Origin of the sequence: Bradyrhizobium sp. SZCCHNR1051 (assembly GCF_032489615.1) — a bacterium.
Classification (GTDB): domain Bacteria; phylum Pseudomonadota; class Alphaproteobacteria; order Rhizobiales; family Xanthobacteraceae; genus Bradyrhizobium.
On record NZ_JAUEYJ010000034.1, the window covers coordinates 1 to 50233 of the forward strand.

The following is a 50233-nucleotide window of genomic DNA, read 5'->3' on the forward strand; positions in this document are numbered from 1 at the left end:
CGGTTCGATGAGCGGGGAAGGGAAACGGGGCGTTGCCGAATGGCCCAAGCCACCGCGCCCTTCCTCGACTCTACCCGGAAAACCGTTGCGCAGGGAAGGCCGGGATCGTCCGGCTGAGCCTGTGGTTCCTGCCCCGTGCACTTCTTCACGCACGGGGGCCGCGGGTATCAGCGGATACCCGGCCTTCCCTGCGCCCTCTGTTCAAAGAGGGACACCGTACGATCATCACCCGGGCGCGCAACGCGCCGCGGGATCGCGATGACATGCTGTTTGACATTCATATCAGAACGCCACGCGCATGACCCCTGCGCGAGAGCGTCACTTGCCGTCGTCGAGATGGACCAGCACCGCCGCGTTGGCGATGATGATGGCGTCGCTGCCGGCCTCGGCCGGAATCTCCAGCCCACCTTTGACGGCGGTCACGGTCACCGTGCCATAGGGCAGCTCCTTGGCGACCGCGGCGGTGTCGACAGCCTCCGGATCGGGAACGCCGATGGTGACGTCGACGAGCATGTCCTGCGGCGTCTTGCCGACCATTCGGAAGAAGCCGAGGCTGGAATGGCGGATCGCGTCCGACACCGCGCGCCTGGCGGCCTTGGTGGCGTCGCGGCCATGGACGTCGACGCCCATGCCCATCTCGGTGATGCAGCGGATCCGCGTCATGTCAGGTTCCTCTCGGGTTGCGTTGTCGCTTGGCGCGCGACCTTAGCCGACGCCGCCGCCGACGCAACCCGCACGAAATCGACGGCGACGCGCGGCAAAATGGTCATCGGATGCGGACACATATCGTGCATGATGTCGCTCTGCGCGGTGCCGAGAAAGGTCCTCGATATGACGTCCTCTTCCGCTCTCCCGTCCCGACGATCCGCCGTGATCGACCGGGCCGCCGAGACTGATCGCGGCAGCCGCTGAGGAGAGCACCAATGGGTTTTTCACACACGCTGGGCGGCACGCGCTATCGGTTCGACGACCTCAGAACCTTGCTTGCGAAGGCAACGCCGTTGCGCTCGGGCGACGTCCTGGCAGGCCTCGCCGCGCAGGATGCCGCCGAACGCGTCGCGGCACGGATGGCGCTCGCCGAGCTGCCGCTGCGCCATTTCCTCAACGAAGCCGTCATTCCCTACGAGAGCGACGAGGTCACGCGGCTGATCGTCGACCAGCATGACGGCAAGGCGTTCGCCCCCGTCGCAAGCCTCACGGTCGGCGACTTCCGCGAATGGCTGCTATCGGATGCGGCCGACGCAGATGCACTCAGCGGCGTATCGCCAGGGCTGACGCCGGAGATGGTTGCTGCGGTCTGCAAGATCATGCGGCTGCAGGACCTGGTGACGGTCGCGGCGAAATGCGAGGTCGTGACGCGCTTCCGCTGCACCATCGGCCTGCCGGGCCGGATGTCGACGCGGCTGCAGCCCAACCACCCGCTCGACGATCTCAAGGGCGTCGCGGCCTCGATCCTCGACGGGCTGATGTACGGGGTCGGCGATGCAACGATCGGCATCAACCCGGCAAGCGACGACGTCGACACGATGGTACGGCTGCTCGACTTGATCGAGACCTTGCGGCTTGCCTCGCATGCACCGATCCAGTCCTGCGTGCTGGCCCATGTCACGACGGCGCTGAAGGCGATCGAACGCCGCACGCCGGTCGATCTCGTGTTCCAGTCGCTGGCCGGCAGCGAGGAGGCCAATCGCGGCTTCGGCATCACGCTGTCGCTGCTCGACGAGGCGCTCGCCGCGGCCGAAGGCCTGCAGCGCTGTCCCGTCGGTGGCAACGTGATGTATTTCGAGACCGGACAGGGCAGCGAGCTCTCCTCCGGCGGCCATTGCGGCGTCGACCAGCAGACCTTGGAAGCTCGCTGCTACGCGGTCGCGCGGCGCTATCGGCCGCTGCTCGTGAACACCGTGGTCGGCTTCATCGGTCCGGAATATCTCTACGACGGGAAGCAGATCATGCGCGCGGGCCTGGAGGATCATTTCTGCGGCAAGCTGCTGGGGCTGCCGATGGGCTGCGACGTCTGCTACACCAACCACGCCGAAGCCGACCAGGACGACATGGATGCGCTGCTGACCCTGCTGGGCGTCGCCGGCTGCACCTACATCATGGGTGTGCCGGGCGCTGACGACATCATGCTGAACTATCAAAGCACCTCGTTCCATGACGCGCTCTATGTGCGCAAGGTGCTTGGCAAGCGCGCGGCGCCGGAGTTCGAGGCCTGGCTCGCGGCCACCGGCCTCAGCGATTCCAGAGGCGAGCTGCGCTTCGAGCCGGCGCGGCTGATGCCGGCGCTGCCGCTGTTGGAGGCCAAGTGATGGGCGGCTCCGACAAGAGCAACTCGCCGGCAACTTCGTCATCGGACGATTGGCGCTGGCTGTCACGCTACACCGAGGCACGGATCGCGTTGGGACGCTGCGGTCCTGGCCTGCCGACGTCGGCACATCTCGGCTTCCAGGCTGCCCATGCCGAAGCGCGCGATGCCGTGCTGAAGCCATTCGATGCCGAGCGCTTTGCGGCCGAGGTCACCGCGCATGGCTGGCCGGCGCTTGCCGTGCACAGCCGCGCCGCCGATCGCGCGACCTATCTGCAGCGCCCCGACGCAGGCCGCCTGCTCTCGCCCACGTCGGAAGCGCTGCTGTCGGAGCCGCGCGCGCCGGCCGACATCGTGCTGGTGGTCGCCGATGGCCTGAGCAGCCGCGCGGTGCAGGTCAACGCCCTGCCCGTGCTCGATGCGCTGATGCCGCGCCTGGCTGCAACCGGCCGACGGCTGTCGCCGGTGATCGTTGCTTCGCAGGGCCGCGTCGCGCTCGCCGATCATGTTGGCGAGCTGTTCGGCGCGTCGGCCTCGATCATCCTGATCGGCGAGCGCCCGGGCCTGAGCGCCGCCGACTCGCTCGGCCTCTATCTGACCTGGATGCCGCGCCGCGGCCGCGTCGATTCCGAGCGCAACTGCATCTCCAATGTCCGCCAAAGCGGGCTCGCGCCGGCGGATGCGGCGAGACAAGCCGCCGAGCTGCTCGAACGCATGTTCCGTCACCAGGCTGCCGGCGTCAGCCTCGCCCGGCTGCCGCAGTTGCCGGCGCCGGATGGAGATGGCGCGTCATGATGCCGGCGCAGTCCGAAGCATCACACCGCGCAATAGCGGTCCTGGATATCCTTGTCGGCCAGCAGCGCCGCGGCGCTGCTCTCGTGCACGACCTCGCCCTGGTCGATGATGACGGCGCGGTCGGCGAGCCGCAGCGCCCATTCGACGTTCTGCTCGACCAGGAGCAGCGTCTTGCCCTGGTCGCGCAGCCGCCGGAACAGCACGCCCATCTCCTCGACCAGCACCGGCATGATGCCTTCGGAGGGCTCGTCGAGCAGCACCATCCGCGGCTGCGCGATCAAGGCGCGGGCGATCGCCAGCATCTGCTGCTCGCCGCCCGACAGCGTGACGCCTTCCTGGTCCAGCCGCTCGTTCAATCGCGGAAAGGTCTCCGCAATCTCGGCGAACGCCGCGCGCTCCTCGATGTCGGCCTTTGCCGCGACGAGCCCGAGCCGCAGGTTCTCGCGAACCGACAAGCCCGGCACGATGCGGCGCTCCTCCGGCACATAAGCGAGCCCGAGATGAAAGCGCTTGTGGGCCGCAAGCGGCAGCAGATCATGGCCGGCAAAGCGCACGCGCCCCGCGGCCCGGGGCATCAGCCCCATGACGGTGCGCAACGTCGTGGTCTTGCCGGCGCCGTTGCGGCCGACCAGCGCGACCACCTCGCCCTCGTTCACGCGCAGCGAGATGCCGTGCAGGACGTGGCTGGCGCCATACCAGGCCTGAACGCCGTCGAGCTCGAGCAACGCGGTCTCAGCCATAGCCTTCACTCTGTCCCAGATAGACCCGGCGCACGTCGGGGTTGGATCGGATGTCCTCAGGCTTGCCATCGGCGAGCAACCGGCCGTGATGCAGCACCAGCACTCGCTGGCTCAGGCCCAGCACCATCTTCATCTTGTGCTCGACCAGCAGCACCGTGCGCTTCTCCGCCAGTCGCTCCAACAGCGCGACCATCTCCTTGGTCTCTTCCGGCCCCATGCCCGCGGTCGGCTCGTCCAGCAGCAGCAGCTCCGGCTCGGAGACCAGCGCAATCGCGATTTCCAGCGCGCGCTGTTGGCCATGGGCCAGATACTTCGCAAGCTCGCCGCGCCTGCCGATCAGGCCAACGGCAGAGAGCGCCGCATCGGCGCGTTCGCCGAGCTCGGCAAGATCGGCGCGCTTGCGCCAGATGTCGTAGCTCACCCGCATCGCCTGGGCGGCGACCCGGACATTCTCGTGGACCGACAGGTCAGGAAAGATGTTGGTGATCTGGTACGATCGCGAGATGCCCTGATGTACGAAGCGATGCTGTGGCAGGCCGTTCAGCTCGCGGCCCTTGAAGCGCAAGGTGCCACTGCTCGGCGACAGCGAGCCCGAGAGAATGTTGAAGAAGGTGCTCTTGCCGGCCCCGTTCGGGCCGATGATCGAGGTCAGCTCGCCGGCCGCGAACGCGACGGAGATGCCTTCGAGCGCAACGAAGCCGCCGAAGCGACGGCCGATCCCGTCGGCGCGCAACAGCTCGGTGCTCATCGCCGCTCCCTCGCGATTGGCAGCGCGTCCAGGAACGTGCCCCAGATGCCCTTGGGCAGGAACAGCACGAACACGACAAAGATGGCGCCGACCACGATCTGCCAGTGCGGCGTCCACAACGACACGACGTCCTCCAGGATCAGGAAGACCGCGGCGCCGACGAACGGCCCGAAAAAGCTGCGGGCGCCACCGAGCAGCACCATCATCACGATCATGCCGGAGGTCTGGTAGTGCAGGATGTCGAGCGGCACGATCGACAGATGCAGCGCAGACATGCAGCCGCCGACGGCGGAGATCGCGCCCGACAGCATGAACACGATCAGCTTGCAGCGCTCGACGTCGTAGCCGCACGCCCGCGCGCGCTGCTCATTCTCCCTGATCGCCTCGATGACCGCGCCGAATGGCGAGTTGAGGATGCGCGACTGAACCCAGATCGCGATCGCCGCGAGCACCATCAGCACGTAATACTTGTTCACGGGATCGAGGAAGTTGATCTGTGCACCGAACAGACCGATGTGGTCGACCGTGAAGCCGCGCAGTCCGTTCTCACCGCCCGTGAAGGAGGAGGCCTGCAATGCCACGTAGTAGACAAGTTGCGCCAGCGCGAGCGTGACCATGGAGAAATAGATGCCGCGGGTTCGCGTCGAGATGGTTCCGATCAATGCGGCAAGCGCCGTGCTCGCCGCGATCGCCACCGGCACCGCGGCAAACCACGGCAGGCCCCAGCGACCGATGGCGATGCCGGTCAGATACGCGCCGGTGCCGAAGAATGCGGCGTGACCGAACGACAGCAGACCGGTGTAGCCGAACAGGAGATTGTAGCCCATCACCACGACACCGTAGATCAGGACGTTCACGGCGAGCGCCTTCGACGGCAGCAGCCAGGGCAGCAGCGCCAGCGCGACCAGCGAGACCAGCACGCGATGATCCGCGAGGAAAGCGAAGAGGCGCTGCGCCTGATGGAGCGGCGGTGCTTCGTCGGTCGACTGCACCGTCATCACGCTCTCCCCCTGAGGCCGAACAGGCCCTGCGGCCGGATCAGCAGGACCGCGGCCATGAGCGCGAACATCACGATCGTCGCCATCTCGGGCGCGAACAGCGCGACCATGCTGATGCAGATCCCCACCATCAGCCCCGCGACCACGGCACCCACGATCGAGCCGAGGCCGCCGATCACGGTGACGACGAAGGCTTCCGCCAGCACCAGCGTTCCCATCTCGGGATTGACGCTGCGCATGGGTCCCGCCAGCACCCCGCCGAGCGCGGCGAGGCCGACGCCGAGGCCGAAGATCGCGAGCCACACCTTGCCGATGTCGACCCCGAGCACACGCATGATCAGGGGATCACGGGCACCGGCACGAACAATCAGGCCGACGCGGGTCTTCTCCAGCATCAACCAGAGCACCAGCAGCACGACGGCCACGAGCGCGATCACGAACAGACGATATTTGGGAAAGAAGCCGACGCCGAGATCGACGACGCCGATCAATTGGGACGGCGTTGGAAACGGAATGCCGTCGCTGCCGAACACGATGCGCACGCCCTCGACCAGGATGTAGCTGAGGCCGAAGGTGAGCAGCAATGGATCATCGATCGAGCGGCCATACAGACGTCGGACCAGGACGAATTCGATCAGCATGCCGAACGCGCCGACCAGAATTGGCGCGAGTAGCAAGCCCCACCAGAAGCTACCGGTCAGCGATGCCAGATACAGACCGGCATAGGCCCCGATCATGAACAGCGCCCCATGGGCGAAATTGACCACGCCGAGCATGCCGAACACGATGGTGAGGCCGAGCGCAGTGATCACCAGCACCGCCCCAAGGGCGATGCCGGAAAACAGCTGCATGATGATCAGCGAGAGGTCCATGCGATCAGGATCAAGTCGGGTGGCCGAGTTCGCTGCAGCTTCGCAGCATCTCGTCCGCCCCTGGATCGCTGGCCACGATCGCGAACAGGTCGTTCTCGTTCGCCATCGCCGACTTCTTCTTGGATTCCAGCACCAGCACCGACTGCACCGACTGGTGGTCGCATTTGCGGTAATGCTGCGGGCCCTTGGTCAGATCGTATTGCAGTCCCTCCAGCGCCGCGACGACCTTATCGGTCTCGGTGCCGCCGGCGGCCTGCATCGCCTGCAACAGCGAGCCGACGCCGGAGTAGCCATAGGCGCCGTAGTCGGTCGGGATCGCACCGCCATTGGCGGCCCGGAACGCCTTGTTGAACTCGGCCGCGGTCTTGTTCTGTGTCTCGAGACCCCAATAATAGTTGGCGCCGCCGACGACGCCCTCGAACACGTCGGGACCGACGGCGAGGCGCTGATTGTGCAGGATCACCGGCACCACGATCTTCATCTGCTGCTTGATGCCGAAATCGACCGCCTGCTTGATCGCGTTGGCCTGGTCGCGGCCGAAATTGCTGATGCACAGCACGTCCGGCCGCAGCGACATCAGCCGCGGCATGAAGGTCGAATAGTCGGCCGCACCGAACGGATGCAGGATCTCGCCGACGCTCTCGGCACCAATCGCGGTCTGCGCCCGCTTGAAGCCGCGCAGCATCTCATGGCCATAGGCATAGTCGGCCACGAGATGGGCGACCTTCATGCCCTTCTTGATGGTCTGGCGGGCCACGGCCGCTGTGGTCATGTGCGGGTTCAGCGCCTCGTGGAAGGTGTATTTGCTGAAATCCTTGGCTTCGTTGATGGTGTCGGACTGGCTGATCGAGACGTAGATCACGCCGCGCGCCCGCGTCACCTCGTTGACGGCGAGCTGGACGGCGCTGGAGAGCGCGCCGACGATGGCGTGGACCTTGTCCTTCTCGATCAGCTCGAGCGTCCGCGTCGCCGCTTCGCCGGCATTGAGCTTGTCGTCACGCACCAGGAGCTCGACCTTGCGGCCGGCGATCCCGCCCTTGTCGTTGACCAGCTTGACGGCGAGCTCGGCGCATTTGACCTGGTCGCGGGCCTCGGCGGCGAAGGGACCGGTCAGCGGCGTCGGAAAGCCGATGCGGATGGTGTCATCGGCGGCGCGTCCCAGGCGCGGCATCGCGAGCGTGGCGACACCTGCCGACATCCCCATCAGCGCCGTACGGCGGGATATTCCTGTGCGTCGCAGCCTCGTCTCGTAGTTTGGCATGATCTCCTCCCTCATTCGTATTTCTTAGAACCGGTTGAGCGCCTTGAGCACGCGCGCAGGCGTGATGGGAATGGTGTTGATGGAGGCGCCGAAGGGCATCAGCGCATCGTTGACCGCATTCAGCACACAGGCCGACGCGGCCGCGGTGCCGGCCTCGCCGCAGCCCTTTGCGCCGAGAATGGTGTCCGCCGTCGGCGTCTCGACGTGATCGATGGTAATGTCCGGCATCTCCATCGCCATCGGCACCAGATAGTCGGCCATCGACCCGTTGAGCAATTGGCCGGTCTCACCGTAACGGCACTCCTCGAACAGCGCAGCGCCAAGACCCTGCACGACACCGCCGCGCAACTGCTCGTCGACCAGCATCGGGTTGATGATGCGGCCGCAATCCTCGACGACGTAGTGCTTCAGCAGCCTGATGAAGCCGGTCTCGACGTCGACTTCGAGGTAGCAGCCTTGAATGCCATTGGTGAAGGCAAAGGGATAGCCCTGGGGCGCGAAATGATGACTGACGGTCAGTTGCGCCTGAGTGCCCGGTGGCAAGGTGTCGGACCGGAAATAGGCGATGCGCGCGATCTCGGCGACCGGCAGACGCGTCTGCCCCGTCGCGACACTGACGATCTGGCCGTCGACGACGTCGAGCGCGGCGGGCTGCTCCTGCAGCACCAGCGCGGCAATCTCCAGAATGTTCGCCTTGAGCTTTCGCGCGGCCTGCAGTGCCGTCTCGCCACCGATGCCCGCGCCGCGGCAGGCCCAGGTCGCACCACCATGCGGCGTGACCTCGGTATCGCCGGTGATGATCTTGACGTGCTCCTGGGCGAGGCCGAGCTGGTCGGCGACGATCTGGCTGATGATCGCCTCGGTGCCCTGTCCCTGCTCGGTCACGGAGATCGCACAGCGCACCTCGCCCGACGGCGTCAGGCTGACGGTCGCGCCATCCTGCGAGGAGATGCGCGCGCCGCCGACGCCGTAGAACGCAGGGCTCGGGTTGGTGATCTCGACGAAGGTCGCAATGCCGATGCCGCGATAGATGCCGCGCCGATGCAGCTCGGTCTGCTCGGCGCGCAGCGCGTCGTAGTCCATGATCTCGCGCAGCCGCCGCAGGCAGACCTCGTGCGACAGCGCCTCGAACCTGTAGCCGCTCGGCGAGGCCGTCGGATAGGCATTGTCGGCGATCACATTCCTGGCGCGCATGGAAAACGGGTCGATCCCGACGCGGCTTGCGGCGAGATCCACCATGCGCTCGGTAACCGCGCAGGCGATGGGATGTCCGACCGCGCGGTACTGGCTGGTCTGCACCTTGTTCTGGAACACGACCTCGAGCGCGGCACGATAGGACTTGAAGTCATACGGCGCACCGATCAGGCGGATGACCTGATTGCCTTCGACGACGCTGGTGCGCGGATAGGTCGAGAACGCGCCGATCGCCGTGGCATCGTGGACGTCCATGGCAAGGATCTGGCCGTCGGCGTCGACGGCCATGCGCGCGCGGACATGGTGATCGCGGGCATGAATATCCGACACGAAGGACTCGATGCGATCGGCGACGTATTTGACCGGGCGCCCGAGCAGGATCGACAACCCGACAACCGCCATGTCCTCGTGGTAGACGTGCAGCTTCATGCCGAACGAGCCGCCGATATCGGGCGCGATCACGCGCACGCTGGCTTCCGGGATGCCGTAGTGGCGAGCGTACAGATCCTGGAACTGGTAGGGCGTCTGCGTGGCGTGGTGCACCGTCAGCGCGCCGCTCTCGGGATCATAATCCGCGACGATGGCCCGCGGCTCCAGCGTGACCGGGGTATGACGGCCGAAGCTGAATTCTTCCTCGATCACATGCGCGGCCGACGCGAAGGCCTCATCGACGCCGCCGCTGTCGAGCTGCGTGCGGAAACAGATGTTGGACGCCGCAACCGGATTGACCAGCGGCATCCCCGGCCGGCGCGCGGCGTCGAGATCGACCACCGCCGGCAGCTCCTCGTAGTCGACCGAGATCAGCTCCAGCGCATCCTCCGCGATCGCCCTGCTCTCGGCGACGACGGCAATCACGGCCTGCCCGGCCCAGACGACGCGATCCACCGGCAACGGCAGCTGCGGCTCGGACGTCATGCCCTTGAAATGATCGAGCGTCCCGGTCCAAGGCGTGCAGATCTTCGCAAGATCAGCGCCGGTCGCGACCAGATGCACGCCCGAAAGCGCCCGCGCTGCATCGACCTCGATGCGGATGATCCGTGCATGAGCATACGGGCTGCGCAGGAAGGCTGCGTACAGCATGCGAGGCAGGCGAATGTCGGTCACGTAGCGCCCGCGTCCGGCGAGCAGCCGCTTCGCATTCGGTCGCGGCACGGAGCGGCCGATATAGGAATTCGGACGGTCCAGCGAGGTCAGCGGCGCGCTCATCGCGACGAGCCCTCCGCGTCCTGCGATGCCGTTGCCGACCGCGCCGCAGCCACCGCGGCGATGGCGTCAACGATCGCTTCATATCCGGTGCAGCGGCAGAAATTGCCCGAGAGCGCGTCGCGGATGGTCTCGCGACTCGGCCGTGCAGCACGGGTCAGCAGCTCATGAGCGGTGATCAGCATGCCCGGCGTGCAGAACCCGCATTGCAGCGCATTGCGCCGATGAAACTCGGCCTGCAGGTCGGCGATCACGCCGCTCTCCGAGAGCCCCTCGATCGTATCGATCCGCGCGCCGTCGGCCTGCACGGCAAACATCAGGCAGCCATGCACAGCTGCGCCGTCGAGCTGAACCAGACAGGCGCCGCAGGCGCCCATTTCGCAACCGGCATGCGTGCCGGTCAATTCGAGCTGCTGGCGAAGACAATCCACCAGCGTGTCGCGAGGCGCGACGTCACAAGCCACCTTGCGGCCGTTGACGATGAGGCGAATGCGGACCTGCTCGTCGGCCTCGATGTCGACCAGCGCGCTCATGCGGCATCTCCGATCCGTCCCAGCAGCCGGCCGAGCAGAACGCGTGCGAGATGCAGGCGCATCGCCGCCGGAACGTCGTCGCTGTCAGCAGGCGCGAGATCGTCATCAAGCGCAGCCTGGGCAGCCGCAATCCGTCCGGCATCGATCCGGCCGCCCGTCAGCGCTTCCTCCGCATGTCTCGCACGGGTCGGGACATTGCCGACCGAGAAGAACGCAATGCGGATGCGCTCGATCAGATCGCTCTGACAGGTCGCGAGCAGGCCGCAACCGACCAATGCATAGTCGCCGCGCCGGCGGGCCAGTTCATCGAACGCAATGCGCTGGCCGGCTTTGAAGAGAGGAACATGAACTGCGACGAGGATCTCGCCAGACGCGATCGCCGTCTCAAAAAGGTCGGTGAAGAAGTCATCGGCTTTGACGCGGCGCCGGCCGGACGAGCCGGCAATCTCGATCTCGGCGTCGAGCGCCAGCACCATCGCCGGAAATTCGGAGGCCGGGTCCGCCAGCGCGACACTGCCGCCCAAGGTCCCGCGATTGCGGATGGCAGGGTGCGCAACGAACGGCGCTGCGGCGCGCAACAGCGGCGCAAACTCGGCGATCAGCGGATCGGTCAGCATCTCGCAGTGCCGGGTCAAGGCGCCGATCCGCAACCACTCGCCGTCCCGCGTGACGCCGCGCAGCTCTGCAATGTGATTGATATCGATCAGAATACGCGGCGCCTGAAGACGCAACGCCAGCGCCGGAACCAGGCTCTGGCCACCGGCAATGAAGCGTGCATCATCGCCGGCGCCCGCATGAGCCTCGAGCGCCTCGCCGATCGTGTGTGCACGAAAATAGCTGAAAGCCCTCGCTTTCATCCGTTCCTCGCCGCCAGGGCTCGCCAGCCCGGAGTCCCAGATTTGTGACCATCTGGTCTTAAAAGAGTTGCACGCGGCGGCAGCGCGGTCAACCAGAAACGAACGATTGGTCACAAATCTGCTTTCGGGTATCAAGCAGGCTGTCGCCGCAATCGATGAGACCATGGCTAAGACCTCGAAGACAGCGAACGCTGAGACAAACGGCCGCGTTGGTGGAGGCCCGCGAAGAACCGACGGCCGCCCTCGCGCGAGGCGCCGCAACATGCGCGCCGCCGACCGCGAGCGCGTGATCGTGGATGAAGCCATCCGCTTTTTCGCCGAGCGCGGCTTCGAAGGCCAGACGCGGGAACTCGCGAAGCGCATGGGTATCGCGCATTCGGTGATCTACCGGCACTTCCCCAGCAAGGAAGCCCTCATCGAGCGCGTCTATCAGGAGGTCTATCTGAGCCGCTGGTCGCAGGATTGGGGCCCGCTGATCCGCGATCGCAGCCATCCGCTGAAGGCACGGCTAACCGGATTCTATCTCGACTATGTGGCGCGCGTGTTCGAATATAATTGGGTGCGGATCTTCGTGTTCTCGGGCATGAAGTCGTTCGGCATCACCGGTCGCTATCTCGACCTCGTCCGACGCGAGATCATCGAGCCTGCCGCGATCGAGCTGCGGCATGAATTGCAGCTCCCAGACGCCGCCACCTGCCCTCTCGGCAGCCGCGAGACGGAGATGTTCTGGGGACTGCACGGACGCATCTTCTATCTCGCGATCCGAAAGTTCATCTACGAGACACCCGTTCCATCCGACCTCGAGCAAACCGTGCGTGATGCGATCGACCTCTTCATGGACGGCGCCAGACTGGCGCTCCCGCGGCTCGTGCATGACGATCAGGCCGGAACAGCACGATGATCCGGCCCGTCGTCGGCGGCGATCTTGAGCAGGCGCTCCGAGGATACTGCACATGCCTGCCGGCTGCGGCCCTCACGCCGTTCGGCTACGCCCACCATTGCGGCTGATCTTCGCGGCGACGAGATAGGATAGCGGCATGGCGACGACGAATCCGACCAACGCCGCCAACGGGAGGTCCTTCATCGGGCTCGCAACCAGCCCCTGCACCGTCAACAATGCCGTAACCGCACTGCCTGCAAGCACGGTGCCCAGCATGACCCAGATGAGAATTGCGACCTTGAACATCTGTCTTTCTCCGCCAGTAGGAAAGCTTTCGATCCCTTGACGCGAGAATGCTCTGCTTGCGACTTCGAGCCGGCATTGATTTGGAACAACCGGACTCAGCAATCGAGGGAGGAGCGACTGCTCCTCCCTCGATCAATCCCGATGAGCCAACAGAATCGCCAACGCCTTACAATCGGCGATCGAACGACACTGCTCTATCGTGTCCCCGGAACGAAGTGATCGCGCTTGCTGACCGACGTCCCGGTCGCCGGATCCGTGATCTTGATCTCGATGTCCACCGGCGCGGAGGGAAGGTCGGCCCCCTTGGCCTCGATCGACATGCGGATCTCGCGGGTCTGGTCCTGGCCGACATCGATCACCATGCGACCGTCCTGCTCGCGCGTCTCGCCGGCCACCGTCACCTTGGCGTTCGGAAGCCCCACGACGTCCAGCACGAAGTCGCGCGGCCCGCGCTTGTTGAGCAGACGGACCGTGTAGTCGTTGCGGACGCCGCCATCCGACAACTGCACGAACAGCGGGTTGCGTTCATGCAGCACGTTGATGCCCATCGTGCCGCGCGTCGCCAGCGAGTACAGCATGATCCCGCCGACGATCGCGATGAAGCTCGCATAGATGACCGTGCGCGGCCGGATGATCCGGTAGATCTCGGGCTTGCCTTCCTTGCGGCGCTGCACGTTGATGTCGGTGTCGTAACCGATCAGGCCGGTCGGACGGCCGATCTGGGTCATCACGCTGTCGCAGGCGTCGATGCATAGGCTGCACTGGATGCAGCCGAGCTGGATGCCGTGGCGGATGTCGACGCCGGTCGGGCAGACGTTGACGCATTGGTGGCAGTCGATGCAGTCGCCGGCGGGTGCGCCCTGCAGCCGTGCGGCTTCCGCCTTCTTGACCGACATGCGCGGCTCGCCGCGGTCGCCCTTGTAGGTGACGTTGAGCGCCCACTCGTCGGTCAGCGCGGCCTGGATGCGCGGCCACGGGCACATGTAGATGCAGACCTGCTCGCGGGCGTGGCCGGCGAACACGTAGGTCGTCGCCGTCAGGATGCCGATCCAGAGATAGGCGATGAACGGCGCCTGGAAGGTGGCCAGATCCTTCACCAGCGTCGGCGCATCGTCGAAATACAGCACCCAGGCGCCGCCGGTCCACCAGCCGATCATGATCCAGAGGAAGTGCTTGAGCGCGGCCTGGCGAATATGGGTGAAGGTCCAGCCGCGCTTGTCGCTGAGGATGCGCTCACGGCGATCGCCCTCCACCCAGCGCTCGACGGCGTAGAACAGGTCGGTCCACACCGTCTGCGGACAGAGGTAGCCGCACCACAGCCGGCCGGCCACTGCATTCATCAGGAACAGGGCGACCGCCGCGATGATCAACAGCCCCGTGAAGTAGTAGACCTCCTGCGGCCACAACTCGATGAAGAAGAAGTAGAACCGGCGATGCGGGAAGTCGACCAGCACCGCCTGATTCGGCATGCCGGGACCGCGATCCCAGCGGACGAAGGGCAGCAGGTAGTAGATGCCGAGCGTGATGCACAGGATCGTCCACTTGATGCGACGGAAGCGGCCGTGCACGGCCGCCGGATAGACCTTTTCGCGCGCCTTGTAGAGCGGCCCGACGATATAGGTTTCGTCCGAGTCAGCCATGATATCCTCGCTTCATCTTGCCGTCCTTCCGACCGATTCAGGAGAACGCGTTGCCGCTCTTGAGCCCCAGCTTCTTGAAGACGATCGCTGCCGGACAGAAGCCCGTGAACGAGGCCTGGATCATGTTCACGCCAGCAAAGGCCGCCAGCAAGAACCAATAGGGACTGACGTACCAGCCCAGGGCCAGACTGAGCAGGACGACGATCCCTGCGAAGGTGAGAACTGCTTTGTCGACGTTCATGACATACTCCCTCATGGTTGCATTTGAGCGTAATCAAGCAAGTGCCGGTCCGGCCGTACGGCTATTGCCGCAGGCCGGACAGTGTCCAGGCGACGATTCGTTGCGAGTCCATCGCACCCGAAATCCGCGCCAGCTCCCGACCCTGCTGCAGCAGCAGCATGGTCGGAATTCCGGAGATGCCGAGCCGTGCCGAAACTTCCGGCGCCTCGTCCGAGTTCAGCTTAAGGAGTTGCACACGCGGCTCCAGCTCCTGGGCCGCACGTGCGAACATTGGCGCCATCGCACGGCATGGGCCGCACCACGGCGCCCAGACGTCGACGAGCAGCGGCAAACTGCTATGCGCGACATGACGCTCGAACGCGGGCTGGTCGACCTCGATCGGATGGCCGCTGAACAGCGGCGTATGACACTTGCCGCATTTCCCCTGCGCCGGCGCCCGGTCCGCGGGCAGACGGTTGATCTGCCCGCAATGGCCGCACACGATCTGCAAGCCGTTGCTCATGTCCCGGTCCTGACTTCCTTGATCTTGGCGATGTTGAGCCGGTCGAGCAGGAACTTCTCGTAGAACGGCTCGGGCGTCCCGCGCCTCATCTTGCGCAGGAAGTACTTCTCGAAGGCGACCTTGGCGTAGTGCACCCACTCCCCCTTCGACGACCAGTTGACGTTGCGCGGCGGGATCTGCGGCTGAGCCAGGAAGGCCACGCCGGAATCGCCGAAATCGGCAAGACAGATCGCGTTCCAGGTCGGCTCGGCTTTTGGCTCCTGGCCGCGCAGCAGCGCCCCGATGTTCAAGGCCGTCGCCGTCACCATCGATTCGATCATGAAACCGGTCTTGGGCACCCCGACCGGCACCGGCGTCGGCCCGATCGGCGGGATCGCAACGCAGACGCCGATGGCAAACACGTTGGGGAAGGTCGGATTGCGCTGATGCTTGTCGACGACGACGAAGCCGCGCGGATTGGTCAGCTTGTCGATGCCTCTGACGGCGCCGACGCCGCGGAATGCCGGCAGCATCATCGAATAGGCGAACGGCAGCTCATGCGTCTTGCGGACGGAGCCGTCGTCGGCGATCTCCTCCACGAACATGCGGCCGTCCTCGACCTTGGTGACGCGCGCGCTGGTGATCCACTTGATGTGCTTCTCGCGCATCTCGCTCTCCAGCAAGCCTTTGGTGTCACCGACACCGTCGAGGCCGAGATGACCGATATAGGGTTCGGATGTCACGAAGGTCATCGGCACCTGGTCGCGCAGCTTGCGGCGGCGCAGCTCGGTCTCCAGGATGAACAGGAATTCGTAGGCCGGTCCGAAGCAGGATGCGCCCTGCACCGCGCCGACGATCACCGGGCCAGGCTTCTCGGCCAGCCTGTCGAATGCCGCCTTGGCATGGGCGGCGTGGTCGACATGGCACACGGACTGCGTATGTCCATCCGGTCCGAGCCCTGGAATCTCATCAAAGGCGAGTTCGGGACCGGTCGCGACGACGAGATAGTCGTAAGCCACCATGGCGCCGTCCGTGAGCTCGACCTGGTTCTCGGCGGCGTGCACCCTCTTGGCGCCCTGCGTCAACAGCCGGATGCCCTTGCGCTGCATGACGTCGACCAGATCGATCTCGATCTCGTCGCGCTTGCGCCAACCGACGGCGACCCACGGGTTGGACGGCACGAAATGATAGGAGGACCCCTGCGAGATGACGGTCACGCGATCCTCCTTTCTCAGCTGGGGCAACAATTCATAGGCCATCAGGGAGCCGCTCAGCCCCGCTCCGATCACGACAACATCCGCCATTGGGTCCTCCATCGCCTTGCTTCGTTATTGTTTCGCCCAGCCGCGACCTTACGAGCTGGCCTTGACTATATATTCGAATATCTGTATATACGCAACTATGAAATTTAATGCTGACATCATGGAAGCGGCGGCCGACCAGGCCAGTGACCTCTTGAAGGCGCTGTCGAACCGGCACCGGCTCCTGATCATCTGCCAGCTGGTCGACAACGAACGGTCTGTCGGCGAGCTTGCTGCATTCCTCGGCCTGCGTGACTCGACCGTCTCGCAGCACCTCGCACTGCTGCGCAAGGACGGCTTGGTCACCGCGCGGCGCGAGGGGCAGACGATCTACTATTCGATCACCAGCGAGCCGGCTCGCGAGGTCCTGAAGACCCTCTATCAGGTCTATTGCGCAACGCGGCCGCCGAAACCTGCGCCGAGACTATGACGGCGCGATCCCGCCGACTTGACTAGCATCAAGTGGGAACCCGTATCCCGGTGGGATGTCTGTACCGCCCACGGATGTTTCGCTTTACCCGATTTAGGTCAATAGAAGAGACAGGAATAGGCTGATGCGCAGATTATCGGTCCTGAGCTTGGTCGCCGCGATGGCGTGGCAGGCGGTGCCGGCCCTTGCGGAGACGCTGACGGTGGCGCCACGGCAGGTCGCCGACGAGAAGGCGGTGTTCGCGACGGTGGAGAGCATCAGCGTGGTCCCTGCCCGCGGCCGCATCGGCGGCACCATCGTGCAGCTTTCGGTGCGCGAAGGCGACCCAGTCAAGCGCGGCCAGCCCATCGCCTTGATCGGCGATGAAAAGCTGGCCCTGCAGATCAAATCGCTCGACGCCCAGATCGAAGCGCTGCAGGCGCAAGCCAACCAGGCGCAGATCGACTTCACGCGCACCGAGGGCCTCGTCGAGCGCGGCACCCTGCCCCGCATCAAGCTCGACGAGACGCGCACGGCGCTCAACGTCGCCGAGAACGGGCTGCGGGCCAAGACCGCCGAGCGTGCCGTGGTCAACCAGCAGATGAGCGAAGGCCAAGTGCTGGCGCCCGACGACGGCCGCGTGCTGAAAAAGCTCGTTGCCGTCGGATCGGTCGTTCTGCCGGGCGATCCGGTGGTGACCGTGGCGCAGCAGAACTTCAAGCTGCGACTGCGCGTGCCCGAGCGGCACGCTCTCTTTCTCAAGGCGGGCGACAGGGTGCGGGTCGACGGCGCCGAGTTCGGTGACAGCGCCGACAAATGGGGTGTGATCGACCTGGTCTATCCGCAGATCGAGGAAGGCCGTGTCGTGGCCGACGCGATCGTCTCCGGTCTCGGCCAGTATTTCGTCGGCGACCGGCTCCGGGTCTGGATCTCCGGCGGCCAACGCGATGCCTACGTGATCCCGCAGCGCTACGTCACAACACGGTTCGGCATCGATTATGTCCAGTTGCAGCAAGGGACGCAGAAGGTGAGCGTTCCGGTGCAGCGCGGCCGCGCTCTGCCGAGCGCCGATCTCCCCGATGGACTTGAAATCCTGTCCGGCCTGCGCGCCGGCGACCAGTTGGTGCAGCCGTGAAACTCGGACTCTCAGGCAAGCTTACCCAGGCGACCATCGCCTCGCCGCTGACGCCGCTGTTTCTGCTCGCGGCGCTCGTGGTCGGCCTCATCGCCGTCGTCGTGATCCCGCGCGAGGAAGAGCCGCAGATCAGCGTGCCGATGGTCGACATCCGTGTCAACGCCGACGGCCTGCGTGCGCCTGACGGCGTCGAGCTCGTGACGAAGCCGCTGGAGACCATTGTCAAAGCGATCGATGGCGTCGAGCACGTCTACAGCCAGACCGAGGACGACCGTGTCATGGTCACCGCGCGGTTCCTGGTGGGGACCAAGTTCGAGGACGCAATCCTGCGCGTCCACGAGAAGCTACGCGCCAACCTCGACCGCATCCCCGTCGGCATTCCCGAGCCGCTGATCGTCGGCCGCGGCATCAACGACGTCGCCGTCACTGTGCTGACACTGTCGCCGAAGCCTGAAGCCGCCGGGCGCTGGTCCGACAAGGACCTCTACGAGCTCGCCGACAAGCTGCGGGCGGAGCTGACCAAGGTCGACAATATCGGCCTGACCTATATCTCCGGCGGCGGTGCCCAGCAGATCCGGGTCGAGCCCGATCCGGAAAAACTGTCGCTGTTCGGCGTGACCCTGCAGCAGCTCGTCGCCAAGGTAAAGGACGCGAACCGATCGTTCATGGCCGGAGACGTTCGCGACGGCGGCATCGTGCGCAATGTCGCCGCGGGCCAGACGCTCACGGGTATCCCGGACATCGGCCTGCTGCTGATCTCGACGCGCGACGGTCGTCCCGTCTATGTGCGCGACGTCGCCACCGTCGTCATCGGCCCCAATCTCGCGGAGCATCGCGTCTGGGACGATGCCCGCAACGACAAGGGCGACTGGCACCGGGTGCCGGCGGTGAGTCTTGCGCTCGCCAAGCGCGCCGGCGCCAATGCCGTGGTGGTGTCTCACGACATCGCGCAGCGCCTCGAAGGGCTGAAGGCCAGTCTCATTCCGAGCGACGTCGCAGTCACGGTGACGCGCGACTACGGCGAGACCGCCAACGAGAAGGCCAACGAGCTACTGTTCCATCTCGGCCTCGCCACGATCTCGATCGTCGTGCTGATTGCGGTCGCCATCGGCTGGCGCGAGGCCCTCGTGACCTTCGTGGTGATTCCGACCACGATCCTGCTGACGATGTTCGCCGCCAATCTGATGGGCTACACGATCAACCGTGTCAGCCTGTTTGCCCTGATCTTCTCGATCGGCATCCTGGTCGATGACGCCATCGTCGTGGTCGAGAATATCGCGCGCCATTGGGGCATGCATGACGGCCGGCCGCGCCTGCAGGCCACCATCGAGGCGGTCGCCGAAGTCGGCAACCCCACCGTTGTCGCGACCTTGACCGTGGTCGCCGCCCTGCTGCCGATGCTGTTCGTGTCGGGACTGATGGGCCCCTACATGGCGCCGATCCCGGCCAACGCCTCGGCGGCGATGCTGTTCTCGTTCTTCGTCGCCATGGTGGTGGCGCCGTGGCTGATGCTGCGGCTGGCGCCGAGGTCGACCAGCGCCTCGGCAGGCTCTCATGACGCGCATGGCGAAGGCCGTCTCGGACGCATCTACCGAAGCGTCGCGCGCCCGATCGTCGCCAGCAAGCGCTCCGCCTGGATCTTCCTGCTCGGCGTCGGTATCGCCACCTTGCTGTCGATGACGCTGTTCGCCACCAAGTCCGTCACCGTCAAGCTGCTGCCGTTCGACAACAAGTCGGAGATCGCCGTGATGGTCGATCTGCCCGAAGGCGCGAGCCTGGAGGATACCGAGCGCACGCTGTTCGCGGCCGCCGATATCGCGCATGGACTGCCGGAGATCACGACCGTGCAGAGCTATGCCGGCACGGCGGCGCCGTTCAACTTCAACGGTCTCGTGAGGCACTACTATCTGCGGGAGCGGCCCGAGCTCGGCGAGCTCCAGGTCAATCTCGCCGCGCGCGGCGACCGCAAGCGCGCGAGCCACGACATCGCGCTCGAGCTGCGCCAGCGGCTGAAGAGCATCCCTGTGCCGGCCGGCACCAGCATCAAGGTGGTCGAAGTGCCGCCCGGGCCTCCGGTGCTCGCCACCCTGCTGGCGGAGATCTACGGTCCGGACGCGGCGACCCGGCGCGCCGTCACCACCGAACTCAAGAAGGTCTTCGCCGACGTTCCCTTCATCGTCGATATCGACGATTCCATCGGTCAGCGACGGCCGCGGCTGCGACTGTCGATCGATCAGGACAGTCTCGAATTCTTCGGTGTCGAGCAGCGCGACGTCTACGACACGATCCAGACGCTGTTCGGCGGCGTCTCGGTCGGCTACTCGCATCGCGGCGAAGACCGCAATCCTATCGAGATCGCCGTGCGTCTGCCGAAGCACGACAAGAGCTGGAGTCAGGCCCTGGCATCGACGCCGGTGCCCGCCAACACGGTGCCCGGCAGCAAGACCGTCGTCGAACTCGGCCAGGTCGTGAAGGCCACCATGGAAGAGGGATCGCCGACGATCTTCCGCCGTGACGGCCGCTTTGCCGACATGGTGATGGCCGAACTCGCCGGCCGCTTCGAGGCCCCGCTCTACGGCATGCTCGCGGTCGCCGACCGGATCGACGCCCATGACTGGGGCAAGCTGCCGAAGCCCGTGATCGGCTTCCACGGCCAGCCCAAGGACGAGTCCCGCCCGACGCTGCTGTGGGATGGCGAATGGGAGATCACCTACGTGACCTTCCGCGACATGGGCGCCGCATTCGGCGCCGCCATCCTCGGCATCTACGTTCTGGTCGTGGCGCAGTTCAAGAGCTTCCGGCTGCCGCTGGTGATCCTGACGCCGATCCCGCTGACCCTGATCGGCATCCTGCTCGGCCACTGGTTGCTGGGCGCGCCGTTCACGGCGACGTCGATGATCGGCTTCATTGCGCTGGCCGGCATCATTGTCCGCAACTCGATCCTGCTGGTCGACTTCATCCGCCACAGCGGCGGCGAGGGCAAGACGTTGCGCGACGTCGTGCTGGAGGCTGGCGCCGTGCGCTTCAAGCCGATCCTGCTGACGGCGCTTGCGGCGATGATCGGTGCGGCGACGATCCTGCTCGACCCGATCTTCCAGGGGCTGGCGATCTCGCTGCTGTTCGGCCTGGCCTCATCCACCCTGCTCACCGTGCTCGTGATCCCCGCGATCTACATCGCGCTGCGCGAGCCCGGCAAACCCACCACGAAGATGTCCTAGGAGATGATGATGGACAAGAACTACCCCGAGCTCTGCAAGGACATTTCCGGCAATCTGCGAACGCTGCGCAAGGACATCCCTGAGGTCATGCAGGGCTTCTCTGCACTGGCTCAGGCCGCGAGTCGCGACGGCGCCCTCGACAAGAAGACCAAGGAGCTGATCGCGCTGGCGATCGGCGTTGCCGTCCGCTGCGACGGCTGCATCGGCTTCCATGCCGACGCGCTTGTGCGTCTCGGCGCGACCCGCCAGGAGGTCGAGGAAACGCTCGGCATGGCCATCTACATGGGCGGCGGACCGTCGCTCATGTATGCCGCCGATGCGATCGCGGCCTTCGAGCAGTTCCAGGAACAAGCGACAGCCGCCGCCTGACGCGGCATCAGCCGCAGATGTCGAGAATCGCCAGCATGTAGATGCGGATCATGTCGAGATAGTCGAGAATGTCGACGCGCTCGTCAGGCATCGTGTTGTAGCGGCCGCCCGGCCCGCAGACGATGCCCTCCATGCCGCCATAGGTATAAAGATGGCCGGCATCGGTGCCATAGAAGCAGCTGGGCGCCACCGGGCCCGTCGGCTGGGCGGCGCCGCGCACGACGCGATAGGCATTGTTGACGGCACGGACGATCGCGCTCTCGGGCGCGACCTCGAACGGCGGCATGGTCGGCACGCCGGCGCGGTCCTCCGACGTCAGATGAGTCTTCAGGCCGGGAAAACGCGCCTCCAGCGCATCGAGCTCGCGCCGCATGTCCGCCAGCGCGCCTTGCTCGGTCTGCCCTGGTGCATAACGGCCGGAGCCCTTGATACGGACGAAATCCGCGACCTGCGGCGTCCGCCACTCGTGCAACTCGCGACCGAGCGCGCCGTGCACGACGCCGACATGAACGCGGTTGATGGCCTCATGTGCCGGCGAACGCGCGCCGGAGAATCGCATCGCATTGAGACGCGGAATGAGATCACAGGCGGCAGTGATGGCGTCAACCGCCTCCTCTCGCTTCGACAGATGCCGCGTGTTGCCGACGAGCTCTATGATGAACATGAATGCCGCGGCATGCATCGTCATCGCCTTGAGGTCGGTTGGCTCAGAATTGATGAAATAGTCCGCGCGCAGCCCCTGCTCCAGCAACGAATAGGTGCCGACTCCGCCTTGCAGCTCGCCGACCACATAGGTCAGAATGACGTCGCCCCTCAGCTTGACGCCGGCCTCGATCAGCGTCTTGACCGCGCAGAAATAGGCGGCGTCGCCGGCCTTCATGTTCGACACGCCGATTCCGTAGACGAAGTCGTCGTCCACCTTCCCTGCCCAGGGGTCGACGGTCCAGCCTTCCGTCACCGGATTGGTATCGACATGGCCGTTGAACAGCAGACTCTTGCCGCCGCCGGTGCCGTTCCAGCGGCCGACGGCGTTGACGCGGCCTTCGGCACCGAACGGCGCGACGGTCGCATCCAGGCCGATCTCGCTCATCTGCTCGGCCATGAACGTCGCGAGCTGCCTCTCGCCTTCGGTCTTCGAATAGCTCTTATGCTGTACCATGCGCGACAGCAGTGCGAGCGACTCCGGGACGTCGATACGGGCGAGCAATTCGTTGCGATTCATGAGTTGCAGTCCTTGCGGTCATCCGACAGGCGCAGGTGACGCCGCCATCAGTTCGCTTGTGTAGGGGTGAACGTCGTCCGCCTCGAACGCGTCCACCGCGCGGCTGTCGACAAGCCGGCCATGGCGCATCACGACGATGCGGTGCGCGATCTGCCTGATGAGGTTGAGATCGTGGGTGATGAAGAGATAGGCCGCGCCGGTCTCGGCGCGCAAAGCCAGCAGCAGCTCGATGATCTGGGCCTGGACGGAGACATCGAGAGGCGCCGTGATCTCGTCGCAGATCACCAAGCGCGGTCGCGCGGCAAAGGCCCGCGCGATTGCGACGCGCTGCTTCTCGCCGCCCGAGAGCTGATGCGGCCAGCGCATCGCATAGGACGGAGGAAGCCGGACCTGCTCGAGAAGGCGCGGCACTGAGGCGACATCACCGCCGTAGAGCCTCAAGGGACGCGACAGGATCTCGCCGATGCGGTGACGCGGATTGAGCGAGGAATCCGGGTGCTGGAACACGATCTGAACATCGCGACGATAGGCGGAATTCATGTCGCGGGCCCCGCGCAGCATCCGGCCGTCGAAACTGATGGTACCGTCGAAGCGGGCGAGCCCGGTCAGGGCGCGCGCCATGGACGATTTCCCCGAGCCGGATTCGCCGACGAGGCCGACGATTTCGCCTGCGCGGATGTCGACATCGACGGCCTTGGTTGCCGGTGGCGGCGACGCGCGGAACAGGCTGGCCCGGCCGTAATGCACCTCGATGCCACGCGCCTCAAGCACCACGGCAGCGCCCGGCTGATCATTCACGAGCCGCCGCTCCGGACGCGGCACCGCGGCGATGAGTGCCTTGGTATAGTCGTGCTGCGGCGTCCGAAATATATCAGATGCCCCCGCCTGCTCGACGACGCGGCCGTGCCGGATCACCGCGACACGATCGGCGACGCGGGTCATCATCGCGAGATCGTGCGAGATGTAGAGCGCAGCGACGCCCGTTTCCGCGCGCAGGCGCGCGAACAGCTCGACGATACGGGCACCGGTGATGACATCGAGCGCTGTCGTGGGCTCATCGAACAGGATGACATCGGGCCGGCAGCCGAAGGCCGTCGCGATGATCACCCGCTGCTTCTCGCCGCCGGAGATCTCGTGCGGATAGCGCCGCAGCACCGCCGCGGGGTCACGCAGCTCGACATGGCCGAGCAGCTCGATCGCGAGATCCCTGGCGGCCCGCGCGTTCAGACCGCGATGACGCATCAGCGTCTCGGTGATCTGATGGCCGATGGTCAGTGTCGGATTCAACGCGGTCGACGGGTCCTGGAACACCATGCCGATCCGGCGGCCCCGCACCTCGGTGAGTTGCTTCGGGCTCAGAGACCGCAGGTCGATATCGCCGAGGCGCAGCGATCCCGAGATCTCGCGGGCATTGGCCGGCAGATGCCGCATCAGCGCCCAGGCCAGCGAACTCTTGCCGGAGCCGGATTCGCCCACGAGGCCGAGCACCTCGCCCGGCGCGATCTCGAGTGACACGTCGCGCAGCACCTCGACGGCGCCCGCCGATGTGACGTAGTCCAGCCCGTAATTGGTGATGGCGAGCGCCGGCTTCATCGATCGTCCCGCGGATGCAGCGCGTCGCGCAGCGCATCGCCGACGAGATTGAAGGCGATCGCCGACAGCGCGATCGCCGCCGAGGGCGCGATCAGGATCCACGGCGCCTGGTGCATGTATTGCCGCGCATCGGCCACCATCAGCCCCCATTCGGATGCCGGCGGCTGCGCTCCCAGGCCAAGGAAGCTCAGCGTAGCGAACAGCATCACCGCAAACGACACCCGGATCGTGGCCTCGATGATGATCGGGCCCATCACGTTGGGAAGCATTTCACGAAAGATGATCTGCGATGCCGCCTCGCCGCGCGCGATGGCGGCCTTGACGTAGTCCTGATTGCGCACCGCAAGGGCCACGGAGCGCGTGACCCGCGCCATGCCAGGCGCAAACGCAAAGCCAATCGCGATCACCGCGTTGACAGCCCCATTGCCGAGCGTGCTGACCAGCAGCAGCGCCATGAGGAGACCGGGAATGGCCATCACAGCATCGTTGGTGCGCATGATGAATTCGTCGGCCTTGCCGCCGAGATAGGCCGATGCGACGCCTATCACGGCGCCCATCGCGCTGCCGGCGAGCGTCGCCGCGAGCGCCATCGGAACTGTGGCGCGCGCGCCGGACAGCAGGCGGCTCAGCACGTCGCGGCCGAACTGGTCGGCGCCCAGCCAGTTCTGCCATCCCGGCGGGCGGAAACGGCCGAGAAAATCCATCTTCTCCGGCCCATAGGGCGCGAGCCACGGGCCGAGGATGCAGACGATGGCGAGGGCAACGAGCAGCACCACGCTGATCGCCCCCTGCGGCTTGCGGATCATCCTGCCGAACAGCTCAGTCATAGCTGATCCGTTTGTCGAGCAGCGCGTAGACGACATCCGCCAGCGTGTTGGTGATCGCGTAGGTGACCGCCATGATCATCGCGCCGGCCTGGATCGACGGCAGATCGCGGGTGGTGATGGCGATCATCAATGCGCGGCCGATGCCGGGGATGGCGAAAATCTCCTCGATGACGATGATGCCGCCCAGGAGATAGCCGACGTCGAGCGCGACGATGGTGATGACCGGCAGCAGCGCGTTGCGCATCACGTGCCGCACCAGCACCGTCCGCTCGGGCAGGCCCTTCAGCCGCGCCGCGCGAACGTAGTCGGACTGCAGCACGTCCAGCGTCTCCGAGCGCATCATGCGCATGACATGCGCGACGAGAATCACCGAGACCGTCAGGACCGGAAGGATCAGATGGCGTAGCGCCAGCCCGGCATCCTCCAGCGGCGACACGTAGCCGGTCGCCGGCAGCCATGGCAGGATGTCGGTCAGCAGCAGCGCCAGCACGGTTGCGGTGACGAATTCCGGCAGCGAGACCCCGAGATAGGCGATCACGCTGGTCGTCGTATCCGTCGGCCGGCCCTTGCGGAGCGCCGCGAAGATTCCGAGCGGGACTGCGATCAGAAGAGTGACGACGAGCGCGCCAGCTGCCAGCAGCAGAGAGCGCGACAGCGCCGTCAGCATCTCCGGCGCGACCGACAGGCCGGTGCGCATGGAGACGCCGAAATTGCCCGTGGCCGCGTGCGCGACCCAATGCGCGAATTGCAGCCAGACCGGATCGTCGAGCCCGAGCCGGCTGCGAACGGCTGCCAGCGCCTCTGGCGAGGCGTTCTCGCCAAGCAGCGTCTGCGCGGCATCAGCCGGCAGCGCCTGCGTGATGGCGAACACCAGCACGCTGACGATGACGACCGTGTAGACCATCAGGAGCAGCCGCCGTAGCAGCCAAGCGAATGACACCGCTCGGATCCTGCCTCAGCTGCGCTTGGGCGCGCCGGCGCCGAGCGAGACGAGATCGAGCCGGAACACTGACCCACGCGGATGCAGCTGGTAGCCTTCCACATAGGCGCGCTGCGCCGCCAGGATGTCGAAGAAGACCGGAATGACCGACGGCACCTCCTCGCTCATCATCGTCTGGGCCCGCGCATAGAGCGCGGCACGATTGGCATCGTCGGTCTCGCTACGCGCCGCATTGACGATCTCGTCGAAGCGCGCATTGTTCCAGCGCGTCTCGTTCCAGGCCGCATCCGAGGTATAGAGCAGCTTGAAGATCGCGTCGGCGGTCGACTGCATGTTGTAGAAGCCGACGTAGAAATTGCCTTTCTTCCAGACCTGATCGAGATAGGTCGCGTGCGGCATCGTCTGAACGTTGATGCGGAAGCCGGCAGGCGCCGCCATCTCACGGATCGCAACGCCGAGCTGCGTGCGCGTGTCCGGCTTGTCGGATGCCACCATCGTCAGGTCGATGCCGGAGGGATAGCCGGCATCGGCAAGCAATTGCCTGGCTCTGGCGATGTCGGGCTTCTTCAGTTTGCGGTCCTGATAGAACCGGTAGGCGGGGCTCAGCGGCGTGTCGTTGCCGGGCGTGCCATAGCCGCCGGCCACGAAGCCGGCCATGGCCTCGCGATCGATGGTCAGCGCCAGCGCCTGGCGCACGCGAACGTCGTTGAACGGCTTCTGGTCGCAGCCCATGTTGACGTTCAGAAACTGCCCCGAGGGGATCCGCACCGCCTTGACGCCGCTGGCCTTGCCGAGCCGCTCATATTCGCCGGGCGTGGTCGACAACATGAGATCGATGTCGCCCGAAATCAGAGCCGATGCCTCGGCGGTGCGGTCGGGATAGACGAGGATCTCGACGCGATCGAGTGAAGGCCGCGCGGGATCGTAATAGGCCGGGTTGCGCTCGACAACGATCTTGCGGTCCGGCTCATAGGACACGAGCTTGAACGGCCCTGAACCATTCGCCTTGGTGGCGAGGCTGGCGAGATCGGCGGCAACGACTTTCGCGGGCACGATGCGCGCATTGTTGTAGGCGAGCGCGACCGGAAAATCGGCGAAGGCAACCGATAACGTGAACCGCACGGTCGACGCATCTACGGCTGCGACATCCTTGATCGGGCCGACATTGGTACGCGCCGGTGACGCGGTTTTCGGATCGAGGATCGCCTTGAAGGTCGCGACGACATCCTCCGCCGTCAGCGGCGAGCCGTCGTGGAAGCTGAGATTGGGCCGCAGCTTGAACGTCCACTCGGTGAGCCCCGCGCCGGCCTGCCACGACAAGGCGAGGTCCGGCTCGACCGACATGTCCGGCTTCAACCGGGTCAAGTTGGAATAGAGCAGCTCGGTGATAAGGTATTCCGGATTGACGCGCGCGAGCAGCGGGTGAATGACGGCCGCGCCCTGATCGACCGAGATCCGCAAAACGCCGCCGCGCTTGGGCGCCTCGGCGGAGAGAGAGACTTGCGGCAGGGCACCAAGCGCGAGCGCGGAGCCGGCAAGGAAATGACGACGAGTCACGGACGGCATCGGGCGAAGTCCTTTTCGGGCGTGATGGCTTCGGGAGAGAGCTCGGGACAGAACTCGGCTGCAAGATAGGCCAGCACCGACTTCGCCAATGCGACGATGTCGGTGAGCGTCGTCGATTCGCCCGGCGCATGGATGCGGCTATCGGGCCTGCCGAGACCCGTGAGCAGCACCTCCTGCAGGCCCGTGGCCTGCTGCACCCAGCCGAAATCGGAGCAGCCGGACGCCCCCCATCGGGCGAAGTCCTCGGCCGCGTAGCCGAAACCGGCCGACAGCGCCTGCTGCCAGCGCGGCCAATGCGGCCCGCCGGGATCGGATGTCGGCATCAGATGACCGGTGAGGATGATCTTGACGTCGAGCATGCCGGCCGCCTGCCGGATCGCCGTTTCGATCTCGCGGCACGTGGCGGCGAAGTCCTCCTCGGGCGCATAGCGGCGGCACAGGAGAATCTCGACCAGCGAGGGGATCTGTCCGCCGCATTGGCCGCCATGAATAGCCGAGATGTCGAGGCTCGCGGTGAGCGGTCCGGCCGCCTGCGGCGGTGGCGGCAGCGCCGATGTCCGCTGCGCGACGAGCGGCTTCAAAGCGGCGAGCGCATTGAGGATCGGCAGCGCCGCCTCGATCGCGTTGGCGCCGGCACGGCGCTGCTCGCCGGCATGGGCCGCCTTGCCGTGAACGCGCACCGTGAGCGTGAACAGGCCGAAGCAGCCGGCCCAGATCCGCGGCATGGCGCTGCCGTTGAAATTCAGAATATGCCCTTCGAGGCGCCCCTGTTCGGCAAGGTAGCGCACTCCGGGATAAAGCCCCGCCTCCTCGTCCGTGCACAGCAGCAGCATCGGATCATAGGCCAGCGACAATCCAGTCTGCTGCGCGGCGCGGAGCGCGAGCAGCGCTGCCGCGACGGATCCCTTCATGTCGGCTGCGCCGAGTCCGGTCAGACGGTCACCGTCGCGGCTCAGTTGCAGCGGATCGGTCGCCCAGCCGGGCGCCGCCGGTACCGTGTCCACATGGAAATAGAGCCCGAGCACCGGTCTGCCGGAGCGGCGCCGTGCGATCAGATTCGTACGCGGTCCGCGCGCCCCCGGTGCGCGCCATAGATCCTCCGGGACAATCACGCGCTCGCAATCCAGCGCCAGCGGCCTGGCGAGCTGCTCCATCACGTCGGCAAAGGCATCGTAGCCGGCGCCTGGCGGAAAGCTGGTGTCGACCGCCACCAGCTTCCGCAGGTCCTCGACGGCAGTCTCGGTCATGCCGTCGATCGCAGCGAAGGCGCCGGCCAGGCCGGGCTGGCTCCGATCTACTGGAATGCCCTGAGAAATCATTTGCCGTCTGCTCAATCCTATATTCTATATAGAAATAGAATTCACGACGCGGCATTTGTCAATTCCATGAAAAAGGCAGCTGTGGCCAGCAAAGCGGCAGACGGAGTCGGTGCCGGTCCGGGCGCGCTGCCGGTGCCGCTCTACGAGCACGTCAAGCGGCAGATCGCCGAGGCGATCCTGATCGGCGACATGCCGCCGGGGACGGTGCTGCCCGGCGAGGTCGCGCTCGCCAATCAATATGGCGTCGCCGTCGGCACCATCCGCCGGGCGCTGGCCGACCTCACTGCGGGCGGCATGCTGATGCGGCGGCGCAAGACCGGCACGGTGGTGACGGGCCGCGCGTCGCAGCATGGGCTCAGCTTCTTCTTCCAGTACTTCCGCCTGCTCGGCGCGAACGGCAGCCTGCTGCACTCGGAGGCCGAGGTGCTGTCGGTGACGACACGCGCCACCGAGCCACGCGAAGCGGCGCTGTTCGCGATGGCCGAGGGCGGGCCGCTGCTGCATCTTCGTCGCATCCGCCGCGTCGCCGGCGCGCCGGTGCTGCATTCGCGCATCTCGATGGTCGCGAACCGCGTGGCGGGATTTCCGCGCGAGCCGAAGAAGGTCCCTTCCCTGATCTACCGCCATCTGCTCGAGGCCTATGGCATCCGGATCGCCGCGGTGCGCGAGAAGGTGACGGCCGAGGTCGCCACCAAGGAGGACCGCAAGCTGCTCGGCCTCTCCGCGCCGGCCGCCGTGCTCGTGATCGACGAGGAAGCCTATGACCAGACCGGCGCGCTGGCGATCCTCAGCCAGCACCGCGCCACGACGGCGCAGCACTACTACTCCAACGAGATCCGCTGAGCGGACCTCGGTTCAGCAGCCCCAGCGCAGGGCGGCCGTGTGCACCGGCGCGTCCCACAGCGCCATCGTCGACTCATCGAGCGCGGTGACCGTGAGCGAGCAGCCGGCCATGTCGAGCGAGGTGACGTAGGAGCCGACCAGCCCGCGCGCGATGGCGAGCCCGCGGCCTTCCAGGATGCGCCGCGCCGCATTGGCCATCACGTACAATTCCATCGCCGGCGTTGCGCCGAAGCCGTTGACCAGCAGCAGGCACGGCGTGCCGGACTTGGGCGCGAGATCGGCCAGGATCGCGCCCATCATCTCCTCGGCGATCGCATCGGCCGAGGCCAGCTTGACCCGGCGGCGGCCGGGCTCGCCATGGATGCCGACGCCCATCTCCATCTCGTCGTCACCGAGCGTGAAGGTCGGCTTGCCGGCGGCCGGCACGGTGCAAGAGGTCAGCGCCACGCCCATCGACCGCGTGCGCCTGTTGACGTTGTCGCCGAGCGCCTTGAGCGCATCGAGATCGCGGCCCTGCTCGGCCGCAGCACCCAGCATCTTCTCCACGATCAACGTGCCGGCAACGCCGCGGCGGCCGGTCGAATAGGTCGAGGTCTCGACGGCGACGTCGTCGTCGGTGATGACGGTCGCGACCTTGCCCTCCATCATCTCCGCGGCCATCGCAAAATTCATCACGTCGCCTTCGTAGTTCTTGACGATGAGCAGCGCGCCCGCGCCTGTGTCCACGGCCTGCGCAGCCGCGAGCATCTGGTCCGGCGTTGGCGATGTAAACACCTGGCCCGGACAGGCGGCATCGAGCATGCCCGGCCCGACGAAGCCGGCATGGAGCGGCTCATGGCCGGAGCCGCCGCCGGAGATCAGCGCGACCTTGGCCGGTTTGAGGCTCTTGCGGCGAACGAACTTGTTGTCCTCGCCCAGCGTGACGATGTCGCCATGCACGGCGGCAAAACCCTGCAGGCTCTCGGTCAGCACGTCGGAAACGGCGTTGATCAGCTTCTTCATGGCTTCCCTCCGGGTTCGGCGTCGTCGTTGTTTTCGTTGGCCGAGATCAGCGCGGTGATGCCGCGCGCGACGCCAGTGATGATGCGGTCGGCATGGGCGTTGAGCGCGGAGTCGCCGAAGTCCGGCAGTTCGACCACGAGGCGCCGCATCGGCCGCTGCGCCTCGGCCTCGTCCAGCCGGCCCGGATGCGCGGCGCGGTAGGCGGTCAGAAACGCCTGCTGCTCATGCGGCGAGAAGTGACAGATGTGGAAGATGGTCTCGAGATGCTGCAGCGGGATCGGCGTCGCATAGGCCGGATTGACGATCTGCGAGATGAAGCTGCGATTCTTGCCGATCGCCTCCGCCAACCGCTGCCGTGTGCCGGAGGGACGGCTGTCGATCACCGCGCGCAGGATCGCCTTGTATTCGGCGAGCGGGCTTGCGCCCCCCGATGCATCCTGGTCACTCATGCGCCCTCTCCCGCGGCCTTTTCCGAGCCCTTGGCGAGGTCAAGCTCGCGGATCGCCGACTTCACCAGCGGCAGCAGGCCCGGCGCGACCGACAGCGCGCGCACGCCGACCCCAAGCAGCGCCGGAATGGCTCTGACATCCCCGGCGGCGTCGCCGCAGATCGAGACTTCCACGCCCCGCGCACGACCAGCGCGCACCACATGGGCAATCATCGCCAACACCCCGGGATGCAGCACGTCGGCATAGTCGGCGACCTCGGCGCCGTCACGCGAAGCAGCGGTCGCGTATTGGGTCAAGTCATTGGTGCCGATCGAGAAGAAGTCCGCAGCGAAGTCATGCGCTGCCAACGCAGCAGCCGGCACCTCGACCATCATTCCGAAGGCCGGCGCGGCGAACACGACGTTGCCGGCGGCCAATTCGGCGAGCACGGCGCGGAGATGGCGACGCGCGACGTCCAGCTCCGCTGCATTGGTCACCATCGGCAGCATCACCTTGAGCGGTCCGAGCGCAGCGGCGCGCGCCAGCGCGCGCAGTTGAACACGGAAGATCTCGGGATGACGCAACGACAGACGGAGGCCACGCAGGCCAAGAAACGGGTTGCTCTCACCATCGATCGTGTAGCCCGGAATCGGCTTGTCGCCGCCCGCATCGAGCGTGCGAATCGTGACCGGCCGGCCTTCGGCCCAGCGCACGAGCTCGGCATAGGCGTGATATTGCGCCTCCTCGTCGTGAAGCAGGTTGCCGGTGAGAAACTCCGTGCGCGCCAGACCGACGCCATCGCACGCTGCGGCTGGCAGCGCCGTCATATCACCAGGACCGGAGATGTTGACGAGCACGGAAACGAAGGTGCCGTCGCGCGTCAGTGCCGGTTCGTGCTGCCGCGCCCTTGCCTCCGCCCTGCGGCGCGAGACCGTCTCGTCCTCCGCCCGCGCGGCGGCGATAGAGTGCGCGCTGGGATCGGCGATGACGACACCGCGACCGCCATCGACCAGCAAATCCCCTGTCAGCTTGTCCCAATCGTGACCGAGCCCAACCACCATCGGCACGCCGCGGCTGCGCGCCAACATCGCGACATGGCTGGTCGGGCTGCCCTCGCCGAGCGCGATGCCCCCTCCATTCGTCCACTCGATGGCGAGGAAAGCCGATGGCGCCAGATCACGCGCAACGACGATCGCCCCCTTCGGCAACTTGCCGTTCTGCTGCAAGCCGAACAAGTGTCGCAGCACGCGATCCCGGATGTCGGCGAGGTCGCCGGCGCGGGCGCGGAAATATTCGTCCTCGGCGGACTCATACCCCGCCATCTCCTCCGCCATCGCCGCGCGCCAGGCCGCATCCGCGGCGACGCCGCCCTCGATCTGGACGTAAGCCGCCTCGGTCAGCGCATCGTCTTCGAGCAGCGCGAGCTGAAAGCCGATCAGCTCGGCGGCGTCTCCCTCGAGCCTGTCGATCAGCTCGGCCACGGCCTCACGCGCATGCGCGACCGCTACGGCGAGCGCTTCATGCTCCTCGGCGACCGCCCCTTTCCTCCGGCTGGCGCCCTCCAGCGCATGCAGGATCGCCGCGGGCCCGATGGCCAGCCCGTCCGACGCCGCCCGCCCGAAGATGCGCCGCTCCATCGTCACTCCTCGTCGAACTTGCGGTTCACCAGATCGACCAGCGCGGCGATGGCGGCCTCGGCATCGGTTCCATTGGCGCGCAGGAACAGCGTCTCGCCCTTGGCGGCCTTGACGCGCATGATCTTCACCGGGCTCTTGGCATCGGTCCAGGGCCCGTCGGCCGCGATCGCGACTTCGATGGTCGAAGCAAAGCGCTTGGCGAGCTGGGTCAGCTTGACCGAGGGCCGCGCATGCAGCCCGACCTCGTTGGTCAGCAGCGCATGCGCCTTCGCTTCCTGCATGCCGATCTCTCCACCGTCAGCCATTCTCGTTCCTGCTCATCCGCCCATCAGCTCTTCGGCGGTTACGCGCACCGCATCGAGCGGCGAGCCGCCGGAGGCTTCCGTCGCCGCCATCACCGCGCCTTCGACCAGCGGCGCGTTACAGATCACGATGCGCTCGCGCCGCTCCTCCGGCATCATCTCCACCGCCATCTCGCTGTTGGTCTCAGCGCCGCCGAGATCGACCAGGATCGCAACACCTGACTCCGACCACGCCTTGTCGATCGCGCCCATGATGGCGCCAACGTCGGTGCCGAGTCCGCCATCGGCATTGCCGCCGACCGCTGCGAGCGGCACGCTGTCGCCGACCATCTGCCTGACCATGTCGGCCGCGCCTTCCGCCACCTTGGCGGAATGCGACACGATGACGATGCCGACATTCTTCTGCTCACTCATGATCAGGCCTCATTGAATACGCTGCAGATCGCCTGCACGAGCAGGCTGGACGAGCGCGCGCCGGGATCCATGTGCCCGATCGAACGCTCGCCGAGAAACGAAGCACGGCCGCGGATCGCCAGCATCGGCACGGTCGCGTCGGCGGCTTCGGCAGCGATCGCGGGCAGCCGGGCGGCGAGATCGTCGCCACCGGCCGCAAAAGCTGCCTGCACCGGGATCAAGACGTCGAGCATGGTCTTCTGGCCTGCTTCCGACTTGCCGCGGGCTTTCACGTCCGCAATGGCACGCCCGAGCGCCGCCGCCGCTTCGGCGGCAGATGGCTCTGATGGCAGCACCTTGCCAAGTCCCATCGCCAGCGTGCCGTAGAGCGGACCGGACGCACCGCCGACCTTCATCACCAGCGCCATGCCGACCGCCTTCAGCGCCTCGGGAAGAGGCTTGGCTGAAATGTTCTCGACGTCGGCGAGAACGGCCTCGAAGCCGCGCTTCATGTTGAGTCCGTGATCGCCGTCGCCGATCGCCGAATCGAGCGCGGTCAGTTCCTCGGCATGCGCGATGATGGCATCGGCCATCGCCATGATCAGCCTGCGCTTGAACGCCTGGTCCATTGTCTATCTCACCCGCTGGCCCGCCCGGTCGAACAGCAGCGGCCGGGTGAACTCGATAGCGACGGCGTCGCCGACTTTCAATTCCGTATCCGGCTCGACCAGGCTGACGATGGTCTGGTCCTGCAGCGTGATATGCAGATGATTCTGATCGCCGAGGTGCTCGATCCATTTCACCCGTGCGTTCGCACGGGTCTCGGCGCGCCGGACCGTCATGTGCTCGGTGCGCGCGCCGATCGTCGCGACGTCGCCCGGCACTGCGAGATCCGGGAACAGCCCACGCGGCAGCAGATTGATGCCGGGACTGCCGAGCCGGGTCGCCACATAGGCATTGGCCGGATCCTCATAGACCTCCCGCGGGCTGCCGACCTGCACCAGCCGGCCCTGCTCGATCACGCCGATGCGGTTGGCAAGTGTCATCGCCTCGATCTGGTCGTGGGTGACATAGAGCATGGTGGCGCCGAGATCCTGCTGGATGCGCTTGAGCTCGATGCGCAGCTCGGAACGCAGCTTGGCGTCGAGCGAGGACAGCGGCTCGTCGAGCAACGCGATCGCAGGTCTGCGCACGAGCGCACGGCCGATCGCCACGCGCTGCATCTGACCGCCCGAGAGCTGAGTAGCGCGGTTGCCGAGCTTGTCCTCGATCCGCAGCATCCCCGCGACGTCACCGACGATGCGCTTGATCTCAGCCTCCGGAATCTTGCGCACCGGCGAGCGCAGCGGAAAGGCGAGATTGTCGTACACCGACAGATGCGGATAGAGCGAATATTGCTGAAACACGAACGTGACGTCGCGCGCGGCCGGCGTCGCTTTCGTCTGATCGACGCCGCCGATGGTGATGCTGCCGCCATCCGGCATGTCGAGGCCTGCCACCAGGCGCAAGGTCGTGGTCTTGCCGGCGCCGGTCGGCCCGAGCAGCACCACGAGCTCGCCATCGCGGATGATCAGCGACAAATCCCGAACCGCCGGCTTGGATCCGAACGACTTGCTGACGGCGTTGAGACGCGTCTCAGCCATGATGGCGCCCTCCTCTCACCGGCTGCTCATACAGCGCCGTGCGGATTGCACGGCCCGTGGCGGCGTTGAACAGCGAAAGCCGGTCGGCGCGGAAGCTGAGTCCGACCGGCTCGGCGCGCTCAATCCGGACCGCCGCGGGCGCGCGCGCCTTGACGGTGCCGCGAGCCGTCGTGACGGTGATGATCTGGGTGGTGCCGAGATATTCGGTACCAAACACCTCGCCGCGCAGCCCGCCTTCCGCGCTGAGCGCCACCTGCTCCGGCCGCACGCCGAGAACCAGCTCGTCGCTCTCGGCATCCTCGCGCAGCTCGGGCACGCCGATCTCGGCGCCGTCGATGCGCACGCAGTTCGTGCCGGCACCAAGCCTGCCCGCGAAGCGGATGAAGTTCATCGCCGGCGAGCCGATGAAGTCTGCGACGAACATGGTGGCGGGACGGTCGTAGATCTCCTGGGGCGTTCCGAGCTGCTCCACGACACCGCGATTCATCACCGCGATCGTGTCGGCCATCGACATCGCCTCGAGCTGGTCGTGAGTCACGAACACAGTGGTCGCCTTGAGCCGGTCGTGCAGCGCGCGCAGCTCGCCGCACATGATGTGACGGAACTCGGCATCGAGCGCGCCCAGCGGCTCGTCCATCAAGAACGCTTTGGGCTCGCGGACAATGGCGCGGCCGAGTGCGACGCGCTGGCGATCGCCGCTCGACAACCCGCTCACCGGACGGTCCACCAGATGGTCGATGCGCAGGATGCGCGCCGCTTCCTCGACCCGCCGCCTGATCTCCGCCTTGGGCACCCCCATCGAGACCAGGGGAAAGGCGATGTTCCTGCGTACGTTCATGTGCGGGTAGAGCGCGAACAGCTGGAACACCATGGCGATGTCGCGCTCACGCGCGCGCCGGAAGGTGACGTCCTCGCCGCCGAGGTTGATCGTCCCCGACGTCGGCAGCTCCAGGCCCGCAATCATGCGCAACGTGGTGGTCTTGCCGCAGCCGGACGGACCGAGCAGGCAGAAGAACTCGCCGTCGGCGATCGTGAAGCTGGTGCCGCGCACGGCGGCAAAGCCGCCGAACTCCTTGAACAGGTTCTCGATCCGGATCTCGGCCATGGCGTCAGTCCGGGAACTTGGAGACGATGGTGAACATCACGACACCAGCGAGCGTGGTGATGAAGGAATAGGTGTAGAGCACCAGCGCGAACGGCTGCAGCAGCATCAGCACGCCCGCCGCAATGAGGATCGTCGCCAGCGTCTCCATCGGGCCGCGCCGCAGCGCCCGTGGCCAGCGCGTGGTGGCCACATCGGCAGGCATGTTCCGGATCGACTCGCTCATTTGCGCACCGCTCCGAAGGTGATGCCGCGCAACAGGTGTTTCCTCAGCAGCACCGTGAACACGACGATCGGGATCAGGAACAGCGTGGTGCCCGCCGCAACCGCCGGCCAGTCCTGGCCGCCCTCGCCGATGATAATCGGAATGAAGGGCGGCGCGGTCTGCGCCGTGCCCGAGGTCAGAAGCACCGCAAAGGCATATTCGTTCCAGGCGAAAATCAGGCAGAAGATCGCGGTGGCGACGATGCCGGTGGTGGCCTGCGGCAACACGACCTTGAAGAAGGCTTGCAGGCGGGTGTAGCCGTCGACCATCGCCGCCTCCTCGTATTCGCGTGGGATTTCGTCCATGAAGCCCTTGAGCAGCCAGACCGCGAGCGAGATGTTGACGGACGTATAGAGCAGGATCATGCCGAGCCGCGTGTCGGACAGGCCGAGCTCGCGATACATCAGGTAGATCGGGATCGCGACCGCGATCGGCGGCATCATCCGCGTCGACAGGATGAAGAACAAAAGGTCATCCTTCAGCGGCACCTTGAAGCGCGAGAAGGCGTAGGCCGCAAGCGTTCCGAGCACGACCGACAGCGCGGTCGAGCCGAACGCGATCACCAGCGAATTGACGTAGCGTGGGATGTAGTTCGATGGACCCGCGACCACCATGTTGCGGCCGCGCGAGATGCGGTCGCAGAGGCTGGCGGCCGGCGGCAGCTTGGCCATGTACTCCGGGGCCTGCCGGGTCCGGGTCGTGAACAGGTTGCAGTAACCCTCCAGGCTCGGCTCGGCGACCAGCTTCGGCGGATAGGCGATCGCGTCCGATGGCGACTTGAATCCGGTCATGAAGATCCACAGCAGCGGCACCAAAGTGATCAGGGCATAGGCGATCACCACGGTTGCCGCGATCCGCTTGGTCAGCGGCGACGGATCAACGACGGAATGGGCGGTTGCGAGACCGGTCATCGGCTTTTCACCCGGTTGAGCGCCTTGACGTAGATGTTGGCGAGACCGAACACGGTGACGAACAGGATGATGGCGAACGCCGAGGAATAGCCGGTGCGCCACTTTTCGAACGCCTCGCGCTTCAAGGTGATCGAGGCGACCTCGGTCGTCGAGCCTGGACCGCCGCCGGTCAGCAGGTTGACCATGTCGAACATCTTGAAGTTCTCGATGCCGCGGAACAACACCGCGAGCATGATGAAGGGCAGCGCCATCGGCAGCGTGATCGACCAGAACTGCCGCCACGGCGAGGCGCGGTCGACCTCGGCCGCCTCATAGATGTAGTCGGGAATCGAGCGCAGGCCTGCGAGGCAGATCAGCATCACGTAGGGCGTCCACATCCAGGTGTCGACGACGACGATGGCCCAAGGCGCCAGCGGCACCTGCGCCAGCATCTGGAACGACGACGCCGGCATGCCGGTCACGGCGGCGATGACGTAATTGAACAGGCCGATCTGCGGCTGGTACAGGAAGGTCCAGAAATTGCCGACCACGGCTGGCGACAGCATCATCGGCAGCAGGATCAACGTGGTCCAAAGGCCGTGGCCACGGAATTTCTTGTCGATCAGCCAGGCCAGGGTGAAGCCCAGCACGGTCTGGATCAGGATGGTCCAGAACACGAAGCGCGCGGTCACCGTCATCGCCGCCCAGACGTCCGGATCGGTCAGGATCGACTGGTAGTTGGCGAGCCCGACATCGAGCACGGTGGCGTTCGGACGGTTCGCGCGATAATTGGTGAAGGACAGCCGGATGGTCCAGATCAACGGGAAGATGTTGATCGCGAGCAGCAGCAGCATGGTCGGCGTGATGAACAGCCAGGCGATGGCGCGCTCGGACAGGCCGCGCACGCGCCCCGCCACGACCGGCGGCGTCACGAGGGCGGCGCGGTCGACGAGGCTGCTCAGTCCGGTTTGGTCGGTCATGCGAGGGACTGCTTCACTGGCTGCTTCTGGCTGGCGGTGAGACTGGTTGGTCCGCCCGGCAAGCCGAAGCTCGCCGGAGGGATTGTCGTGGCGCATCCCGCGTGTGCGCGAGGTGCCGCGGCCGTCAGAGCTTGCCGTCCTCCTTGAAGACCTTGGTCCAGTCGGCGATCAGCCCATCGAGCGCGCCCTTGGCGGTGCCCTGGTCGGCGACCACATAGTCGTGGACGCGCTTCTGCATGGCGAGCAGGAGCTGCGCGTAGGACGGCTCGGCCCAGAAATCGACCACCAGGTCCATCGCCACCAGAAAGTCGGCAGCGAACGGCGCGGTGTTCTTGAAGTTGGGGTCGTTGAGCACGCCCTTGTGGCAGCTATAGCCGCCGAGCGCCCACCATTTCTTCTGGGTGTCGAGCGAGGCAAACCATTTGATGTAGGCCAGCGCCTCGGCACGGTTCGGCGAATAGGCCACCACCGAGATGCCCTGCCCGCCGAGCTGCGAGCCCTTCTCCTTCTGCGCCGGGTTGACGAAGAAGCCGATCTTGTCGCCGCCGACATTGGGGTCCTTGTAGAGGCCCGGGAAAAAGGCGAACCAGTTCATCTGCAGCGCGACCTGGCCGGACTTGAAGGCGTCGAGCCCTTCCTGCATGTAGCCATTCGAATAGCCGGGCGGCGTGCAGCACTTGTACAGCGCCTTGTAGAATTCGAGGCCCTTCACGGCGTCGTCGGAATTGACAAAGCCCTGCATGTCATACGGCTTCTTCGGGTTCTGATACTTGAAGCCGAACGGATAGAGCGCGTTGGTGACGCCCATGGTAATGCCTTCCGAGCCGCGCTCGGTGAAGATCGCCGCGCCATAGACGGTCTTGCCGTCGATCACCCGCTTCTGGAAGAACTCGGCGATGTCCTTCAGCTCGGCTTGCGTCTTGGGCACGTCGAGCTCGCGGCCGAACTTCTTCTTGAACTCCTCGCGGATTTCGGACCGTGAGAACCAGTCCTTGCGATAGGTCCAGCCGTTGGCGTCGCCCATCGCCGGCAGCGCCCAGTAGTTCGGCGTGCCCTTCGGCCATTCGGCGTAGCCGGCCACGGTGGCGGGCATGAAGTCGGAGATCTTGATGCCTTCCTTATCGAAGAACTCGTTGAGCTTGACATATTGACCGTTCTCGGCGGCGCCGCCGATCCACTGGGAGTCGCCGATCATCAGGTCGCACAGCTTGCCCTTGGAGTTCAGCTCGTTGAGCATGCGGTCGGCGAAGTTCGGCCACGGCACGAACTCGAACTTCATGCTGACGCCGGTCTTGGCGGTGAAGTCCTTGGACAGCTCGACCAGCGCATTGGCCGGGTCCCAGGCGGCCCAGCACAAGGTGATGGTCTTTCCTTCGGCGCGTGCCGGCGCGGATGCGCCGAGCACGGTCGCAGCGGCGACCGTCGCCATCAGTGCAAATGTCTGCAGCAACTTCATCTGGCACTCCCTCCCTGTTGGCGCCGTCCCCGCTTCGCGTGGGTGACGGCGATGCATGGCCTGCGGCGAGCGGCGCCGTCACAACGACAGCGCGAGCCGCAAGCGTTTCCCCATGGCCCCGGATCATCCGTCCGAGTTAAGTATTTTGTTTAGTAGATTGTGAATAACTAAACATGTCAAGCGCGTTTTCGCGACGTTTGCAGCGCATCATGTTTAGCGACTGCGGTAAGCTGCTCGTCGTCCGGAGGTTTGCCGGGATGGCGATGGCGCGGCTCTCCGGCGCAGCCGCCAGGACGCAGGCTCGGCCCAACTCCAGGCTGCATCCGCGCGATCAGCCCTTCGCCAACGTCACGCCGCAACTGACCCGGCCGTCAGCGATGAGGAAGCGTCCGGCGAGGCGAGCAATGGCAGCCGGCCATCCCTCTCTCACGACGCGCGCCTCGAACGTGCCTGCCGCCCATGCGATCGTGAGCTCGACGTCCTGGAAATCCAGGAAGCCGCGCGTGATCGGATATTGGCATTTGTAGTAGGCTTCCTTCGCGCTGAAGATCACGATCGGCAGCATCGGCTGCAAGGCGTCCGGCTGCGCGCGAAGCCATCGCCGCTCGGCCGGCGTAAGCACCAGGTCGCGCATCGACGGATCGAGCTCGCGCAGGTCCTCGACATCCAGTCCGAGCGACGAGACATCCCTGCTTCGGGCTACGGCCACGGCGCAATGATCGGCACAATGTGAGATGCTTCCCACATAGCCCGGCGGCCACACCGGCGCGCGATCCGGCGCCGGGACGAGCGCCACCGGCGGAGCTCCGAGCGCGGCCAGCGCCCTGCGCGCCAGGACCCGCGCGGTCGCGAACTCGGCCCGCCGCTTGGCGACCGCGGCTCGAACATGAGCGCGCTCCTCGGCAAACAGTTCGTCGTCCGCCAGCGAGAGGCTGGAGGCCACGACCACGACCGGGCCTTCAAACAGATCTGCAAGCACCCTCGTCACCAACTCTGCGCGCGCGTCTCTTTGCGGACCGGCCTCGACCGACCGCCACCGTATACGACACGGCGACGTCGAAGCGAATTCCAACGGTTCGACATGTTTCGCGATCTCGCGGCGCCACGCGCCCGAGCTTTGCATGGCGAGCGCACGCTGCCGCTCGGCGAGCCGCACCACCGACCACTGCGGATCGGCATCGACCAGCACCACCTTGCGCCCGGCGAGGTGCCAATGCACCCAGCTCGCCCCGGCAGCCCATGCTCGTATCAGGATCGGAACATAATGCGATGCAAGTCGATTCTGCCATAACTCGTCGGCTTGTCCAACGCGCCCCTGCCACTGTCCCCGCCATGCTTCTCCGCGCCGCTGAAATGCGCGTCACCGGGCAGCTTTCGCTTGACGGCGGCGTCCCGCAACGGGACTTATCCAGTCCCTCCGTCTGCCGAAGAAGTGCGTTCCCATGACCGCCGATCCGCTCTCGATCCTCAAGGCCGTGTTCGGCTATGACAGCTTTCGCGGGCGGCAGCGCGACATCGTCGAGCACGTGATCGCCGGACACAATGCCTTCGTGCTGATGCCGACCGGCGGCGGCAAGTCGCTGTGCTACCAGATCCCGGCGCTGGCGCGTCCCGGCCTCGGGCTGATCATCTCGCCGCTGATCGCGCTGATGGAGGACCAGGTCACCGCGCTCCGGCAGGCCGGCGTGAAGGCCGCGGCGCTGAACTCGCGGCTCTGGGGCGCCGAGAAGGACCTGCTGTGGCAGGACATCGAACGCGGCGAGCTCGACCTGCTCTACATGGCGCCCGAGACGCTGCTCAGGCCGGAGAACCTGGAGCGTCTCAAGGCCGCGCAACTGTCGCTGATCGCCATCGACGAGGCGCACTGCGTCTCGCAATGGGGCCATGATTTCCGGCCCGAATACCGCGCCCTCGACTGTCTCGCCGGGCTGTTCCCGACGATCCCGCGCATCGCGCTCACCGCCACCGCCGATGCGCCGACGCGGGCCGAGATCGTCGAGCATCTCTCGATCGGCGACGGCAACAGCTTCATCGCCGGCTTCGACCGGCCGAACATCCGCTACGGCGCGGCGGAGAAGACCAGCACGATGCAGCAGATGCTCGCCTTCCTGAAATCCCGCGAGGGCGAGAGCGGCATCGTCTATTGCCTGTCCAAGCGCAAGACCGAGGAGGTCGCCGCCTCGCTCAGCGACCACGGCTTTCCGGCGCTGCCCTATCATGCCGGCATGGAGATGAAGGCGCGGGAGAAGAACCAGCGTCGCTTCCAGCTCGAGCAGGGGCTGATCATGGTCGCCACCATCGCTTTCGGCATGGGCATCGACAAGCCCGACGTGCGCTTCGTGCTGCATGCCGATCTGCCGTCCAGCATCGAGGCCTACTATCAGGAGACCGGCCGCGCCGGCCGCGACGGCCTGCCATCGGAAACCCTGATGCTGTACGGCGCCGAGGACATCGCGCTGCGCCGCCGCTTCATCGATGAGTCGGACGCGCCCGATGCGCGCAAGCGCACCGAGCGCCGCAAGCTCGATGCGCTGCTCGGCTTCGCCGAGACCTGCCAATGCCGGCGCCAGGTGCTGCTGCGCTATTTCGGCGACGATTGCGCGCCGTGCGGCAATTGCGACATCTGCCTCGACCCGCCCGAGACCTTCGACGGCACCATCGCCGCGCAGAAGCTGCTGTCCTGCATCCACCGCACCGGCGAGCGCTTCGGCCAGGCCCACGTCGTCGCGGTGCTGCTCGGCGAGACGGACGAGCGCATCGAACGGCTCGGCCATGACAAGCTCTCCACCTTCGGCATCGGCAAGGAGCACGACCGCAACGCCTGGCGCTCCATCGTCCGCCAGCTCGTCGCGCATGGGCTGATCAGCGTCGACATCGCCGGCCATGGCGGCCTGTCGATCTCGCCCGAGGGCCGCCAGTTCCTACGCGACAAGCCGCAACTCAGCCTGCGCGTGCTGAAGAAGACCAGGCGCGACCGCAAGGCTCGGGAGCGGCAGACCACGACGACATTTCCTGACCTCGACCGTGACCTGTTCGAGAAGCTGCGCGTCCGGCGGATGGAGCTCGCCAAGGCCCAGAACGTGCCGCCCTACGTCATCTTCCACGACAAGACGCTGGCCGAAATGGCGACCCGCCATCCGCGCTCCGTCGCGGAGCTTGCGAGCATCCCCGGCGCCGGCACGGTCAAGCTCGCGCGCTACGGCGAGGCATTCGTGGCGGTCATCAAAGCGCATGATGCGGGCGCCTGAGCCGGCCATCGTCCCGCAGCACCGCGACTCCTTCGCTCGACTATCAGACGGCACACATGGCCTCACACATGGGCTCGCGATCCCGGCCGGACGCTCGTGACGATCGCGAAACGTCCCTCTTCGGCGAAGCCGGATGCGCGGAAATGTGACGGTGATTTGCCCGAGTGCAATTGATTAGTTTACGACAAACCGGCTCCACGGGCAGTTCGTGCATGAGCGGCATGCACGGATTGCCCGTCGTGCAGCGAACATGCGCGCACACCCGTGGCATGCGTTCGCACCCGTTGAATTTTGTCGGATTCCCGACACCGACTTTTCTTGACCCTCGCGCGGCGCGCTCTTAGTTTCCGTCCCCGCTTGAAACGGCAATCAACAAACTCATATGGGCGGACGCGATGGTTCGGGAATTCGAGTACAAGGGGGAAGTGTTTCGGGTGACGGCGCATGGCATCCATGGCCATGAGGAGATCTTCATCGTCCACATCGACGACGGCGTCGAGGGCGGCGAGATCTCGATCGACCGGATGACCGAGGAGAACGACACCAGCGCACCGCTGGAGGACATCATCGTCATGCTCTGCGACAAGCTGATTCCGGAAGCCGGCATCGTCTGCCGCGAGCCCGGCGGCGCGTTCGCCTGGCGCGAGGGCAAGGTCGTCTACCAGGTTCACGACGGCGTGCAGGAGCTCAGCCGCGGCTGATCGCGGGCGCCGCGCGTCGCGTGGGGATGCCGTGGTCAGATGCGCCGCTGCACCGACGCGGGTTGGAGATCCTGCTCGCAGCGGCAGGTCCTCTGCGCCCTCTTCTGCAGGATCTGCGAGACCATCCGCTCCGTCCCGGTCAGGCCGGTCAGGATCGTCGCGCCGACAGCCATGCCGGATCGCAATCCGGCGGGCATGGCCGCCTTCAGCAGGCTGATCTTCAGCGCAATCCGGCTTTCGCCGGTTGGCGAGCCGGACGCCGCGCCGATCCACTCGGCATCCGCGACATGTCCATAGAGCCGGACGGGCAGGCCCGGCACGTCGATCGTGACCGCCTGTCCGATCGCGACATAGGTGATCTCGGAAACCGCGAGGGCTGCGATGACGTGGGGCTCGCCCGGCGTGACCACCGCCATCAACGACCGATCTGTCGTCACGACGTCGCCGACATGGAGACCGCTTGCAGCCACGACGCCGGCGACGGGAGCGATGACGTCGTTCAGCGCGACCGTCGCGGCGCGCTCGTCCCGGTGCTCGATCCGCGCCAGAACCTGTCCCGCAACAATCTCCTGATTGTCGGTCACGAGCAGGTCCCTGACCAGGCCGGACACCGCCGACCTGACCGGGACTTCGTTCATCCTGACATAGGCGTCATCGGTGTGAACCAGATATTGGCCGACGGTCACATACTCGACCATCCATGGCAGCGCGACGAGCATTCCGATCATCAGGCCGAGCCCGACGAGCGACCACAGCGCACGTCCCACGGACGCCCTGGATGTGGCGCGCGGGTCCGCCGGGGGACGCTCCTCATGCAAAATCGTCAGCCGGGATCCGCCCGGCGCTTGCTGTCCGTCCACCGCTCGCTCCTCACGACCACAGCATCGGGCGCATTGCCGCCTCGGCGGCGTCCTCGTGACGTGAGGGTCGCGCCCATCGAATGCTCGTGACGCCGATGTGGCGGCTCGCGGGCCGGTTGATAATGGCGCCTGGACCGAATTGGGTCTTCAATTTCTCGAAACAATGCCGGCGTCGACGACAGCGCGACACCGCCGCAACCTCGACACGAGACGGCGGTAACGCCGTTGATCGTCACGCAAGCTTTGCCCGCGCTTCAAACGACGGCCCCAAACAACTTTCCGATGCCTGCGGTGAGACCCAGGGCGAAGGCCCCCCAGAACGTCACGCGAAAGGTGGCACGCGGAATGTTGGCCCCGCCTGCCTTTGCGCCGATCGCTCCCAGCACCGCGAGAAAGGCGAGAGAAGCCGCGGAGACGATCGGGACCAGCAAGTTGGCGGGCGACACGACGACCATCAGCAAGGGCATGGCGGCTCCCACCGAAAACATCATGGCCGAGGTCACGGCGGCCTGGATGGGCCGCGCTGCGGTGATCTCCGAGATTCCCAATTCGTCGCGCGCATGAGCCGTCAACGCGTCTTTCGCCATCAACTGCTCGGCCACCTGCCGCGCAAGGGATTGATCCACACCTCGCTTGACGTAGATATCGGCAAGCTCGTCGCGTTCAAATGCGGGGTTGTCGCTCAGCTCCTTGCGCTCCCGTGCAAGGTCGGCCTGCTCCGTATCCGACTGCGAACTGACGGAGACATATTCACCGGCGGCCATCGACATCGCTCCCGCGACCAATCCCGCGACACCCGCGATCAGGACGTCGTTTCGTGTCGCTGCTGCCGCAGCAACACCGACGATCAGGCTTGCAGTCGAAATGATGCCGTCATTGGCTCCCAGAACGGCCGCCCTGAGCCATCCGATCCGCGCCACCAGGTGGCTTTCAGGGTGGACGTGAAGACGGCTCATGTCTTTCTCCTGATCACGCCTTGCAGCTTCGTCGCGGCGGCCACGGTGTTGGAAATCGTTCCATACTTCCTGACATTCTGATGAAGCAGCTCGAGCCGGCGGTCATCTTCATCGGTGTCGACGATCAGCTCGTAATCGATCGACGCCATCATCGGCGGGCTGTCCTGACGGACGCCGATCAGTCGCACCTCGACGCCACGAACATAGAACTTGAGCATCGGCGTCACGCGTTCGATTCCCTTGATCATGCAGGCGGCAACCGCGGCGAGAAGAAGCTCGGCCGGGTTGAATGCATCCCGCCGTCCCTTGACGTCGGTATCGAGCACCACGGTCGCATCCTTGCAGTCTGCGACGCTTTCATGCGCATCGATCCGTCGGGCGTTGACGCGATACTCCAGCATTGGCGAGTCTCCCGGCCGTGTTTCCTGGGGGATTGGCAATCCGAACCATGAGCGGAGTGATCGATCGGATCGCGACCGTTCGGTCACGGCGCCTGAAGCGACGGCGCAATCCGTCATTCCCGACAGGCCTGTCGCCTCCCCTAGTCGTCCGAATGAGGCAGCATGCGCAGGAGCGTCCGATCCCGGAAGATCCAGTGATGGATCAGCGCGGCGGCCGCATGCATCGCGGCCACGATGACGAGGGCGTGGGCGAGAATTTCGTGCACTTCCTTGACGTTGTGAGCAAAAGCGCGGTCCTTGGGCCAGGGCGACGCGATCTCGGCGATGCCAAACAGCGGCAAGGCATCACCGCGCGCGAACTGCAACACGATTCCAACGACAGGCACGGCAAGGAGCAGCGCATAGAGGGCGTAGTGCGCGAAACGCGCGGCCGGATCCTGCCACTTTCCCATCCATGTGGCGAATTCGGTCGTCTCGGGCGGCGGAGATGGATCGGCCAGCCGCCAAGCCAGGCGCGCGGCCAGAAGCGCGAGGATCGCGATCCCAGCCGTCACGTGGATGAACAGGCCGGATTCGCGCGGTGCGCCCTTGGGCAGCACGTCACCGAAGACACCAAGCGCCCAGGCGACGGCCACGAGCACGACCGTCAGCCAATGCAACGTCTGCGGAATTGCACCGTAGCTTCGCGTCGAGTTGAAGAGCTGCATCTCGGACCTCTTTCGTCAGAATATGGTCCTGACGCGACCGTCCCTCGTTGACGTGGATCAAGCCCTTGCCGGCCTGGGTGCTCAGACTAGCGGGACGAGTGCCAGCTCTGCATCGGCGATGACATAGCGGACGTAGCGGTAGTCGCGGATGAAGCTGATCTTGCCGTCGCGCCAGCTCAGCCACATGAAGTAGCTGGGCTGCGGATCGCCATGGCGTTCGAACACGGCGATCACTTCCCGGCCCTCGAGCCAGGCGGGCGCCAGCCAGACGCCGTCCATCCCGGCGTAGATGCTGAAGAACATCCCGACATCGGCCGGGCCGACACGGATGGGATGAGTGGACTGGTGCAGTTTGACGTCGTGCGCCAGCAGCGCGCGCAGGCCGTCCCAATCACGCCGGTTGAACAGGCTCGCATAGCGCGCCACCGCATCGGACGCCGGTCTCGCCGCCGGCCGGGCCTCGGCCACGGCGTTGATCCCCGAGAGCCGCGCGCGGGCGCGGGCGAGATGCGCCTTCACCGAGTCCAACGTCAGGCCGAGCAACGCCGCGATGTCGGCGAGCGGCTCGTCGAGCACGTCCTTGAGGATGAGCACGCTCCGCTGAGGGATCGGAAGCTCCGTGAAGCGCGACACCGCCGTCCTGATCGCCTCGTCGCGCATCATCACCTCCACGGCATCCGGTGCGGCGTCATCGGCGACGTCGTCAGCGGCCTCGATCGGTTCGACCGCCCGGATCGCACGGCTGCGCAGCAGGTCCAGCGCCCGGTTATGCGCGACCCGGAACAGCCAGGCGCGCAGCATCGCGAGGTCCCGCATCTCGCCCACGGCGACGAGCGCCTTCGTCAGGGTGTCCTGCACGACGTCCTCGCCGTCGATCACCGACCCCATCAGCCGCGCGCAATAGCGATGCAGCTCGGGCCGCAACTGCTCTGCCAGGGCCATGAGCTCGGCCCTGCGCGCGTCTTGCTGATCCTGTGGTCCGTCACTCAAGCTGCCGCTCCTTCCATCACCGTCACACCGTCGTCGCCATTCAGACCGAACACGACACCATCGGCGAATCGCGGGTCCTCCAGCACGGAGACGACGCGATCGCCGAACGCGCGCGGCGGCATCGGCGCGCCGAAACGGGCGACGAACGCTTCCGGCGTGATGCCCATGGACCCGGCATAAGCGCCCGCGGCCGTATCCCCCACTCCCGTGCCGAGGATCATCATGCGCGGCACGATCGCCTGGAAGCGGATGTCGAGTCTGTCGTCCTGCGACACGCCGTTGGCATATTTCGCCATGAACCAGAGCATGCGCTTGGCGCCGCCGTAGCCGCCTGACATCTGTGAACCACCCACCGCCGCGCCGCTCGATCCGACCAGCACGCGGCTTCCTGGCTTGAGCGGGAGCTTGAGCGCCGCCTGGATCCAGTACAAGCCCGCCTTGACGTCCGTTTCCCAGGCAGCCGAGAAATCCCTCCAGGTCAGCCGATCCAGCCGGCCCATGAGCGGCGTTGTGCCGGCGTTCAAGATCAGGATGTCGGGGCTGATATCGCCGACGATGCGATGCGCAGCGGCCTCGTCGGTGACGTCGGCCGCGATCGTGGCCACACCCAGGCGCGCAGCAATCGCGTTCAGCGCCTCGGTTCCGCGCGCGACGACGGTCACCTTGGCGCCGCGATCGACGAGGGCCTCCACGACTCCCAGGCCAAGGCCGCGGCTTCCGCCGGTCACGACGATCGTCTTGTCTTTCAGGCTCATCTTGATGCTCCAATGTCCAGATGACATGAAGACGATCGAGGCATCGGAAAAGAGTCAGGCGGCGAAACCAATGCGAGCCCCCTTGCGCAACCGGCCGCCCGGCTGGATGCTCCGGGCACATCGTTCATCATGGGAATCGCTTCATGTCCGTCGACACCGCCGCCGCCACCGATCGTCTGATGCGTTTTCTGGCCGTCCAGGGCGTGACCGGACAGGAGAAGGCGATCGGACGCGAGATCATGGCGGCGCTGAAGCAGGCCGGCGTGCCGGCCAAGGCGATGCGGCTCGACGATGCCAATACGCGCATTCCGCTGCCGACCGAGACCGGCAACCTGATTGTCGAGCTGCCCGGCCGCGGCAGCCAGCACAATCAGCCGCGGATCATGTTCATGACCCATATGGACACGGTGCCGCTGTGCGCCGGCGCGCAGCCGAAGATCGCTGGTCGCAAGATCGTCAATCAGGCCAAGACCGCGCTCGGCGGCGACAATCGCTGCGGCTGCGGCATCCTCGTCACGCTCGCTGCCGAGCTTGTCAGGCAAAAGCTCGATCATCCGCCGATCACCCTGCTGTTCTGCGTGCGCGAGGAGAGCGGGCTCCATGGCGCGCGCCACGTCAACACGGATGACCTCGGCGCGCCCGAGATGGCCTTCAATTTCGACGGCAGCTCGGCCTCCAGCGTCACCATCGGTGCCGTCGGCGCCGACCGCTGGGAGGTCGAGATCTTCGGCCGCGCCTCGCATGCCGGCGTCGCGCCGGAGCGCGGCATCAGCGCCACCATGATCCTGGCGCTCGCGCTCGCCGAGGTCAAAGCCGGCGGCTGGTTCGGCAAGGTGGTGAAGGGCAAGGGCAAGGACGCCAAGCAAGGCACCAGCAATGTCGGCCCGGTCACCGGCGGCGAAGGCCGCCCGGCCGGCGACGCCACCAACGTCGTCACCGACTACGTCCATGTCCGCGGCGAATGCCGCAGCCACGATGCCAAGTTCGTCCGCGAGATCAGCAACGCCTACAAGGCGGCATTCGAGACCGCCGCCAAGCGCGTCACCAACAGCGACGGCAAGTCCGGCCGCGTCAAGTTCAAGGCCGTGACGGAGTTTCCGCCGTTCCGGATGAAGGAGACCCTTCCCGTCGTCAAGCGCGCCACGGCCGCCGTCTCCGACATCGGCGCCACACCGACCTTGCGCGCCGGCAATGGCGGCCTCGACGCCAACTGGATGGTCCGCCACGGCATCCCCACCGTGACCTTCGGCACCGGCCAGAACGAGCCGCACACGATCGACGAATGGATCAACCTGGACGAATACGACCGGGCGTGTGCGCTGGCGGTTCGGCTGGCCACGATGGGGTGAGACGACGCCGTCCGAACACCCAAGCGGAATGGCTGCAACCTCCCTGCTCCCGCGCGGCGTCGTGATGACGGGCTTGCCGGCAAACGCGCATGTTCCGAACAGGTCGAACAGCGAGGCCATGACGTCGCGCTCCCGCGGCGGATGGCACCCGGGCTTTGCGTCCTTTGGTCCTCTTCTCCTCGAAGAAGAGGCGCAGGGAAGACCGGGTATCGGCTGATACCCGCGGTCCGCGTGCAGCAGAAAGCACGCGGCAGAACCACAGGTTCAGCCCAATATCCGGCCTTCCCTGCGCGACGGTTTGAACGGGTAGAGTCGAGGAAGGGCGCGGTGGCTTGGGCCATTCGGCAACGCCCCGTTTCCCTTCCCCGCTCA

At 65.9% G+C, this 50233-nt stretch carries 50 protein-coding genes; 11 read left to right on the plus strand and 39 right to left on the minus strand.

Features of this window, described 5'->3' with window-relative positions; translation table 11 throughout:
• Nucleotides 1-318 precede the first annotated feature (318 nt).
• The gene (locus QW868_RS31115; RefSeq protein ID WP_316232360.1) at nucleotides 319-663 is read right to left on the minus strand and encodes a Lin0512 family protein; all 345 of its coding nucleotides are present in this window, start codon (nucleotides 661-663) and stop codon (nucleotides 319-321) included.
• Between the two features lie 260 nt (nucleotides 664-923).
• Between QW868_RS31115 and QW868_RS31120 the strand changes: the two genes are divergently transcribed.
• The gene (locus tag QW868_RS31120) at nucleotides 924-2309 is read left to right on the plus strand and encodes an ethanolamine ammonia-lyase subunit EutB (protein ID WP_316232361.1); all 1386 of its coding nucleotides are present in this window, start codon (nucleotides 924-926) and stop codon (nucleotides 2307-2309) included.
• Nucleotides 2309-3100 carry an ethanolamine ammonia-lyase subunit EutC gene (eutC, locus tag QW868_RS31125; protein WP_316232362.1) on the plus strand — a complete coding sequence of 264 codons (792 nt, stop codon included), beginning with the start codon at nucleotides 2309-2311 and terminating at the stop codon, nucleotides 3098-3100. Before QW868_RS31120 ends, eutC begins: the two co-directional genes overlap by 1 nt.
• A gap of 20 nt (nucleotides 3101-3120) precedes the next feature.
• On the opposite strand, the gene QW868_RS31130 is transcribed toward eutC, so the two are convergent.
• Genes QW868_RS31130 through QW868_RS31165 form a run of 8 tightly spaced genes read right to left on the minus strand, consistent with a single transcriptional unit; the run spans nucleotide 3121 to nucleotide 11506 of the window.
• Nucleotides 3121-3840 (minus strand): ABC transporter ATP-binding protein, encoded by a 720-nt coding sequence (locus tag QW868_RS31130; RefSeq protein ID WP_316232363.1) that lies wholly within the window; start codon nucleotides 3838-3840, stop codon nucleotides 3121-3123.
• Complete coding sequence (locus tag QW868_RS31135) at nucleotides 3833-4588, minus strand: ABC transporter ATP-binding protein (RefSeq protein WP_315777436.1); 756 nt, start codon at nucleotides 4586-4588, stop codon at nucleotides 3833-3835. Before QW868_RS31135 ends, QW868_RS31130 begins: the two co-directional genes overlap by 8 nt.
• On the minus strand, nucleotides 4585-5586 hold the full coding sequence (locus tag QW868_RS31140; protein ID WP_315780376.1) for a branched-chain amino acid ABC transporter permease: 1002 nt from the start codon (nucleotides 5584-5586) through the stop codon (nucleotides 4585-4587). The genes QW868_RS31135 and QW868_RS31140 overlap by 4 nt, the downstream gene beginning before the upstream one ends.
• A complete protein-coding gene (locus tag QW868_RS31145; protein ID WP_315780374.1) occupies nucleotides 5586-6458 on the minus strand; it encodes a branched-chain amino acid ABC transporter permease in 873 nt (290 codons plus the stop codon). Before QW868_RS31145 ends, QW868_RS31140 begins: the two co-directional genes overlap by 1 nt.
• A 10-nt stretch (nucleotides 6459-6468) precedes the next feature.
• Nucleotides 6469-7719, minus strand: a complete 1251-nt coding sequence (locus QW868_RS31150; protein ID WP_315780372.1) for an ABC transporter substrate-binding protein — start codon at nucleotides 7717-7719, stop codon at nucleotides 6469-6471.
• A 24-nt stretch (nucleotides 7720-7743) separates the two neighbouring features.
• Nucleotides 7744-10119, minus strand: a complete 2376-nt coding sequence (locus QW868_RS31155; protein WP_316232364.1) for a xanthine dehydrogenase family protein molybdopterin-binding subunit — start codon at nucleotides 10117-10119, stop codon at nucleotides 7744-7746.
• The gene (locus QW868_RS31160; protein ID WP_315777431.1) at nucleotides 10116-10649 is read right to left on the minus strand and encodes a (2Fe-2S)-binding protein; all 534 of its coding nucleotides are present in this window, start codon (nucleotides 10647-10649) and stop codon (nucleotides 10116-10118) included. The genes QW868_RS31155 and QW868_RS31160 overlap by 4 nt, the downstream gene beginning before the upstream one ends.
• Nucleotides 10646-11506 carry a xanthine dehydrogenase family protein subunit M gene (locus QW868_RS31165; protein ID WP_316232383.1) on the minus strand — a complete coding sequence of 287 codons (861 nt, stop codon included), beginning with the start codon at nucleotides 11504-11506 and terminating at the stop codon, nucleotides 10646-10648. The genes QW868_RS31160 and QW868_RS31165 overlap by 4 nt, the downstream gene beginning before the upstream one ends.
• A 262-nt stretch (nucleotides 11507-11768) precedes the next feature.
• Here QW868_RS31165 and QW868_RS31170 point away from each other — a divergent pair, with 262 nt between their 5' ends.
• Nucleotides 11769-12407 carry a TetR/AcrR family transcriptional regulator gene (locus tag QW868_RS31170; RefSeq protein ID WP_315739308.1) on the plus strand — a complete coding sequence of 213 codons (639 nt, stop codon included), beginning with the start codon at nucleotides 11769-11771 and terminating at the stop codon, nucleotides 12405-12407.
• A 72-nt stretch (nucleotides 12408-12479) separates the two neighbouring features.
• On the opposite strand, the gene QW868_RS31175 is transcribed toward QW868_RS31170, so the two are convergent.
• From QW868_RS31175 to QW868_RS31195, 5 genes are all read right to left on the minus strand, one after another.
• Nucleotides 12480-12692, minus strand: coding sequence for a hypothetical protein (locus QW868_RS31175; RefSeq protein ID WP_315739307.1), 213 nt, complete (start codon nucleotides 12690-12692; stop codon nucleotides 12480-12482).
• Nucleotides 12693-12886: 194 nt separating this feature from the next.
• The gene (gene ccoG / locus QW868_RS31180) at nucleotides 12887-14332 is read right to left on the minus strand and encodes a cytochrome c oxidase accessory protein CcoG (protein ID WP_316232365.1); all 1446 of its coding nucleotides are present in this window, start codon (nucleotides 14330-14332) and stop codon (nucleotides 12887-12889) included.
• A gap of 37 nt (nucleotides 14333-14369) precedes the next feature.
• Nucleotides 14370-14573 carry a DUF2892 domain-containing protein gene (locus QW868_RS31185; protein ID WP_315739305.1) on the minus strand — a complete coding sequence of 68 codons (204 nt, stop codon included), beginning with the start codon at nucleotides 14571-14573 and terminating at the stop codon, nucleotides 14370-14372.
• 61 nt (nucleotides 14574-14634) lie between these two features.
• A complete protein-coding gene (gene trxC / locus QW868_RS31190; RefSeq protein ID WP_315739304.1) occupies nucleotides 14635-15075 on the minus strand; it encodes a thioredoxin TrxC in 441 nt (146 codons plus the stop codon).
• Entirely contained in the window at nucleotides 15072-16358 is a 1287-nt protein-coding gene (locus QW868_RS31195; RefSeq protein ID WP_315757833.1) for an FAD/NAD(P)-binding oxidoreductase, read from the minus strand. Before QW868_RS31195 ends, trxC begins: the two co-directional genes overlap by 4 nt.
• 97 nt (nucleotides 16359-16455) lie before the next feature.
• Here QW868_RS31195 and QW868_RS31200 point away from each other — a divergent pair, with 97 nt between their 5' ends.
• The 4 genes from QW868_RS31200 (at nucleotide 16456) to QW868_RS31215 (ending at nucleotide 21486) form a co-directional block, all read left to right on the plus strand.
• Nucleotides 16456-16785, plus strand: coding sequence for a metalloregulator ArsR/SmtB family transcription factor (locus tag QW868_RS31200; protein ID WP_315739301.1), 330 nt, complete (start codon nucleotides 16456-16458; stop codon nucleotides 16783-16785).
• A gap of 124 nt (nucleotides 16786-16909) precedes the next feature.
• A complete protein-coding gene (locus QW868_RS31205) occupies nucleotides 16910-17899 on the plus strand; it encodes an efflux RND transporter periplasmic adaptor subunit (protein ID WP_315799098.1) in 990 nt (329 codons plus the stop codon).
• On the plus strand, nucleotides 17896-21117 hold the full coding sequence (locus QW868_RS31210) for an efflux RND transporter permease subunit (protein ID WP_316232366.1): 3222 nt from the start codon (nucleotides 17896-17898) through the stop codon (nucleotides 21115-21117). Before QW868_RS31205 ends, QW868_RS31210 begins: the two co-directional genes overlap by 4 nt.
• Before the next feature lie 9 nt (nucleotides 21118-21126).
• Entirely contained in the window at nucleotides 21127-21486 is a 360-nt protein-coding gene (locus QW868_RS31215) for a carboxymuconolactone decarboxylase family protein (protein ID WP_315739298.1), read from the plus strand.
• A gap of 7 nt (nucleotides 21487-21493) precedes the next feature.
• Here the strand turns inward: QW868_RS31215 and QW868_RS31220 are convergent, their stop codons facing one another.
• Genes QW868_RS31220 through QW868_RS31245 form a run of 6 tightly spaced genes read right to left on the minus strand, consistent with a single transcriptional unit; the run spans nucleotide 21494 to nucleotide 28953 of the window.
• Nucleotides 21494-22708 (minus strand): M20 family metallopeptidase, encoded by a 1215-nt coding sequence (locus QW868_RS31220; RefSeq protein ID WP_316232367.1) that lies wholly within the window; start codon nucleotides 22706-22708, stop codon nucleotides 21494-21496.
• Between the two features lie 18 nt (nucleotides 22709-22726).
• Nucleotides 22727-24301 carry an ABC transporter ATP-binding protein gene (gene nikE / locus QW868_RS31225; RefSeq protein WP_316232368.1) on the minus strand — a complete coding sequence of 525 codons (1575 nt, stop codon included), beginning with the start codon at nucleotides 24299-24301 and terminating at the stop codon, nucleotides 22727-22729.
• Nucleotides 24298-25128, minus strand: a complete 831-nt coding sequence (locus tag QW868_RS31230; RefSeq protein WP_316232369.1) for an ABC transporter permease — start codon at nucleotides 25126-25128, stop codon at nucleotides 24298-24300. The genes nikE and QW868_RS31230 overlap by 4 nt, the downstream gene beginning before the upstream one ends.
• Complete coding sequence (locus tag QW868_RS31235; protein WP_315739294.1) at nucleotides 25121-26068, minus strand: ABC transporter permease; 948 nt, start codon at nucleotides 26066-26068, stop codon at nucleotides 25121-25123. The genes QW868_RS31230 and QW868_RS31235 overlap by 8 nt, the downstream gene beginning before the upstream one ends.
• 15 nt (nucleotides 26069-26083) lie before the next feature.
• Nucleotides 26084-27634: an ABC transporter substrate-binding protein gene (locus tag QW868_RS31240; RefSeq protein WP_316232370.1), complete on the minus strand. Its 1551-nt coding sequence runs from the start codon at nucleotides 27632-27634 to the stop codon at nucleotides 26084-26086.
• The gene (locus QW868_RS31245) at nucleotides 27622-28953 is read right to left on the minus strand and encodes a M20 family metallopeptidase (protein ID WP_316232371.1); all 1332 of its coding nucleotides are present in this window, start codon (nucleotides 28951-28953) and stop codon (nucleotides 27622-27624) included. Before QW868_RS31245 ends, QW868_RS31240 begins: the two co-directional genes overlap by 13 nt.
• Before the next feature lie 66 nt (nucleotides 28954-29019).
• On the opposite strand from QW868_RS31245, the gene QW868_RS31250 reads away from it, so the two are divergent.
• Nucleotides 29020-29796: a GntR family transcriptional regulator gene (locus QW868_RS31250; RefSeq protein ID WP_316232372.1), complete on the plus strand. Its 777-nt coding sequence runs from the start codon at nucleotides 29020-29022 to the stop codon at nucleotides 29794-29796.
• A gap of 12 nt (nucleotides 29797-29808) precedes the next feature.
• Here QW868_RS31250 and dhaK read toward each other — a convergent pair whose 3' ends face one another.
• The 13 genes from dhaK to QW868_RS31315 form a co-directional block, all read right to left on the minus strand.
• Nucleotides 29809-30798, minus strand: coding sequence for a dihydroxyacetone kinase subunit DhaK (gene dhaK / locus QW868_RS31255; protein ID WP_316232373.1), 990 nt, complete (start codon nucleotides 30796-30798; stop codon nucleotides 29809-29811).
• Nucleotides 30795-31247 carry a hypothetical protein gene (locus QW868_RS31260; protein ID WP_315777419.1) on the minus strand — a complete coding sequence of 151 codons (453 nt, stop codon included), beginning with the start codon at nucleotides 31245-31247 and terminating at the stop codon, nucleotides 30795-30797. Before QW868_RS31260 ends, dhaK begins: the two co-directional genes overlap by 4 nt.
• Complete coding sequence (ptsP, locus tag QW868_RS31265) at nucleotides 31244-32863, minus strand: phosphoenolpyruvate--protein phosphotransferase (protein ID WP_316232374.1); 1620 nt, start codon at nucleotides 32861-32863, stop codon at nucleotides 31244-31246. The genes QW868_RS31260 and ptsP overlap by 4 nt, the downstream gene beginning before the upstream one ends.
• 2 nt (nucleotides 32864-32865) lie before the next feature.
• Nucleotides 32866-33168 carry an HPr family phosphocarrier protein gene (locus tag QW868_RS31270; RefSeq protein ID WP_315739286.1) on the minus strand — a complete coding sequence of 101 codons (303 nt, stop codon included), beginning with the start codon at nucleotides 33166-33168 and terminating at the stop codon, nucleotides 32866-32868.
• Nucleotides 33169-33180: 12 nt separating this feature from the next.
• Nucleotides 33181-33579: a dihydroxyacetone kinase phosphoryl donor subunit DhaM gene (dhaM, locus tag QW868_RS31275; RefSeq protein ID WP_316232375.1), complete on the minus strand. Its 399-nt coding sequence runs from the start codon at nucleotides 33577-33579 to the stop codon at nucleotides 33181-33183.
• Between the two features lie 2 nt (nucleotides 33580-33581).
• Nucleotides 33582-34187: a dihydroxyacetone kinase subunit DhaL gene (gene dhaL, locus QW868_RS31280; RefSeq protein ID WP_316232376.1), complete on the minus strand. Its 606-nt coding sequence runs from the start codon at nucleotides 34185-34187 to the stop codon at nucleotides 33582-33584.
• A 3-nt stretch (nucleotides 34188-34190) separates the two neighbouring features.
• Entirely contained in the window at nucleotides 34191-35201 is a 1011-nt protein-coding gene (locus QW868_RS31285) for an ABC transporter ATP-binding protein (protein WP_315777416.1), read from the minus strand.
• The gene (locus tag QW868_RS31290; protein ID WP_315780333.1) at nucleotides 35194-36306 is read right to left on the minus strand and encodes an ABC transporter ATP-binding protein; all 1113 of its coding nucleotides are present in this window, start codon (nucleotides 36304-36306) and stop codon (nucleotides 35194-35196) included. Before QW868_RS31290 ends, QW868_RS31285 begins: the two co-directional genes overlap by 8 nt.
• Before the next feature lie 4 nt (nucleotides 36307-36310).
• The gene (locus QW868_RS31295) at nucleotides 36311-36508 is read right to left on the minus strand and encodes a hypothetical protein (protein WP_315739282.1); all 198 of its coding nucleotides are present in this window, start codon (nucleotides 36506-36508) and stop codon (nucleotides 36311-36313) included.
• A 17-nt stretch (nucleotides 36509-36525) separates the two neighbouring features.
• Complete coding sequence (locus tag QW868_RS31300) at nucleotides 36526-37479, minus strand: carbohydrate ABC transporter permease (protein ID WP_315712568.1); 954 nt, start codon at nucleotides 37477-37479, stop codon at nucleotides 36526-36528.
• Nucleotides 37476-38438, minus strand: coding sequence for a sugar ABC transporter permease (locus QW868_RS31305; RefSeq protein ID WP_315739280.1), 963 nt, complete (start codon nucleotides 38436-38438; stop codon nucleotides 37476-37478). The genes QW868_RS31300 and QW868_RS31305 overlap by 4 nt, the downstream gene beginning before the upstream one ends.
• Before the next feature lie 124 nt (nucleotides 38439-38562).
• Nucleotides 38563-39894, minus strand: coding sequence for an ABC transporter substrate-binding protein (locus QW868_RS31310; protein WP_316232377.1), 1332 nt, complete (start codon nucleotides 39892-39894; stop codon nucleotides 38563-38565).
• A gap of 331 nt (nucleotides 39895-40225) precedes the next feature.
• The gene (locus QW868_RS31315) at nucleotides 40226-41113 is read right to left on the minus strand and encodes a 4'-phosphopantetheinyl transferase (RefSeq protein ID WP_316232378.1); all 888 of its coding nucleotides are present in this window, start codon (nucleotides 41111-41113) and stop codon (nucleotides 40226-40228) included.
• 223 nt (nucleotides 41114-41336) lie between these two features.
• On the opposite strand from QW868_RS31315, the gene recQ reads away from it, so the two are divergent.
• Entirely contained in the window at nucleotides 41337-43142 is a 1806-nt protein-coding gene (gene recQ / locus QW868_RS31320; RefSeq protein ID WP_316232379.1) for a DNA helicase RecQ, read from the plus strand.
• A gap of 395 nt (nucleotides 43143-43537) precedes the next feature.
• Nucleotides 43538-43843, plus strand: coding sequence for a hypothetical protein (locus QW868_RS31325; protein ID WP_315739276.1), 306 nt, complete (start codon nucleotides 43538-43540; stop codon nucleotides 43841-43843).
• A 35-nt stretch (nucleotides 43844-43878) separates the two neighbouring features.
• On the opposite strand, the gene QW868_RS31330 is transcribed toward QW868_RS31325, so the two are convergent.
• From QW868_RS31330 to QW868_RS31355, 6 genes are all read right to left on the minus strand, one after another.
• Nucleotides 43879-44610 carry an HlyD family efflux transporter periplasmic adaptor subunit gene (locus QW868_RS31330; protein WP_316232380.1) on the minus strand — a complete coding sequence of 244 codons (732 nt, stop codon included), beginning with the start codon at nucleotides 44608-44610 and terminating at the stop codon, nucleotides 43879-43881.
• A 347-nt stretch (nucleotides 44611-44957) separates the two neighbouring features.
• On the minus strand, nucleotides 44958-45659 hold the full coding sequence (locus tag QW868_RS31335; protein WP_315739274.1) for a VIT family protein: 702 nt from the start codon (nucleotides 45657-45659) through the stop codon (nucleotides 44958-44960).
• Nucleotides 45656-46060: an OsmC family protein gene (locus QW868_RS31340; RefSeq protein ID WP_316160002.1), complete on the minus strand. Its 405-nt coding sequence runs from the start codon at nucleotides 46058-46060 to the stop codon at nucleotides 45656-45658. The genes QW868_RS31335 and QW868_RS31340 overlap by 4 nt, the downstream gene beginning before the upstream one ends.
• 140 nt (nucleotides 46061-46200) lie before the next feature.
• Nucleotides 46201-46767 carry a cytochrome b gene (locus tag QW868_RS31345; RefSeq protein WP_315770973.1) on the minus strand — a complete coding sequence of 189 codons (567 nt, stop codon included), beginning with the start codon at nucleotides 46765-46767 and terminating at the stop codon, nucleotides 46201-46203.
• An 81-nt stretch (nucleotides 46768-46848) separates the two neighbouring features.
• Entirely contained in the window at nucleotides 46849-47757 is a 909-nt protein-coding gene (locus QW868_RS31350; RefSeq protein WP_316159965.1) for a sigma-70 family RNA polymerase sigma factor, read from the minus strand.
• Nucleotides 47754-48512, minus strand: coding sequence for an SDR family oxidoreductase (locus tag QW868_RS31355; protein WP_316232381.1), 759 nt, complete (start codon nucleotides 48510-48512; stop codon nucleotides 47754-47756). Before QW868_RS31355 ends, QW868_RS31350 begins: the two co-directional genes overlap by 4 nt.
• A gap of 143 nt (nucleotides 48513-48655) precedes the next feature.
• Between QW868_RS31355 and QW868_RS31360 the strand changes: the two genes are divergently transcribed.
• Nucleotides 48656-49861 carry a M20/M25/M40 family metallo-hydrolase gene (locus QW868_RS31360; RefSeq protein ID WP_316232382.1) on the plus strand — a complete coding sequence of 402 codons (1206 nt, stop codon included), beginning with the start codon at nucleotides 48656-48658 and terminating at the stop codon, nucleotides 49859-49861.
• The last annotated feature ends 372 nt before the right edge of the window (nucleotides 49862-50233 follow it).

Excerpts from the sequence above, each read along its gene's own strand:
- QW868_RS31115 (WP_316232360.1), bottom strand. The coding sequence starts at position 663 with ATGACGCGGATCCGCTGCATCACCGAGATGGGCATGGGCGTCGACGTC.
- QW868_RS31120 (WP_316232361.1), top strand. The coding sequence starts at position 924 with ATGGGTTTTTCACACACGCTGGGCGGCACGCGCTATCGGTTCGACGAC.
- eutC (WP_316232362.1), top strand. The coding sequence starts at position 2,309 with ATGGGCGGCTCCGACAAGAGCAACTCGCCGGCAACTTCGTCATCGGAC.
- QW868_RS31130 (WP_316232363.1), bottom strand. The coding sequence starts at position 3,840 with ATGGCTGAGACCGCGTTGCTCGAGCTCGACGGCGTTCAGGCCTGGTAT.
- QW868_RS31135 (WP_315777436.1), bottom strand. The coding sequence starts at position 4,588 with ATGAGCACCGAGCTGTTGCGCGCCGACGGGATCGGCCGTCGCTTCGGC.
- QW868_RS31140 (WP_315780376.1), bottom strand. The coding sequence starts at position 5,586 with ATGACGGTGCAGTCGACCGACGAAGCACCGCCGCTCCATCAGGCGCAG.
- QW868_RS31145 (WP_315780374.1), bottom strand. The coding sequence starts at position 6,458 with ATGGACCTCTCGCTGATCATCATGCAGCTGTTTTCCGGCATCGCCCTT.
- QW868_RS31150 (WP_315780372.1), bottom strand. The coding sequence starts at position 7,719 with ATGCCAAACTACGAGACGAGGCTGCGACGCACAGGAATATCCCGCCGT.
- QW868_RS31155 (WP_316232364.1), bottom strand. The coding sequence starts at position 10,119 with ATGAGCGCGCCGCTGACCTCGCTGGACCGTCCGAATTCCTATATCGGC.
- QW868_RS31160 (WP_315777431.1), bottom strand. The coding sequence starts at position 10,649 with ATGAGCGCGCTGGTCGACATCGAGGCCGACGAGCAGGTCCGCATTCGC.
- QW868_RS31165 (WP_316232383.1), bottom strand. The coding sequence starts at position 11,506 with ATGAAAGCGAGGGCTTTCAGCTATTTTCGTGCACACACGATCGGCGAG.
- QW868_RS31170 (WP_315739308.1), top strand. The coding sequence starts at position 11,769 with ATGCGCGCCGCCGACCGCGAGCGCGTGATCGTGGATGAAGCCATCCGC.
- QW868_RS31175 (WP_315739307.1), bottom strand. The coding sequence starts at position 12,692 with ATGTTCAAGGTCGCAATTCTCATCTGGGTCATGCTGGGCACCGTGCTT.
- ccoG (WP_316232365.1), bottom strand. The coding sequence starts at position 14,332 with ATGGCTGACTCGGACGAAACCTATATCGTCGGGCCGCTCTACAAGGCG.
- QW868_RS31185 (WP_315739305.1), bottom strand. The coding sequence starts at position 14,573 with ATGAACGTCGACAAAGCAGTTCTCACCTTCGCAGGGATCGTCGTCCTG.
- trxC (WP_315739304.1), bottom strand. The coding sequence starts at position 15,075 with ATGAGCAACGGCTTGCAGATCGTGTGCGGCCATTGCGGGCAGATCAAC.
- QW868_RS31195 (WP_315757833.1), bottom strand. The coding sequence starts at position 16,358 with ATGGCGGATGTTGTCGTGATCGGAGCGGGGCTGAGCGGCTCCCTGATG.
- QW868_RS31200 (WP_315739301.1), top strand. The coding sequence starts at position 16,456 with ATGAAATTTAATGCTGACATCATGGAAGCGGCGGCCGACCAGGCCAGT.
- QW868_RS31205 (WP_315799098.1), top strand. The coding sequence starts at position 16,910 with ATGCGCAGATTATCGGTCCTGAGCTTGGTCGCCGCGATGGCGTGGCAG.
- QW868_RS31215 (WP_315739298.1), top strand. The coding sequence starts at position 21,127 with ATGGACAAGAACTACCCCGAGCTCTGCAAGGACATTTCCGGCAATCTG.
- QW868_RS31220 (WP_316232367.1), bottom strand. The coding sequence starts at position 22,708 with ATGAATCGCAACGAATTGCTCGCCCGTATCGACGTCCCGGAGTCGCTC.
- nikE (WP_316232368.1), bottom strand. The coding sequence starts at position 24,301 with ATGAAGCCGGCGCTCGCCATCACCAATTACGGGCTGGACTACGTCACA.
- QW868_RS31230 (WP_316232369.1), bottom strand. The coding sequence starts at position 25,128 with ATGACTGAGCTGTTCGGCAGGATGATCCGCAAGCCGCAGGGGGCGATC.
- QW868_RS31240 (WP_316232370.1), bottom strand. The coding sequence starts at position 27,634 with ATGCCGTCCGTGACTCGTCGTCATTTCCTTGCCGGCTCCGCGCTCGCG.
- QW868_RS31245 (WP_316232371.1), bottom strand. The coding sequence starts at position 28,953 with ATGATTTCTCAGGGCATTCCAGTAGATCGGAGCCAGCCCGGCCTGGCC.
- QW868_RS31250 (WP_316232372.1), top strand. The coding sequence starts at position 29,020 with ATGAAAAAGGCAGCTGTGGCCAGCAAAGCGGCAGACGGAGTCGGTGCC.
- dhaK (WP_316232373.1), bottom strand. The coding sequence starts at position 30,798 with ATGAAGAAGCTGATCAACGCCGTTTCCGACGTGCTGACCGAGAGCCTG.
- QW868_RS31260 (WP_315777419.1), bottom strand. The coding sequence starts at position 31,247 with ATGAGTGACCAGGATGCATCGGGGGGCGCAAGCCCGCTCGCCGAATAC.
- ptsP (WP_316232374.1), bottom strand. The coding sequence starts at position 32,863 with ATGGAGCGGCGCATCTTCGGGCGGGCGGCGTCGGACGGGCTGGCCATC.
- QW868_RS31270 (WP_315739286.1), bottom strand. The coding sequence starts at position 33,168 with ATGGCTGACGGTGGAGAGATCGGCATGCAGGAAGCGAAGGCGCATGCG.
- dhaM (WP_316232375.1), bottom strand. The coding sequence starts at position 33,579 with ATGAGTGAGCAGAAGAATGTCGGCATCGTCATCGTGTCGCATTCCGCC.
- dhaL (WP_316232376.1), bottom strand. The coding sequence starts at position 34,187 with ATGGACCAGGCGTTCAAGCGCAGGCTGATCATGGCGATGGCCGATGCC.
- QW868_RS31285 (WP_315777416.1), bottom strand. The coding sequence starts at position 35,201 with ATGGCTGAGACGCGTCTCAACGCCGTCAGCAAGTCGTTCGGATCCAAG.
- QW868_RS31290 (WP_315780333.1), bottom strand. The coding sequence starts at position 36,306 with ATGGCCGAGATCCGGATCGAGAACCTGTTCAAGGAGTTCGGCGGCTTT.
- QW868_RS31295 (WP_315739282.1), bottom strand. The coding sequence starts at position 36,508 with ATGCCTGCCGATGTGGCCACCACGCGCTGGCCACGGGCGCTGCGGCGC.
- QW868_RS31300 (WP_315712568.1), bottom strand. The coding sequence starts at position 37,479 with ATGACCGGTCTCGCAACCGCCCATTCCGTCGTTGATCCGTCGCCGCTG.
- QW868_RS31305 (WP_315739280.1), bottom strand. The coding sequence starts at position 38,438 with ATGACCGACCAAACCGGACTGAGCAGCCTCGTCGACCGCGCCGCCCTC.
- QW868_RS31310 (WP_316232377.1), bottom strand. The coding sequence starts at position 39,894 with ATGAAGTTGCTGCAGACATTTGCACTGATGGCGACGGTCGCCGCTGCG.
- recQ (WP_316232379.1), top strand. The coding sequence starts at position 41,337 with ATGACCGCCGATCCGCTCTCGATCCTCAAGGCCGTGTTCGGCTATGAC.
- QW868_RS31325 (WP_315739276.1), top strand. The coding sequence starts at position 43,538 with ATGGTTCGGGAATTCGAGTACAAGGGGGAAGTGTTTCGGGTGACGGCG.
- QW868_RS31335 (WP_315739274.1), bottom strand. The coding sequence starts at position 45,659 with ATGAGCCGTCTTCACGTCCACCCTGAAAGCCACCTGGTGGCGCGGATC.
- QW868_RS31340 (WP_316160002.1), bottom strand. The coding sequence starts at position 46,060 with ATGCTGGAGTATCGCGTCAACGCCCGACGGATCGATGCGCATGAAAGC.
- QW868_RS31345 (WP_315770973.1), bottom strand. The coding sequence starts at position 46,767 with ATGCAGCTCTTCAACTCGACGCGAAGCTACGGTGCAATTCCGCAGACG.
- QW868_RS31355 (WP_316232381.1), bottom strand. The coding sequence starts at position 48,512 with ATGAGCCTGAAAGACAAGACGATCGTCGTGACCGGCGGAAGCCGCGGC.
- QW868_RS31360 (WP_316232382.1), top strand. The coding sequence starts at position 48,656 with ATGTCCGTCGACACCGCCGCCGCCACCGATCGTCTGATGCGTTTTCTG.